Here is a 55,853-nt window from a genome sequence, read left to right on the forward strand (position 1 = left end):
CGCTCGCTGGGGCGGTGCTGCTGACGCTGGCCGACATCGGCGTGCGGCTGATCCCCTCGACCAACGAACTCAAGCTCGGTGTGGTGACGGCGTTCCTCGGCGTGCCGGTGTTCCTCGCCTATCTGATGCGGGAGCGGCGGCTGTGGTGACGATCGCGCTCGACGGTGTTGGCGTGTCGCTCGGGCGGCGACCGGTGGTGCGCGACGTCAGCGCGGTGCTGACGCCCGGGGCGCTGGTCGGCATCATTGGACCCAATGGCGCGGGCAAATCGACGCTGCTGCGGGCGATGCTCGGGCTGATCGCGTCGACGGGCAGCATCCGTATCGACGATGTCCCGCTCTCGCACATGGCGCGCGGGGCGGTCGCGCGGAAGGTGGCTTATCTGCCGCAGGGGCAGACGTTGCACTGGCCACTCACGGTCGAACGGCTCGTGGCGCTTGGCCGGTTGCCGCACCTCGCGCCGATGTCGCGCCTCGGCGATGCGGATGCGGTGGCGGTCGAGCGCGCGCTGAAACGTGCCGGCGTGGCGGATCTGCGGGAGCGGATCGCCACAGACCTTTCGGGCGGCGAACGGGCGCGCGTATTGCTCGCCCGCGCGCTCGCGGTCGAGGCGCCGGGGCTGCTCGCTGACGAGCCGCTCGCCGCGCTCGATCCGGGGCATCAGATCGACGTGATGGAGTTGCTCCGCGCCGAGGCGCGGGGCGGGTCGCTCGTCGTGACGGTGCTGCACGACCTGACGATGGCGGCGCGCTATTGCGATCGGCTGGTGCTGATCGACGCAGGCACGATCGTCGCCGACGGCACCCCGCGCGAGGTGCTCACGCCCGAGCGCCTGCGCGCGGTCTATGGGATTACCGCGACGATCGAACGGCATGGCGAAACCACCATGATCGTGCCCACCGCGCGGGCATATTGACGCGCCCTACCACCGCAGCTACCGCCGGACCCGCGACAGGTTCCCCGGCGACGGGGATGAAAAGGGAACGGGAGAACCCCGGCTGCCCCTGCAACTGTAAGCGGCGAGCCATCGCGCCACAGGCCATTGGGATCGTAAGATTTCGAGAAGGCGGCGCGAACCGGCACTGACCCGCGAGCCAGGAGACCTGCCCGTCGCGGTCGTCATTCGTGCGGACAGGGTGTGCCGGGCGAACGGGGGTGAACCCGAGAGGCGACATGGTTGGACTGCGTTTGGCGGTGCGCCCTGTCATGGACATGGCGCACCGTGCGCGGCCCGTGTCGTGGGTGCCGGTTCGATGTCGCAGTTTCTCTATGCCTTTTCGCGCCCGGGCGCGCTGATCACCTGATGCTCAAACGAGTCGAGGATGGTCCGGCGATCGTCGCGTGCAACACTTGCCGCCATACAACCGACGCGCGCGAGGATGCGGCGGGTCTTCGCGGCGGCGCGAAACTGGTGGCGGCGTTGCGCGCGGTGAAGGCGTCGGACGCTCGGTACGCGGGCGTCGCGGTGCAGGAGATGCCGTGCCTGTTCGCCTGCGCGGATTTCTGCACCGTCCACCTGCGCGCAACCGACAAGGTCGGCTATGTGCTCGGCCGGTTCGCACCGGATGCGGAGGCGGCGCGCGCGATCCTCGATTATGCGGTCGAATATGCCGAGAGCGAGCATGGCCGCGTGCCCTTCGCGCGGTGGCCGCAGGGGGTGAAGGGGCATTTCATTACCCGGACGCCCCCGCCGGGCTTCGTCGCCGAATGAGCTTCGCGACGCTCGCTGACTTCGAGGCCGCGCTCGCGGCGCCGATCGCGCCCGATGCGGAGGTCATCGCGCAGGCGCGCGCGCGGCAGGCGGACCTCACCAAACCGCCCGGCTCGCTTGGTCGGCTGGAGGAGATCGCGATCTTCTTCGCCGGCTGGCAAGGCCGCGCACGGCCACGCCTCGAACGTGGACGCGCCGTGGTGTTCGCCGGCAACCACGGCGTCGTCGCGCATAATGTGAGCGCGTTCCCGGCGGCGGTGACGGCGCAGATGGTCGCCAATTTCGAGCATGGCGGCGCGGCGATCAACGCGCTTTCCCGTGCGGCTGGGCTGGAGCTGAAGGTGGTGGCGCTCGATCTCGACCGGCCAACCGCCGACTTCACCGTCGCGCCGGCGATGACCGAGGACGAGTGCCTCGCCGCACTGTCCGCCGGCGCGTCGACCGTCGAGGCAGGGCTGGACCTACTGGTGCTGGGCGAGATGGGGATCGGCAACACCACCGCCGCCGCAGCGCTGTGCGCGCGCAGTCTGGGCGGCGACGCCGCGGTCTGGGTCGGGCCGGGCACGGGCATCGACGACGCGGGCATCGCTCGGAAGGTAGCGGTGGTGGATCGGGCCATCGCCTGTCACGCCGATGCACCGATGACCGCGTTCGAAACGCTGCGCCGGGTCGGCGGGCGCGAGATCGCCGCCATCGCCGGCGCGGTGCTGCGCGCGCGGCAGGTGCGCGTGCCGGTGCTGCTCGACGGGTTCATTTGCTGTTCGGCGGTCGCGCCGCTGGCGGTGGCGGCGCCCGCGTCGATCGCGCATTGCCTCGCCGGCCATTGTTCGGCCGAACCGGGGCACCGGCGTTTGCTGGCCGCGCTCGGGCTGGAGCCGATCCTCCACCTCGACATGCGGCTCGGCGAGGCGAGCGGCGCAGCGGTCGCGGCCAACATCGTCCGCGCGGCGTTGGCGGCGCATGACGGCATGGCGACCTTCGCCGAAGCGGGCGTGTCGGGCGCGGGATGACACCGTTCGTCCTGCACCTGCTGCGCCACGGCGCGCCCAAGATCACAGGGCGGTTGCTCGGGCGGACCGACCTCGCGCCGACGGCTGAGGGCATCCGCGCCTGCCGCGATCAGGCCAGCGATCTGGATATCGAGGCGGTAATAGCCTCTGACCTCGCCCGTGCCGGGCTCGCCGCGCAGGCGATCGGCGGCGATCTCGGCCTGCCGGTGGCGATCGACGCGCGCTGGCGCGAACTCGATTTCGGCGCGTGGGACGGGCTTGCCACCAGCGAAATCGATCCGGTCGCGCTCGGCTGCTTCTGGGACGATCCCGATGCCGCGCCGCCGCCCGGTGGCGAGCGCTGGTCGGCGCTGGTGGCGCGTGTGGGTGAGGCCGTCGCAGCCTTGCCGCCGCGTACCACATTGGTCGTCACGCACGGCGGGGCGATGCGCGCGGCGCTTGCCGGGTTGTGCGGGTTCGAGCAGCGTCAGCTTTGGGCGTTCGATCTGCCCTATGCGGCGATGCTCAGCCTCAAGGTGTGGCCGGGAAGCCCGCGCACTGCGCAGATCATGGCATTGTGGCCGTGAAGGGCTTGCTGCTCGCCATCCAGTTTCTGACGCGCCTACCGACGCCGCGCGTTACCGCGAGCGAGACGGATTTCGCCGCGTCGATCCGCTGGTTTCCGATGGTCGGGCTGCTGATCGGCGCATTGGTCGCAGGTGCTGGCTGGCTGGCACGGAGCGATGCGTGGCTCGGCGCGCTGGCGGCGCTCGCGGTGTGGACCGGCGTGACCGGCGCGCTGCATCTCGATGGTCTCGCCGATCTCGCCGATGCGCGCGGGGCGGCGCATGGCGATCGCGCGCGGCTGCTCGCGGTGCTCGCCGATCCGCATGTCGGCAGCTTCGGCGTGGTCGCGCTCGCCTTGCAGATCGTCGCCAAGCTGGTGCTGTTGCATGCGCTGGTGGCGGCTGGGATGTGGGGGCCGCTCGTGCTGATCCCGTTCGCGGCGCGGATCGGGCCGCTGGCGTGGACCCGGTGGTTGCCCCCGCTCCACGCGGGCCTCGCATCGCGCTTTCGCGCAGCGGTGCGGGGGGTGGATATCCTGGTTTGGGCGGCGGTGTTGGCGGGGGCGGGGTTTGTCTGGCCTGCGATTCTCGTTACGCCGGTGCTGCTGGCGGGTTGGGCAGTGTACCTGCGCCGCGCGGTCGGTGGGGTCTCGGGCGATGGCCACGGCGCCGGGATAGAACTGGTCGAGACCGCCTTGTTGGTGGCGGCGCTGCTGTGAGCTGGACCCATCATGGCGGCCGGCTTGCCGACGCGCGCGCCGCGTTCGGCGATACCGGCGCGGAGTGGCTCGATTTGTCGACCGGCATCAATCCGCATCCGTGGCCTGGTGTCAGCGGGCTGGCGATCGACTGGGCGCGGCTGCCCGACGAGGGCGAACTGCGCACGTTGGAGACGACGGCGGCGGCGTATTTCGGGGTCGATCGGGACTATGTCGCCGCGCTACCGGGCACCGAGATCGGCCTGAGGCTGCTCGGGACGGTGCTGCCGGGGCCGGCGCGGCACCTCGCGCCGACCTACCGCACCCACGCCGAGATGTTCGCGGGCAGCGTGGCGATCGACACGCTTTCGGTCGCTTCCGAAGGCATGGTCATCGTCGCCAATCCCAACAATCCCGATGGGCGCTTCCGGTCCGCACACAATCTGCTGGCAGCGCATGATCGCCTGAGCGCGCGCGACGGCTGGCTGGTGGTCGATGAAGCCTTTGCGGACGCCGGTACGGACGCGCCGACAAGCATCGCTGCGCACGTCGCGGACGACGCCCGGCTGATCGTGTTCCGCTCGTTCGGCAAGTTTTTTGGGCTGGCCGGGGTGCGGCTCGGCTTCATGATCGCGCCGCGCGGGGTGATCGCGCGGGTTCGCGCGCTGCTCGGCGCGTGGCCGGTGTCTGCCGCCGCGATCGCGATCGGCACCGCTGCGTACCGCGATGCCGACTGGATCATGACGATGCGCGCGCAACTCGCGCGGGACGCGGCTGACCTCGACGCCATGCTGCTGAGGCGCGGGCTCGTGCCGGTCGGGGCGTGCCCGTTGTTTCGTCTCATAGACGTGCCGGATGCCGGTGCGACCTTCGCGCAGCTTGCGCGGCACGCGATCCTGACGCGGCCGTTCGACTATGATCCACGCTGGCTCCGCCTCGGCCTGCCGGGGAGCGCGGCTGCGCTGGAGCGGCTCGAACGGGCGCTGGCGGATGGCTGAGCCGGTCGCGCTGGTCGCGCTTGCGGTGGAGGCGGCGGTCGGGTGGCCGGCGGGGTTGTACGCGCGCATCGGCCATCCGGTGGGGGCGTTCGCGGCGATCATCTCGGCGGGTGAGGCGCGGGGGAACCGACCGGTATGGCCGTTCGCGGCGCGGCGGACGGCTGGCGTCATCGTCGTGCTGTTGCTGATCGCGCTCGTCGGCGGCACAGCGTTCGCGCTGCAACGCGCGTCCGCGATGTTGGGCACATGGGGCTGGCTCGTCTGCGCGCTGCTGGCGGTGCCGGGACTTGCCCAGCGCAGCCTGTTCGATCACGTCCGCGCCGTGGAAGTCGCGCTCGCGAACGGCGATGTCGTGGCGGGGCGGGCTGCGGTGGCGATGATCGTCGGCCGCGATACGCAAAAGCTCGACACCGCCGGGGTGGCACGCGCCGCGATCGAGAGTCTCGCCGAGAGCTTTTGCGATGGCGTCGCCGCGCCGCTGTTCTGGCTGCTGATCGGGGGATTGCCGGGCTTGTGGGTCTATAAGGCGATCAACACCGCCGACAGCTTGATCGGCCACCGCGAGCCACGCTGGCGTGCGTTCGGCTGGGCGGCGGCGCGCACCGACGATGCGCTCAACTTGATCCCGGCGCGGCTGGCCGGCGCGCTGCTGTGCCTCGTCGGCGCGGGCGGCTGGCGGATCATGTGGCGCGACGCGGGTAAACACGCTTCGCCCAATGCCGGCTGGACCGAGGCGGCGATGGCGGGTGCGCTCGGCCTCAGCCTGGCCGGACCGATCGCCTATGACACTGTCGTCGCAATGAAGCCGTGGATCGGCGAGGGTCGCCGCGACGCCGATGCGCGCGATATCGGCCGTGCGCTCACGCTGTATGTCCGTGCTTGCCTCGCGCTGTGGCTGGTCGCAGGATTCGCCGCATGGGCGCTGTGATGTTTCAGGGCACCGGCTCGGATGTCGGCAAGTCGGTGCTGGTCGCGGGTGTCTGCCGCGCGCTCGCCAATCGAGGCCTCACCGTCCGGCCGTTCAAGCCGCAGAACATGTCAAACAACGCCGCCGTCACCGTCGATGGCGGCGAGATCGGTCGCGCGCAGGCGCTTCAGGCGCTCGCCTGCCGCATCGCGCCGCACACTGACATGAACCCGGTGCTGCTCAAGCCGCAGGCCGATCGCACCTCACAACTGATCGTCCACGGTCGGGTGCGCGGCACGATTGGCGGCGGGACTTTTCGCGAGGCGCGCGGGCGTCTGCTCGGCGAGGTGATGGCGAGCTACCATCGCCTGCGCAGCACCTGCGACGTCGTGGTGGTCGAGGGTGCCGGCTCGCCGGCCGAGATCAACCTGCGCGCCGGCGACATCGCCAACATGGGCTTCGCGCGCGAGGCCGCCGTGCCGGTCGTGCTGATCGGTGATATCGACCGGGGCGGGGTGATCGCCGCGATCGTCGGCACGCGCGCGGTGATCGACCCCGCCGATGCGGCGATGATCCGGGGGTTCATCATCAACAAGTTCCGTGGCGATCCGGCGCTGTTCCAGGATGGCTATCGCCAGATCGAGGCGTTGGCGGGCTGGCGCGGCTTCGGCGTGGTGCCGTGGCTCGCTGCCACCGCGCGATTGCCGAGCGAGGATGCGGTGGTGCTCGAACGGTCCAGCGGAACCGCCTCGGGCAAGCTGGTGGTCGCGTGTCCGATCCTGCCGCGCATCTCGAACTTCGACGATCTCGATCCGTTGAAGCTGGAGCCTGCGGTGGAGCTGCGGATGGTGCCGCCCGGAGCGCCGATCCCGGCGGATGCGGCGCTCGTCATCCTGCCGGGATCGAAAGCGACGATCGCCGATCTCGCCGCGATGCGCCGCGAGGGCTGGGACATCGACATCCTCGCGCATCACCGGCGCGGTGGCGCGGTGCTGGGGCTGTGCGGCGGCTATCAGATGCTCGGCCGCCGCGTGGTCGATCCGTACGGGATCGAAGGTCCGGCGGGTGAGGCGGCGGGGCTGGGGTTGCTCGACGTGGAGACGGTGTTGACCTCAGACAAGGCGCTGCGCCCGGTTACGGGGCGTGCGCTCGATGCGCCGTTCCGCGGCTATGAAATGCATATGGGCGAGACGCGTGGCCCCGATGCCGAGCGCGCGTTTGCGACGTTCGACGATGGCCGCATGGACGGCGCGATCAGCGCGAACGGTCAGGTGATGGGCAGCTATGTCCACGGCCTGCTCGCCGATCCGCAGCAGCGCGCGGCGCTGCTCGCGCGGCTCGGCGCGGAGGCGAGCGGGCGCGATTACCATGCCAGCGTCGATGCCGCGCTCGACGAGATCGCCGCAGAGTTGGAACGCCACCTCGATATCGATGCGATCCTCGCGCTCGCCGTGGAAGCGGCATGACGTCGCTGTTCGTGCTCGGTGGCGCGCGATCGGGCAAGAGCCGCTATGCGCAGGCGCGCGCCGAGGCGATAGCGGGCGAGCTGGTCTTCATCGCCACCGCGCAGGCGTTCGACGCCGAGATGACCGACCGCATCGCCCGGCACCGCGCAGACCGCGACTCGCGCTGGCTGACGGTCGAGGCGCCGATCGCGCTGACCGAGGCGATCGTCGAACATGGTGCGCCCGGCCGCGTACTGCTGGTCGACTGCCTGACCTTATGGACCTCGAACCTGCTGCTCGGCGAGCACGACATCGACGCAGCGACGCAAGCGCTGGAACATGCCATCACCACCGCGCCCGGCCCGGTGATCCTCGTCGCCAACGAGGTCGGGCTGGGGATCGTCCCCGACAATGCGCTCGCGCGCCGGTTCCGCGATCATGCCGGGCTGCTCAACCAGCGGATCGCCGCCGCTGCCGATACGGTCATTCTCGTCACCGCAGGGTTGCCATTATCGCTCAAATAGCGGGGTTGCGCTAACGCGGGCGAGGGGCGACCTGAGGCGCGACACGCAAGGACATTCGCCATGAAGAGCATCGGATTTCTCTCGTTCGGCCATTGGACGCCCTCCGCGCAATCGGCGACGCGCTCGGCCTCGGACGTGCTGCTGCAATCGATCGACCTCGCGGTCGCCGCCGAGGAACTTGGTGCCGACGGTGCGTATTTCCGCGTCCACCATTTCGCGCAACAACTCGCCTCGCCGTTCCCGCTGCTCGCGGCGGTCGGTGCGAAGACCAGCCGGATCGAGATCGGCACCGGCGTGATCGACATGCGCTACGAGAATCCGTTGTACATGGTCGAGGATGCCGGCTCGGCCGATCTGATCTCGCGCGGGCGGCTCCAGCTCGGTATCAGCCGGGGTTCGCCCGAGCAGGTGATCGAAGGCTGGCGGCACTTCGGCTATGCGCCTGCCGAGGGTGAGAGCGACGCCGACATGGGCCGCCGCCATGCCGAGGTGTTCCTCGATCTGCTCGACGGCAAGGGCTTCGCGCAACCCGCGCCGCGCCCGATGTTCCCCAATCCGCCCGGGCTGCTCAGGCTCGAACCGCATTCGGCCGGGCTGCGGCGGCGGATCTGGTGGGGGTCTGGCGCCAACGCCACCGCGCTGTGGGCGGCGCAACAGGGCATGAACCTGCAAAGCTCGACGCTCAAGGCCGACGAAAGCGGCGAGCCGTTCCACGTCCAGCAGGCCAAGCAAATCCGCCTCTACCGAGAGGCGTGGAAGGCCGCCGGGCACGATTGGGAGCCGCGCGTCTCGGTGTCGCGCTCGATCTTCGCGCTGATGAACGACCGTGACCGCGCCTATTTCGGGCGTGGCGATAGCAGCGACCAGATCGGCATCATCGGCGATATGCGCGCGGTGTTCGGCCGTTCCTATGCCGCCGAGCCGGATGCGCTCGTCAAGCAGCTCCGCGAGGACGAGGCGATCGCCGAGGCTGATACGCTGCTTTTGACGGTGCCCAACCAGCTCGGCGTCGATTACAACGCGCACGTCCTCGACGCCATCCTGACGCACATCGCGCCGGCACTCGGCTGGCGCTGAGCTTGGGGGCAAGGCGGCCTAGAAGACCGCCTTGCCGTCGCCGCCGAGCATCGCCTTGCGCACCAGCGGGATCGGTGGCCCGCCGAAGCTGAGGAAAGTGTCGTGGAACGCCTTCCAGCCGGCGCGGCCGCCGTGCTTGGCGGTCCAGTCGTCGCGCAGGCGGCGGATCATCAGCTTGCCCATCGTGTAGTTGAGATAGGCCGGATCATAGGTGCCGCGCGCCGATTGCTGGCGGGCGTTGCCCTCGTCCTGATAGCATTGCTCGACGAACATCTTGCGGGACTGTTCCTGAGTCATGCCGCGCGCGTGCATCCCGATCGCCGACAGATAGCGGCAATCGCGCAGCAAAGCATTGGAAAGCTGGCCGATGTGCGTCTCGGCGTCGCCTTTGTGGAGGCCCGCTTCCCACATCATCTCCTCGGCATAATGCGCCCAGCCCTCGGCGAAGGCATAGCCAACGAACAGCCGCCCGAACAAAGACGGTGAATGGTTGGCGTGGCGGAACTGGAGGAAGTGGCCGGGCATCACCTCATGCACGGTGGTGAACAGCAGGTCGTTCTTGCCGGGGATGAAATCGAGCTGGACCTGCTTGCTCCACGCCGGATCGGGCGGGGAGATGTAATAGACCGAGGGGATGCCTTTCTCGAACGGCCCTGGCGGATCGATATAGGCGGAGTTCTGCCGGTTATAGGGTGGGCTTTCCTCGACCAGCGCTTGCTCATTATCCGGGATCGAGACGATGTCGTTCGCCAGCACGAACGCGCGCAGTTCGGGGATTTGCTTGCGCGCTTCGGCGACCGGATCGTTGTTGGCGGGCTTGTCGGCATTGGCCTTGGTCATGCAGGCCGGCACGGTCGCGCCCGGCGCATAGTCCGCGCACGCCGCGACCAGCGCTTTGCGGTTGCGTTCGAGATCGGCCTTGCCAGCCGCTTCGAGCGTGTCGAGCGGGACATCGACGCCCTCGGTCATGCTCAGCATCCGCGAGAAGCGATCGGCGCCGAGCGCGAAGCCTTGCGTCGCGGTTGGGCGCTGGCTCTCGAGCCATGCAGCGAGATCGTTCATTGCCTTGGTGGCGGCTGCCGAGGTCTTGGCGTATTCGTCCTGCAACGCCGGGCTTTTCACACCAGCGAACGCCTTCTTCGCGTCGTTGCTGTAGTAATCCGCGAAGCCCTTGAACGCCGCCGTGCCGAAGTCGATGTAGCTCGCGGGCATCGGCGTCTTGAGGTTGGCGCGGATGTTGGCGGCGGCCTGCGGGATCTTGTGCAGCATCGTGATCATCGCGCGCATCCGCGTCGCGGGATCGGCGTAGTTGCGGGCGATATAGACGTTGGGGTCGAGACCGCTGTTCACATACCATGATGGATTGTGGTGCGGCTGGTCGGCATCCTCCAGCCAGAACAACTTGCCCTGCGCGACGGTGATCAGATAGTCGCGTTCGAACGCGGCCTGTTTGTCTAGCTTCGCGGGATCGAACGCCTTCGCCTTGGCGACCGCATCGCGCAGGAAATCGCCCTGCCGCTTGAGGCCGGCGTCGCTCCAGTCGCCGAGGCCACCGTCGAAATCGTGGCGGCCCTGATAGACCGCGTCGGCTGGCGAGACCTTGAACCAATCCTCGATGAAGGCGTCACGGAACGCGGTCCAGTTCCCGGTCGGCAGCGGCGCGAGCGTTACGGCGGTGGCGGACGGGGCAGGGGCCTTGGCGGTGCAGCCCGCGAGGGCAAGGGCGGCGGCGCTGGCCAGCCAGATGGTACGCATGGACACTCCGATTCGGGTTGCGTGCCGATGCTGGCAGCTTGCGGTGGCGCGCGCCAGCCCCGGGAACGGGGTTCTGGCCGGATCGTTCTGGCTTCAATCCGATGGAGATGACCGATGCCGTATATCAAGACTCGCGACGGAACCGACCTGTATGTGAAGGACTGGGGCGAGGGCCGTCCGGTCGTGCTGATCCACGGCTGGCCGCTGTCGTCGGACAGTTGGGACGCGCAGGCGCTCGCGCTCGCCGACGCGGGCTTCCGTGCCATCGCGTATGACCGGCGCGGATTCGGGCGGTCGGGCCAGCCGTTTTCGGGCTATGATTACGACACGCTGACCGACGATCTCGCCGACGTGCTCGATGCGACGGGCGCGCAGGATGCCACGTTGGTCGGCTTCTCGATGGGTGGCGGCGAGGTCGCGCGGTACATGAGCCGGCATGGCGGCAAGGGCGTGATCGGCGCCGGGCTGATCTCGTCGGTGGTGCCGTACATGCCGGAGGCCGAGGACAATCCGCACGGCGCGCCGGTCGAGCAATTGACCGAGATCGTCGAGAGCATCAAGCGCGACCGCTACGGGTTCTTCGCGACGTTCTTCAAGCAGTTCTTCGGGATGGGCTTCATCTCCTCGCCGGTCAGCAACGAGGTGCTCGCCTGGGCGCAGCAGACCGCCAATCTCGCCGGGCTGAAGCCCGTCCTGGCGTGTGCGGAATCGTTCAGCTTCACCGATTTCCGGCCCGATCTGTCGGCGTTCAGTGTGCCGACGCTGATCGTCCACGGCACCGCCGACAAGACCGTGCCAATCGATGCGACCGCACGGGTTGCCGCCAAGGCGATCGGCCAGTCGCAACTCGTCGAATATGACGGCGCGCCGCATGCGCTGACGATCACCGAAAGCGATCGCTTCACGCGCGACCTGCTGACCTTCCTCGGCCACAAGCCGACGATCGAAGATGCAGCGACGTTCGAAGAGGAACTCAAGCGCGAGCAGTTGCTCAACCCGCAGCTTGCGCCGATCATGCCGTGATGTGATGAGTGCGCCTGCGGGTAGCCGTAGGTGCATTTTATGATCATCGCCCCGGCGAAGGCCGGGGCCGTTGCGTGTGGATCGGGCGGCTCGCCCCGTTACGCAGCGGCCCCGGCCTTCGCCGGGGCGACGCGATTTCGCGACGGTTATTTCAGCGGGACGATCACTTCGTCCGGGTGCGCGACGTTCAGATCCTTGCGGACCAGTTCGTCGACCATGTCGGGATCGGCGTTCTTCGGGTCGAGCAGCGCGACGCGGTTCTTGAGCACTTCGCGCTGCTTGGTGAGCGAAGCCAACTCCATGCGCTTGCGTTCGAGATGTTTCTCGATGTCGCCATAGGCCAAAGCGCCGTTCGGGCCGATGATCGCGTAGGCGCCGAAGAAGGCGCCCACGGTCAGCAAGGCCGCCGGCGGCCCCGCTTTTCGCAGGACCGTACGGAACGACGTCCGTTTCGGGGTTGTACGCTTTACCATGTCGCGATTCTCGCGCATCGCGACTCGCGGATCAACCCCGAATCAATAGTATTCTTACGATTTGCGTAACTATTTACGCAGCACGCCGCGGCCAGCATACACCGCCGCGTCGCCAAGCTCTTCCTCGATGCGGATAAGCTGGTTGTATTTGGCGAGCCGGTCCGAGCGGGCGAGGCTGCCGGTTTTGATCTGGCCGCAGTTGGTGGCGACGGCGAGATCGGCGATCGTCGAATCCTCGGTCTCGCCCGAACGGTGCGACATGACCGCCGTGTAACGCGCGCGCTGCGCCATCGACACGGCTTCGAGCGTCTCGGTGAGCGTGCCGATCTGGTTGACCTTGACGAGCAGCGAGTTGGCGTAGCCGCCGTCGATGCCGCGCTTGAGGCGCTTGGGGTTGGTGACGAACAGATCGTCGCCGACCAACTGGCATTTGTCGCCGATCAGATCGGTGAGCGCCTTCCAGCCCTCCCAATCGTCCTCGCTCATGCCGTCCTCGATCGAGAAGATCGGATAGCGTGCGACGAGATCGGCGAGGTAGCCGGCCATCTCGTGGCTATCGAGGATCTTGCCCTCGCCCGAAATGTCGTACTTGCCGTTCTTGTAGAATTCGGTCGCGGCGCAATCGAGCGCGATCATCACGTCGTCGCCGGGGGTGTAGCCGGCCTTTTCGATCGACGACATGATGAAGTCGAGCGCGTCGGTGGTGCTGGCGATGTTGGGGGCGAAACCGCCTTCGTCGCCGACCGAGGTGGCGAGGCCCTTGTCGTGCAGGCCCTTCTTGAGCGTGTGGAAAATCTCCGACCCGCAGCGCACCGCCTCGAAGATCGACGACGCGCCGACCGGCACGATCATGAATTCCTGGAAGTCGATCGGGTTGTCGGCATGTTCGCCGCCGTTGATGATGTTCATCATCGGCACCGGCAGGACATGCGCCGAGACACCGCCGACGTACTTGTAGAGCGGCAGCCCGCGCGCATCCGCCGCCGCCTTCGCCACGGCGAGGCTGACGCCGAGGATGGCGTTGGCGCCGAGCCGGCCCTTGTTCTCGGTGCCGTCGAGCGCGATCATCGCGGCATCGACATCGGCCTGGTCTTCGGCGTCAAGGCCGACCACCTCGTCGGCGATGTCGTCGTTGACCGCATCGACCGCGCCCTGCACGCCCTTGCCGGACCAGCGGCTCTTGTCGCCGTCGCGGCGCTCGACCGCTTCATGCGCGCCGGTCGACGCGCCTGAGGGAACGGCGGCGCGGCCGAAGCTGCCGTCTTCGAGCATGACATCGACTTCGACGGTAGGATTGCCGCGGCTGTCGATGATTTGGCGGGCGTGGATGTCGATGATTGCGGTCACGAAACGATCCTTCTATCGTTGGCGTCTGGCGTGCTTGGCGCAGCCTGTATCGGCAATATTCGCAGGCGGCAATTCGTTGCCGTAATGGAACCGCGCCTTGCCCCGCCGGTTGAGGCCGTAATGGATTTAGAAAGGGCATGTCATGGCCGATGAGACCGTAACTGAACCGACCCCCGGCGTGCTGAACGACGCACCGATCGATGGTGAGCCGTCCGCGAAGACCACCGCTGAGGCGGAAACGCCGAACGTGACGCAGACACTGAAGGATGGCGCGGCCAAGCTCGCCAAGGAAGCGACCGACCGGGCGCGGACCTTCGCCGAGGATGGCAAGGCGCGTGCGGGCGGTGCGCTCGACGAGCTGACCAAGATGATTTCGGACGCGGCGGATACCGTCGATGAGAAGGTCGGCCCGCAATATGGCCAATATGCGCGGACCGCGGCCGAGACGATCGGCAGCTTCTCCGAACAGCTCAAGGCCAAGCAGCTCGAGGATCTGATCGAGGATGCCCGTGGCTTCGTCCAGAAAAGCCCGGCGATCGCGATTGGCACGGCGGCGGCGATCGGCTTCGTGCTGGCGCGGCTGGTCGCGTCGGGGCTGAACCCGGACACGGTCGATCAGGCCTGATTGACCAAGCGCGTTTGGGGGAAGCATGGCCGAAGACTCCACCGATGACGGCATCGGCACGCTGATCTCGCGGCTGGTCGAGGACGCCAAGGCGTTCGTGCTCGCCGAGATCGGCGTTCTGCGCGCCCGTGCGCTCAAGGCGGTGGCCGACTATCGCGCCGCCGCCATCCTGGGTGTGGCCGCACTGGTGATCGCGCACGCCGCGATCATCGCGTTGCTGGTCGGCATCATCCTGAGCATCGCGCAGGCGCTTGGGCCGATCTGGGCGACGGTGATCACGGTGGGCGGAGCGCTGCTCGTGGCGGGCGTGCTCGTGTGGATCGCCGTGTCGATCATCAGCAATAAGGGTGCGAAACCATGAGTGATCCCGTCGATAGCGTCGCGGCCGCGCAGGAGCGCGCGCGGCTCGCGAAGATGCGGCTGGAAGGCTCGGTCGCGGCGCTGCGCGAGCGGGTCGATCCGCGCTCCATCGCCAGGAAGGCTGCCGATGGCCTGCGCGAGCAGGGCGAGGCGGCGGCCGGGGCGGCGCTGCGTAACCCCGGCATCGTCGCGGGCGCGCTCGCGGCGGCCGGGCTGCTGATCGCGCGCCGGCCGGTGCTGGCGCTGTTCCGGCGTCGGCACAAGGATACCAAGGCCGCGTCGAAGCATTCTATCACGCATACCGCCCGTGAGGGTACGAAAGGAAAGCCGCAATGACCCAGACCGATGACGCCCTGACGATCGAAGAGTCGGACGCCGCGCCGGCGAAAGCGACCATCCTCGACACGATCGAGACCACGCTGGATTCCGCCAAGGAATCGGCAAACAAGGCGCTGGCGACGGCTGGCGAAGCCGCGCGCGAGACGGCGCGGAAAACCGCCGAGGGAATCGAGGCGAACCCGCTTTCCGTGCTGGTCGGCGGTGTCGCGCTCGGCGTGCTTGCCGGTGCGCTGATCCCGCGCGGCGACCGTGAGACCAAGCTGCTCAAACCCGTCGGCCGCAAGTTGACCGATACTGCGCGCGGCGCGGTGGAAGCGGCCAAGGAGGCCGGCAAGGCCGAACTCGCCGGCATCGGCCTCAGCCGCGCGGCGGCGAGCGATACCGCCGGCAAGCTTCTGATCACCGTACTTACGGCACTCGCCACCGCCGGGGTCTCGGCCGCGAAGGGCGCCAAAGACAAAGAATAAGGCTTTGAAACGGCGCGACAAAAAGGGGATTGCGTCGCGCCGTATTCAGCAACGTTTAGCATGAAACCAATTCCCGCGCGGCGCGTTGGCAGGTAACTGGGGTGGAACCATGAAGGTCTGCTTCGACCATGGGGGCAGAACCGTTTGATCGCGCCGAGTTTATCGACAAGTTGGTTGGCGATCGCGGTAATGGGTGCCGCGCCGCAACAGGCTCAGCCCATGCCGCAAGTCCCGGCTCCGAGCGTCGCGACGCAGTCCGCTGATTCCGCGGCAGAGCAGCCGATCGTGCCCGACTCCGAGTTCGACAAGGCGCTTCCGCCGCTGAGCAGCGACATCAACGCGCCGCTGGAGCCGATGACACTCGAGCCGGTCGGCACGCCGCCTCCCGTGGCTGCGACTCCGCCGGCTGCGACCGCCACCGCCACCGCCACGGCCCCGCCTGCGACGAACCCTGCGACCGCTGTTCCGGCCCCGGCTGACCTCGACCAGCCATTGCCGCCGCTGGCGAGCTTCGACGCGACGCCGCTCGTCACCGTGGCGGACAAGGCCGAGAAGAACCCCGAGATTCGCTACGAAACCGTCGTCACCGGCCTCGACAAGGTCGGCCTAGAAGATGAATTCAAGGCGCATTGGGTGCTCAAGGGCAAGGGCAAAGCCGCCAACGCCGCAGTCGTCTCGGCGCGCGCGCATGAGGATGGGGAGCTTGCCGGGCGGGTGATGCGCGCGGCCGGGTATTACGACGGCACCGCCGTCGGCACGATCGAGACCATTCCCAACGACCCAGGCCGCGTGCGCGCGCTCATCAATGCGACGCCGGGCAAGCTCTATCATCTCGGCACGGTCAAGGTCGATGCGCAGCCGACCGTGCCGCCTGACCTCATCGCCAACGCGCTCGCGCTCAAGACGGGCGATCCGATCGAGGCCGGGCGCGTGCAGGGTGCCGAGGCCAATATCGCGACGGTCTTGCCGCAGAACGGCTATCCGTTCGCCAAGGTCGGCCAGCGGGATATCCTGCTCGACGAACTGACCACCACCGGCGATTACACCCTGCCGATCGACACCGGCGCGCGTGCCTCGTTCGGCGGTTATACGACGACGGGCAAGCTGGCGTTCGACGCGCATCATGTCGGCGTGCTGGCGCGGTTCAAGCCGGGGCAGATCTATGACAGCCGCAAGGTCGATGATCTGCGCCAGGCGCTGATCGCGACGGGACTGTTCTCGACCGCATCGGTCGAGCCGGTCAAGACCGGCAAGCCGGGGCCGGACGGCACCGAGCAGGTCGATCTGCTCGTGCGGCAGGTCGCCGGCCCGAAGCGGTCGCTGTCGGTGAGCGGCGGCTATTCGACCGGGGAGGGGTTCAAGCTCGAAGGCAGCTTCACCAACCGCAACCTGTTCCCGCCCGAGGGCGCGCTGATTCTCAACGTGGTCGGCGGCTCGCAGGAACAGGGTGCCGGCGCGACCTTCAAGCGATCGAACGCTGGCAAACGCGACCGCACGTTCAGCGCGGGCGTGACCGCCGACCATTCGAATTACGATGCGTATAACGCCTTCACCGGCACGGTGTTCGCGCGGATGTCGTATGATTCCACGCCGATCTGGCAGAAGAAATTCACCTGGGCGCTTGGCGTCGAACTGACCGGCACCAACGAAAGCGTGTACGATTTCGGCCGCGCGCGCGACGTGCGGCGCACCTATTTCATCGCCGCATTGCCCGGCCAGGCGCAGTGGGACACCACCGACAGCCTGCTCAATCCCACCAAGGGATACCGCGTCAAGTTGAGCCTCAGCCCCGAGACATCGGTGCAGGGCAAGATCAGCCCCTATGTCCGTTCGCTGGCCGAGGTGAGCGGCTATTATCCGATCAGCGACAGCATCGTGCTGGCCGGGCGGGTTCGCGCCGGCTCGATCGCCGGCATCTCGCGCGACGATCTCGCACCGTCGCGGCGCTATTACGGCGGCGGTGGCGGGTCGGTGCGTGGCTATGGCTATCAGCGGCTCGGGCCGTTCGATCCGACCGGCAACCCGGTCGGCGGGCGCAGCCTCAACGAATTCTCGCTGGAGGCACGATACCGCTTCGGCAATTTCGGCATCGTGCCGTTCTTCGATGGCGGTAACAGCTATGAAGGCGTGTTGCCCAAGGGGCAGGATCTGCGCTTCGGCGCGGGCATCGGCGGGCGGTTCTACACCAATTTCGGCCCGCTGCGCCTCGACGTCGCGACGCCGCTCAACAAGCGCAAGGGCGACGGTTTGATAGCCCTCTACATCTCGATCGGGCAGGCGTTCTGATGGCCAGCGAAGCCCCCTCCGAGCAGATCATCATCGTGCGCGCGCCGCTGTGGCAGCGTATCCTCAAATGGATAGGTGTTGCGCTCGCGGTGCTGGCGCTGCTCGTCGTCGCTTTGGTGTTCGGCATCAACACCCAGCCGGGGCGGCGCTTTCTCGCCGATACGATCGGCGGCTATACGCTCGCGTCGGGCCTGAATGTGACGGTCGGGCGGATCGACGGATCGATCTATGGTGCGATGGTGCTGCGCGACGTGCGCGTGCGCGACCAGCAGGGCGTGTTCCTGACCTCGCCAGCGATCGCGGTCGATTGGCGTCCGTTCGCGTTCGTCAACAACCATGCCGACGTAAAGAGCGCGACCGCGCAGCTCATCACCATGACGCGGATGCCGGCGATGAAGCCGACGCCGACCGATCCCAATGCGCCGACACTGCCGAGCATCGACATCGATGTCGGCCGGCTCAAGATCGATCGGTTCGTGATGCAGAAGCCGGTTACGGGGCAGGCGCATATCCTCGCCATCGACGGGCTTGCGCATATCGCCGACCGGCGTGCGCAGGTGACGGCGAATGTCCTGGCGCTCGCCGGGCAGGGTATCGCGGGGGGCGACCGGCTGGCGGTGAAGCTCGATGCTGTGCCCGACGACAACAAACTCGACATCGATGCCAAGCTCGCTGCGCCGGCGGGCGGCGTCGTCGCGACGATCGGCAAGTTGACCGCGCCGCTCGACCTGACGATCGGCGGCAAGGGAAGCTGGAAAGCGTGGAACGGCAAGATCGCCGGTACGCTCGGCGGCGCCTCGCTCGCCGATCTCACGCTGACCGCCAATGACGGTACGTTCAAGCTGCGCGGTAACGCTCACCCGGGCCTGTATCCGAGCGGCGCGCCCAAGGACACGGCCACCCCGGCCAACCCGGTCGCGCGGCTGACCGCGCCTCAGCTCGACATCGCGCTCGACGCGGTGATGAACAAGCGCGTCGTCGATACCAAGTTGACGCTCCGTTCCGCCGCGCTCGCGCTGGCGGGGCAGGGGCGGCTCGATCTCGCCGCGAGCAAGTTCGGCCAGCTCAAGGTCGATGCCAAATTGCTGACGCCGGGGGCGATCGCGCCCAATCTCAACGGTCGCGACGTGGCGGCGAGCGTGGTGTTCGACGGGCCGTTCGCGACGCCGACCGTCAATTACGTCGTGCAGGGCGCGTCGATCGGTTTTGGCGCGATCCGGGTCGATAACGTCTATGCCTCGGGGCTGTCGACGGTCGATGCCAAGCACATCCTGATCCCGGTTAACGCGCGCGCGTCGCGTGTGGTCGGGCTGAACGCGGCGGCGGGCGGCCTGCTCCAGAACGTCGCGATCAACGGCAGCTTCGCGATTTCGGGCGACAAGGTACTCTCGGACAATCTGCGCATCCGCTCGTCGAAGATCGACGCGACCGCGCTGGTGGTCGCCGATCTTTCGACCGGCACGTATCGCGGTGCGCTCAACGGCAAGGTCAACAATTACCGGGTCGAGGGCTTCGGCATCGTCAGCCTCGCCACCGACGCCAAGCTGGTGACCGCGCCCAAGGGCGGGTTCGGCATCACCGGCCATGTCGTCGCGCGGACCTCGCAGATCTTCAACGAAGGCGCGCGCAACTTCCTCGGCGGCAATGCGATCGTGAAGGCGGATGTCGGCTATGATCCGAGCGGCATCATCACGTTCCGCAACCTCAAGCTCGCCGCGCCCGATTTCTCAGTGACGCGCGGCGAGGGGCGTTACGATCCGGCCGGGCCGTTGCTCGTCAACGCCGATGCCTTTTCGAAGCAATATGGCCCGCTGACGGCGCGGGTGACGGGTACGGCTGCCAAGCCGGTGGTGCTGCTGCGCGCGCCGCGCCCCGGCGTCGGCGTGGGGCTCGTCAATCTCGAAGCGCAGGTGCGCGGGACCGGCTCGGCCTATGCGATCGTGGCGAAGGGCGGCACCGATTACGGGCCGTTCACCGCCGACGTGGTCGCCGCGACCGCGCCGACGCTGACCGTCGATATCCGCCGCGTCCAGTTCGCCGGCGTTGTTGCACAGGGCAAGGTTCAGCAGCTCAAGGCAGGTCCGTTCGCCGGGCGTGTGCAGTTTGCCGGATCGGGCATCGCCGGTGCAGCCGTGCTCGGCGCGCAAGGATCGGTGCAGCGGGCCGACATCGCCGCGACCGCGACCAACGCCAAGATTCCGGGTGCGACCGCGTTCACGATTGGCCGCGCGATCATCAAGGCGCAGGCGATCCTGTATCCAAAGGCGCCGCAGATCATCGCGGATGCGCAGATCGGCAACCTTCGCTACGGCGCGGCGGTCATCACTGCGGCGCGCGCCAAGGTGAATTACGCGGGTGGTGCCGGCACCGCGCAACTGCTCGCCAACGGGTCGAGCGGGGTGCCGTTCCGGCTGGCGGCGAATGCGAAGCTCAGCCCCAAGCTGTGGCTGGCGGCGCTGCAGGGCCAGGCCAACGGTATCGACTTCAAGACCGTCAATCCGGCGCGGATCGCCATCAACGGCGGCAGCTACACGCTCCAGCCGACCCGGATCGACTTCGGCGGCGCGGGCGGTGGGTCGGCGCGGATCGCTGGCAGCTACGGCAAGGGCATGACCGTGCAGGCGCGGCTGGACCGGATGGACCTGTCGATGGTCAACGCGCTGGTGCCCAACCTCGGACTCGGCGGCACGGCGACCGGCGGGGTGGACTTCCGCCAGCCCACCGGCGCGAGCTTCCCGCAGGCGACCGCACGCCTGAACATCGCCAATTTCACCCGGTCGAGCCTTGCCACTGTATCGGAGCCGGTCGGCATCGTGTTCGTCGGCAAGCTGCTGACGGACGGCGGCGACGCACGCGCGATCATCACGCGCGGCGGGACGACCGTGGGCCGGATGGTCGCAACGCTGCGGCCGCTCGGCTCCAGTTCGGGAAGCTGGACGACACGGCTGATGTCGGCGCCGCTGGCGGGTGGTATCCGCTACAACGGCCCGTCGGCGGTGCTGTTCTCGCTCGCCGGTCTCGCCGACCAGCAATTGAGCGGGCCGATTGCGGTGGCGGCGGATTTCTCCGGGCGCGTCTCGGCACCGCAGCTCAACGGGCTGATCCGCGCCGACAATCTCACCTATGACAATGACACTTACGGTACGCGGCTGACCAACATGAAGATCGCCGGCCGCTTCACCAACGACCGGCTCGAAATCACGCAGATGAGCGCGAAGGCAGGCGACGGTACGGTGCAGGCGCAGGGGTCGGTCGGCTTCGCGGCGGATGCGGGCTTCCCGATCAACATTCAGGCGACACTCGACAAGGCACAGCTCGCCAAGAGCGATGCGCTCGGCGCGACCGCGAGCGGCACGATCAAGATCACCAACAGCAAGGCGGCGGGCGGCCAGATCACCGGCGACATCCGCATTCCCAACGCGCGCTACGAGATCGTCACGCAGGGGCAGGCCGAGGTGCTCGAACTGACCGGCGTGCGCCGCAAGAGCGATCTGGTGAAGGCCGCCGCCGGGCAGGCGTCGCCCGCCGCCGCGCCGGTCGGGCTGTTCCAGCTCGACATTCGCGTGCGCGCGGCGGACCAGTTGTTCGTCAGCGGTATGGGGCTGGAATCCGAATGGTCGACGAACATGCGTATCACCGGCAGTTCGGCGAACCCGAAGATCGTCGGTAACGCGACGATCGTGCGCGGCACCTACACCTTCTCGGGCAAGCGCTTCGATATCGATCGCGGCATCGTGCGCTTCAACGGCGGTGCGCTATCCGATCCGCAGCTCGACATCAGCGCGTCCACCACGGTCGATACCGTATCGGCGATCATCGCGATCGGCGGCACCGGCCAGCATCCGCAGATCACCTTCACCTCGACGCCGACGCTGCCGCAGGACGAAGTGTTGAGCCGGCTGCTGTTCGGCACCTCCGTCACCGATCTCTCGGCGACCGAGGCGATCCAGTTGGCCGCAGCGCTCAATTCGCTGCGCGGCGGCGGCGGTGGTCTCAACCCGCTCGGCAAGTTGCGTTCGGCGACCGGGTTCGACCGGCTGCGCATCGTCGGCGGCGACAAGGCGACCGGCCAGGGCACGTCGCTGGCGGCGGGCAAGTACATCACCAAGAACATCTATGTGGAGATCATCACCGACGCGCGCGGCTTCACCGCCACGCAGTTGGAGATCGCGCTGACCAAGGGGCTGAGCGCGCTGTCGCAGGCGGGCACCTTCGGCGGATCGAACGTGAGCGTTCGCTATAAGAGGGATTTCTGATCGGCGCGCGATGACCTATCGCCGCGCCGGTGGAGGCGGGTTTGGCGATAGAACATTTCGACGTGGTGGTGATGGGTGCCGGATTATCCGGGATCGGCGCGGGCTATCATGTGCAGACCGAATGCGCGGATCGCTCTTACGTGATCCTCGAAGCGCGGAGTGCGATCGGGGGCACTTGGGATCTGTTCCGCTATCCCGGCATCCGGTCGGATTCGGACATGTTCACGCTCGGCTATGGCTTCCGGCCTTGGACCGGCGCGAAGGCAATCGCCGATGGCGCATCAATCCGCGACTATATCCGCGAGACGGCGCGCACGTTCGGGATCGATCGCCATATCCGCTACGGCCATCGCATCCGCAGCGCCGCGTGGTCGAGCGCGGATGCGGTCTGGACGGTCGAGGTCGATACGCCGGAGGGCGCGCGCACGTTCACCTGCGCGTTCTTCCTCGCGTGCAGCGGCTATTATGATTATGCGCGCGGGCACACGCCCATTTTCGCGGGTGTGGACTCGTTCGCGGGGCGGATCGTCCATCCGCAATTCTGGCCCGCCGATCTCGACGTGAGCGGCAAGCGCGTCGTCGTGATCGGCAGCGGTGCCACGGCGGTGACCTTGGTGCCCGCGCTGGCGGAGAAAGGCGCGCATGTGACGATGCTCCAGCGTTCGCCGAGCTATGTGGTGGCGATGCCTGCCGAGGATATCTTCGCGCAGCGGATGCGGGCGTGGCTGCCGGCTCGGCTCGCGCACCGGGTCATCCGCGCACGGAGCATATTGGTGCAGATGGCGTTCTACCGGCTGGCGCGCTGGCGCCCCGCCGCCACCCGAACGAAGATCGCGGCGATGGCGCAAGCGCGGCTTGGACCTGACTATGATGTCGCCACGCATTTCACGCCGCGCTACGATCCGTGGGACCAGCGCATGTGCCTCGTTCCCGATGGCGATCTGTTCAAGGCGATCAAAGCAGACAAGGCGGCAGTGGCGACCGACCGGGTGGCGCGGTTCACGCGCGATGGTGTGGCGCTCGAATCGGGGGTGGAGCTACCCGCTGACATCATCGTCACCGCGACCGGACTTGAAATCCTGCTGCTTGGCGGCATCACGCTGTCGGTGGATGGCGAGGCTGTCGATCTCGCCACATGCTACAGTTACAAAGGGGTGATGTTCAGCGACGTGCCGAACCTCGCGCTCGTGTTCGGCTATACCAACGCGTCGTGGACGCTGCGTGCCGATCTCGCCAGCGGCTATGTTTGCCGGTTGCTCAACACGATGCGCCGGCGTGGGATGCGGCAGGTCACGCCGCGGCTCGGCGCTACGCCAGTGTCACCGCTGCCGTTCGTGGATTTCACGTCTGGCTACATCGCGCGGGCGGCGGGCAAGCTGCCCACGCAGGCCGACCGGCGGCCCTGGCGGATGCGCCACAATTACGTGGCGGATATGCTCGGGTTGCGGTTCGGCCAGATCGATCGCGAGCTTGAATTCTCCAATCCGAATTGAGTCGGATCATGATTCGCGCGCGGGAACCGACACGGGCGCGAGGCGTTCCCAAAAAATTACCGCACTGCACAAATGCGTTGCCGCGTTTGTTTGAACGATTAGGGCGGGGGGTGATGGTTCAGGGGTGGCTTTCCGGCATGGCGATTCGTGCGTTTGTCGAGCAGCGTCTCGCCGGCGTGCATGCGCGTGGCATATCGGGCGCGACCGGCTTAACGGTGCCAGCGCCAGGACATCATGATGGCTGCGAGGACGGTTTGTATCCCGCAGCCGCCTTCACCGCATTTCACGCACACCACGTCGTCCTCAGCACAGACGCGACGCTCGACCGGCCGCGTGCCGAATGTCAGGAGACCGCATGACCGAAGATCAGGCCCAGCACTCCGACACCGGACCCGATGACCGCGACGAGGATCGCCGCGCAGATCAGACGCCGGAGCAAAAGACTGCCGGCGAGGATGTGCCGCAGAAGCCGTCGTTGCTCACGCGCCCCTTGTTCTGGTTTGGCGTCATCGGCGTGGTCGCGGTGTTCGCGATCATCGGCACCTTCTACTTCCTCGATGCGCGACAATATGAATCGACCGACGATGCTTTCGTCGACGCGCATATCGTGCGGATCGCGCCCAACGTCGCCGGCACGCTGATTCAGGTCGCCGATCTCGACAATCGTCACGTCACGCCGGGCCGGCTGCTCGCGGTGATCCAGCCCAATGGCCCCGAAGCATCGCTGGCGGAAGCGCAGGCCAACGTCAGTCAGGCGCAGGCGCAGGTCGAGCAATCGCGCGCGCAGGTCGTCGCCGCGCAGGCCGCTGCGGCCAAGGCGGAGGATCAGGCGCGCGGGCCACTCGCCGATGCGCAGAAGGCGGCGCAGGATCTCGCCCGTTACGAAGCGTTGCAGCGGATCGACGCGCAGGCGGTCGCCGGGCAGCAGCTCGATGCGGCGCGCGCCGCCGCACGCTCCGCAGCCGCCGCCGCTGACGCCGCACGCCGCGAGATCACCAGCGCACAAGCGCAGGTCGAGGTCGCAAGACGGCAGGTTGCCGCGTCGGAGGCGGTGATCGGTGCGCGTCAGGCGCAGGTGAAACAGGCGAACGTCACGCTCGGCTATCTGCGGCTCACCGCGCCGGTGGCGGGTCAGGTGGTCAACCGTCAGGTCAATGTCGGTTCCTATGTCGGGCCGGGCACGCAGTTGATGGCGATCGTGCCCGATCACGTCTGGATCACCGCGAACTTCAAGGAAACGCAGCTCCGCGACATGAAGATCGGCCAGCCGGTCGAGATCAAGGTCGATGCGTATCCCGACATCAAGTTCCACGGCCATATCGACTCGGTTCAGCGCGGCGCCGGGCAGGCGTTCGCGCTGTTGCCGGCGCAGAACGCGACCGGCAATTACGTCAAGGTGGTACAGCGCGTGCCGGTGCGGATCGAGTTCGACCGCGGCGACAAGGATTCGCCCGATCCGCGCAAATACCCGATCGGGCCGGGCATGTCGGTCATCCCCACCGTCAAGGTGCGCTGAGCGTGGCGAGCGCGGCCCCGCGCAAGGACGGATGGGATGCGACACGGTCTGCGGCGGGGCCGTACAGCCCGTGGCTGATCGTCGCGCTCATCAGCATCCCGACCTTCATGGAGGTGCTCGACACCTCGATCGCCAACGTCTCGCTCGATCATATCGCCGGTGGGCTGTCGATTTCGAGCGATCAGGCGACGTGGGTGCTGACCAGCTATCTCGTCGCCAACGCGATCGTGATTCCGATCAGCGGCTGGTTGTCCGACGTGATTGGGCGGAAGCGCTATTTCATGATCTCGATCGGCCTGTTTACGATTTCCTCGTTCTTGTGCGGGATCTCGCCGAACCTGACCACGTTGGTGATCGCGCGTGTCTTGCAAGGCATCGGTGGCGGCGGGCTGGCGCCGGTCGAGCAGTCGATGCTCGCCGATACCTTCCCGCCCGCGCAGCGCGGCATGGCGTTCGCCGCCTTCGCGATTGTTGTGGTGGTGGGGCCGGTGTTCGGGCCGACGATCGGCGGCTACATCACCGAATCGGTGAGCTGGCACTGGATTTTCCTCATCAACGTGCCGATCGGCCTGCTGTCGATGATCGCGGTGTACATCTTCGTCGATGAGCCGGAGGCTATCAAGAAGGACCGCGCCGCCCTTATAAAACACGGCATTCGCATCGATTATATCGGCGTACTGCTCGTCGCGCTGGGGCTCGGCTTCCTCGAACTCACGCTCGATCGCGGCGAGCGCGAGGACTGGTTTTCGAGCGGGCTGATCGTCACCACCGCCGCGATCGCGGCGGTGTCGCTGATCGGGTTGGTTCTGTGGGAAAGCCAGCACGACGATCCGGTGGTCGATATCAAATTGCTGCGGAACCGCAATTTCGCGGCGACGCTGCTGGTGATGGGGCTGATCGGTATGATCATGTTTAGCACCACGCAGCTCATTCCACAGATGCTCCAGCAGGTGCTCGGCTACAGTTCGTTCGATGCCGGCCTCGCGCTCACCGCAGGCGGCTTCGCGACATTGGTGATGGTGCCGGTCGCAGGGCGGATGAGCGGGGTGGTGGACGTGCGGGCGCTGCTGTTTCCGGCGCTTCTGCTCCAAGCGTTTGCATTGTGGCACATGTCGCATCTGTCGGCTGACATCAGTTTTCGCGATGCGGCCTTTGCGCGTATGATCCAGGCGATCGGGCTGCCTTTCTTGTTCATCCCGATCAACGCGGTCGCGTATGCGGGGCTGCCGCGCAACAAGACCGCGCAAGCATCGAGCCTGCTCAACGTGGCGCGCAATCTGGGCGGCACGATCGGCATCTCCGCATCGCAATCCATGCTGGCGGGTTCGTTGCAGCGGCACCAATCCGAACTGGTCCAGCCGCTCAATCCGCTCAACGCGAACTACACCGACTGGCTTGGCAAAGCGCAAAGCACGCTCGGGAGCGTCGGCGATACGACGACCCCGCTCGCGGTGCTGTACAGTCAGGTGCAGCGGCAGGCGGCGATGCTCGGGTTCCTCGACGTGTTCCGCTCGCTGATGCTGATTGTGCTGGTGGTCGCGCCGGTGGTGTTTCTGATGCGGCCCAGCAAAACGGGCGGCGGCGGTGGCGAAGGGATGGCGCATTGATCCGAAAATCCACGCTGGCCACTTTGGCGGCGGCGCTGCTGGCGAGCGCCTGTACCGTCGGCCCGAACTATCACGCACCCGATATGCCGGTGCCGGCGAGCTTCTCCGAAGCGCAGGGCAAGATCCCCGGCGTGGGCGTGGACCCGGCGCGCTGGTGGAGCGCGTTTGGTGACCCACAGCTCGACGGCCTCGTCGAGCGCGCGCTGAAGGGCAGTCCGAATATCGCGATAGCCGCGTCGCGCGTGCAGCAGGCGCGACTGTCCGAAGTGGCGGCGCGGGGCGTTGGGCGTCCCACGGTCGATGCTACCGGGAACGCCACACATATCGAGCTGAGCAAGAACAGCGGGATCTCGCAGATCGCGCAGTTGTTTTCGGGTGGTTCTTCGGGCGGCAGCGGGTCTGGTGGCGGGATCGCGCTGCCCGGCACGGGCATCACCACCTATGCGGCGGGGTTCGACGCGAGTTGGGAGATCGATCTGTTCGGTGGCGGTCGTCGTCAGGTCGAGGGCGCGGTCGCGCGGACCGAGCAGGCGGTGTGGAACCAGCGCGACGCGGCGGTGACGCTCGCCGCCGAAGTCGCGCAGGCCTATTTCTCACTGCGGCTCGACCAGACCCAGATCGCGATCGTCACCGATGAAATCGCACGCGAGAAGCGGGCGCTGGCGATTGCCGGCCATGTCGCGCGCGCGGGCCTGGTGCCGCAGAGCGACGTGACACGGCAGCGCGGTTCGCTGACCACGCTGCAAGCGCGGCTGGAGCCGCTCAAAGCGGATGTCCGCACGCGCATCCACGCGCTCGGCATCCTGCTTGGCGAGGCGCCCGAGACGCTCGATGCCGAATTGAGTGCTGCGCCCGGTGCGACGCTGGGTCTGCCGGATGTACCGGCCGGATTGCCGTCGGACCTATTGCGGCGACGCCCCGATATTCGCGCCGCCGAGCGCAACCTCGCCGCCGCGACCGCCGATATCGGCGTCGCGGTCGCCGATCTGTATCCCAAGTTCCAGTTGACCGGCCTGGGCGAGCTGCTCTCCACCTCGCTCGGGAACCTGTTCAGTTCTGACAGCTTGCAGGCGAGCGCGGCTGGCGGCGTGAACTTCCCGCTGCTCGACTGGGGCCGCCGCAAGGCGACCGTCGCGATCCGCAAGGCTCAGGCCGAGGAAGCCTATGCGCAGTATAAGGCGACCGTGCTCGGCGCGCTGCGTGACGTCGAAGACCCGCTCGCCCGGATCGACGCCGAACGCCGGCGCAACGCGGCACTGAAGCGCGCGGTCAAGGACGAGGAGCGCAGCGCCCGGTCGGTCGAGGCGCGCTATCGCACCGGCTTCGTCGCGCAGGACGAACTGCTCAATGCGCAAATCCGGGTCGCCTCGGCGCGCGAACAGGTCGCCGCCAGCGACATGCAATTGCGCGAAGACACCGCATCGCTGTTCAAGGCGATCGGTGGCGGCTGGGAGGAGACCGCGCCGGCAGCGCCGTAGCGCCCGCACGGTGTTTTGACCTGCCTCGAACACCCGGTAAGGTGCCCCAATGGACACCTCGCACATCGCCGCCGCCGCGCTGACGCACCTCGAACGGCTGATCGCGTTCGATACCACCTCGCGGGATTCGAACCTCGCGTTGATCGGTTATGTCGAGGATTTCCTGCGCGAACACGGTATCGCTTCGCACCGCGTTGCCAATGATGACGGGTGCAAGGCCAATCTCTACGCGACGATCGGCCCGGCGGTGGCGGGCGGAGTCGTGCTGTCGGGGCATACTGATGTCGTGCCGGTCGATGGGCAGGACTGGGCGAGCGATCCTTTCACGCTGACCCGGCGCGGCGACCGGCTGTACGGGCGCGGGACGTGCGACATGAAGGGCTTCATCGCGCTTGCGCTCGCGATCGTGCCGGAGGTGGCGCGCGGAAGCGTGGCACGGCCGCTGCACCTTGCGTTTTCCTATGACGAGGAGGTCGGCTGCCTCGGCGCGCCGTCGATGATCCGCGAACTGGTGCGCGATCTGCCGCCGCCGCTCGCGGTGATCGTCGGCGAGCCGACCAACATGGAGGTGGTGAGCGGGCACAAGGGCATCGCAAGCTGGGTCGTCACGGTGCGCGGGCACGAGGCGCATTCGAGCCTGACGCATCTCGGCGTGTCGGCCAACATGGTCGCGGTGAAGCTGATGCACGCGCTCACCGAGATCGCCGCCCAACTGGAGTGCAGCGCTGAGCCGCACTCGCCTTATCATCCGCCGCACGCCACGCTGACGATCGGGACGATCCACGGCGGCACTGCGGTCAACATCCTCGCGCGCGAGTGCGTGTTCGTGTTCGACCTGCGCACGCCGGCCGGCATCGATCCCAAGGCGATCATCGCGCCGTTTGAGGCGCTGTGCGCGGCCGAGGATGCGGCGATGCGCGCGCGCTTCGCAGATGCCGGCGTGGAGATCGTGCGGCGTTCGTTGACGCCGTCGTTCGCGCTTCAGCCGGATAGTCCTGCCGAGGCGCTCGCGCGGCGGCTGGCGGGCGACAATGGCGCGCCGCGGGTGGTCTCCTATGCGGCGGAGGCCGGGCAGTTTCAGGAGGCTGGCTTCTCGACGATCATTTGCGGCCCCGGCTCGATCGAGCAGGCGCATCAGCCAAACGAATATCTGGAGGTCGCGCAGTTTGAGCGGGGGGCAGCGTTTATGGCGCGGCTCGATGAAGCGTTACGATAAGGCCGGAGACGCGCGGTTCGGTTGGCGATCTAATTAGCTGACGGCGTAACGCTATCGTAACGAATCCCAGAATGGGACGCAATCCTCAAGCGCAGCCAACCTAGCTTGAGTACCTGCGCAGATATGCCGACGCGGCGGCTTGAACGCTTCGAAACACCGATATGCCGGCGATTCTGTAACGAGGACGGAGGCGGTGCGGAACAGAAAGTCCGTCCCGGCACAATGCTAAAATCCTGTAAATACAAGATTATTTCGCAGAGCGCCGGGCCGGGTCAGAAATTTACCAAGGACGGATGTTGTTGCCGTAGATCAGCGCGAGAATGAAACGCAGCATTGCTTTCTCCCTTATGTGCCCAGTTGGGCGACTTGATCCTTAACAAAAAATTAAGCATTTTACAATTTGGTTTGGCCGCCTTCCCACATGTTGGGAGCCGCGCTTAACGGTTCCTTCAAGGCTCGCCGGTATGTCTACGCACATGGCGCGAGCTCTTCAGATCCAGCATGTCTTCGGCGCTTCGACCGCTCCGCATGGCGGCTTGCTCTCCGAGCGCGGCGAGGCACGCGCAGTCGGCTTACCGATTCGGGACACCACCAACGGCGGCTATAGGCGCCCGCTCGCCGCTGGGTCCGACGCTCCGGTCGCGATACTGGCGTGGCAGGGGATCGTGCTCGCCGAGGTCGCCAACTTCGCGGGCTTGCGCCGCCACCTCGGCCGGCCCCGCGCGGATCGACTGGTGCTCGATCTCATCGATCGCGCATCTGATTGGGTGCCCGGCATTCGGTCTCTTGGAGCCGGTCGGACTGTCGCGGAGTTCGAACTCGGCGGTATCGACCTCGCCGCCATCGAAGCCACCGTCGAGGTACTACGCACCGCCTTCGACTCACCTTTCGACCTTGATGGCGAACTTCACCGCGTCGAGATCCTACTCGCCGCCGCCGCCGCGCCGGTCGGCAGCACCGAGGATGTCCGCCTCGTTGAGGAGGCCGAGGGCGCACTCGAACAGGCGCGTATCGAGCTTTGCACGGTCGTTCGCGATCTGTCGGACGGCACCCCCGCGTTTGACCGGCTCTCGTTGATCCGTGAATTGCCAGCGGCGATCGCCAATGGCGAGATGTTCCTGCAATATCAGCCCAAGGTCCACGTCCGCCGGCAGGCGATATCGAGTGCGGAAGCGTTGATCCGCTGGCAGCATCCGCGGCGAGGATTGATCCTGCCGGGCGACTTCATCACCATTGCGGAAGAAGCCCGTCAGATCAGCGCGCTGACGCTCTGGACGCTCGATCAGGTGATCGCCGATCAGAAGACACTGCGTGGCGATGGTCGAGACCTCACCATTTTCATCAACATTTCCGGGCAGTTGCTCGGCGATGCTGAGTTCGTTGCTGAAGCATGCCACAAAGTCGGCGCGGGCGGTGTGCGGATCGGCTTCGAGATCACCGAAACCGCGGTGATCCGCGATCCGCAGAGCGCCATCGCCAATCTGTGCAGGTTCGACGATGTCGGCATCACCATCGCGATCGACGATTACGGAGCGGGACTGTCCTCGCTCGCCTATCTCAAGCAACTGCCGGCGCGCGAACTGAAGATCGACAAGATGTTCATCCTGCAACTCACCAGCAGCAATCGTGATCCGCTGATAGTGCGGTCCACGATCGATCTCGCGCATGCGCTTGAGATGGAAGTTACCGCCGAAGGAGTCGAGACACAGGCCGCGCTTGCCTTGCTGTCGGTGATGGGCTGCGACATGGTGCAGGGGTATCTCATCAGCCGTCCCGTTTCGATCGAGGCGTTTCGCCAGTTCCTGCGCGACGACAATCTCCAGCTTGGCGGCGATCTCCGCCAGTCGATGTTCAAGCGCCCGGCGAGCTTCTGGCGGACCGGCTGAGCGCGTGATTTCGACACGCTGACGAATGCGCGTTTAGCGGCCTATTAACGGTGATCGGCTAAGATGGCATGATGGGCATCGCCAATCTCAACAGTCGTGCGACGCGCTTAATGTGCATGGTCATGCTGTGCTGTGGGTTGTTCCTGCACCCGCTTGTCGCGCAAGCAGCGAGCGTTGGAGATCAGTTTGATGCGCTGGTCGCGGATGCCAAGGCGGCGATGCTGGTCAATCCGGCGCAGGCGATCGACAAGGCCAAGGCCGCGCAACAGGTCGCCGACGTGCTGCCTGCGAGCCGCCGCGCGACGGGCGTCGCCACCGCGCAGTGGCTGCAAGGCGAGGCCTATTTGCGGCTCGGCGATGTCGTGCATGCGCGACCGCTGATCGATCAGGCGTTCGCCACCGCTGCGGCGGCCGGACCAGCGACCAAGTTGACGGGTGACATCCTGCTTTCGCGCGGTGGTCTGCACACCGCAACCGCGCAGGTCGCTGCGGCGCTTACCGATTACCAGCAAGCACACAATCTGTTTCGTGATCTCGGCGAAACGCGAAGTCGTGCGATTGCGCTGCTAAGCATCGCTTTACTTTATCAGGAAGCGGGAGACTATCAAACTGCTTTACGGTATTACGATCAGGCACGGGACATCTATAGTGCGGATCCGCAATTATTGCTGTCGATCTTCAACAATCGCGGCAATGCGCTCAAAGAACTCGGCCGCTACGATGCGGCGGAACAGCAGTTCCGGGAGGCATTCACGCTCGCCAAAACAATGCATAGTCCGGCATTCGAGGCGCGCGTACTCAGCAACGTCGCGCGCAGCCAGTTGCGCGCAGGACAACTCGACGCTGCCGATCGGACGATCTCGCAAGGTTTTGCCTATCGCAACGCGCCCGATGCCGCCGGCGAAATCGGCCAATTCTGGGCGCTTGCAGCGCGATCTGCGCTTCAGCGCGGCGATGCCGGCAAGGCGGCGGAATTGATCGTGCGCGGTTTCACGGGGGTCGATCTTTTGGACCGCGAAGCGCACGAGACCGCCTACCAAGCGTTCAAACGCATCGGCGACGAGAAGCAAGCGCTCGTCCATCTCGAAGCGTTGAAGAACCTCGACGACCAGACCTCCAAGCTTGCCGCGTCAACCAACACCGCACTTGCCGCGGCGCGGTTCGATTTCGCGAACCAGGAATTGCGCATCGCCAAGCTGCGCAACGAAGACCTGGCGCGCAAGAACGCGTTCGAGCGCAGCCGCGCCGAGACGCAGCGGATGACCTTCGTTGGCGCGGGGATTGTCACGGTCATCATCGTCGTGCTGCTGGCGACCAGCCTGATCGTGATCCGTCGCAGTCGTAACGAGGTACGCGCCGCCAACGTCGATCTCGCCGGGAGCAACGTCGCGCTCGCCAAGGCGCTCGCCGCGAAGACGGAATTCCTCGCGACCACCAGCCATGAAATCCGCACCCCGCTCAACGGCATCCTTGGCATGACTCAGGTGATGCTGGCCGATGCGACGCTCGATGGCGCGTTGCGCGACCGGATCGGCATCGTCCACTCAGCGGGCGTCACGATGCGCGCGCTCGTCGATGATATTCTCGACGTGGCGAAGATGGAGACCGGGAATCTCTCGGTCGAACAGATACCGTTCGATCTCAAGGAGATGCTGCGCGATGTGTGTCGGTTGTGGCAGGAGCAGGCGCGCGACAAGGGGTTGCGGTTTGCGCTGGACCTCGACGACGCGCCGCGTGGCATAGAGGGCGACGCGGCGCGGCTGCGTCAGATCGCTTTCAACCTGCTGTCCAATGCGATCAAGTTCACGGATGCGGGCACGATCCGGCTCGCGGTCACGACCACCGCCGAAGGTTCGGGCGAGCGGATGCGGATTGCGGTGAGCGACCACGGTATCGGCATCCCGGGCGACAAATTGGGTCTGATCTTCGAGTCCTTCCGCCAGGTCGATGCCGGCACGACGCGCCGGTTCGGTGGCACCGGACTCGGCCTCTCGATCTGCCGAAATCTGGCACGCGCGATGGGCGGGGACGTCTTTGTCGAGAGCGTGGAGGGGCAGGGTTCGACCTTCACGATCGACCTGCCGCTGATCCGTGTCGCGGCGGCCGACCATGTCGTTGAGACAGGATCGAACGGCTTGCTGATCGTCGATCGCAACCCGATCACGCGCGCAATGCTACGCGCCGTGCTGGCCCCGCATGCGGGTAGCGTGTCGTTCGCGGCCAGTGCGCCGGAAGCGGTCGCGCGTCTTGCCGAAGGGGGCGTCGCCCAAGTGTTGATTGACGACGCGACGATCAAGGCGGCCGACGATATCGCCGGCGCGTTGGATGCAATTGGACAGGCCGCTGTCCTGGCAGGAGCGTATACGACTTTGCTATGGTCCGCGCCCGATCCACAGGCCTATGTACGAGGCGATACGGCGAGGATCGATCAGTTGGTGGCCAAACCGATCGCGGGCGCACGATTGACCGAACTGATATACAGCCAAAACGAGCGTATTGAGCCCGAAAGCGGGCTTGTAACGCACGCGGTATGATCGGTAGTGAGGCCGCTATGAAGTGTGCACGGTCCTTTTCGTATCCTATTGCCGGCCCCCGACCATGAGGATTCTGTTCATCGAAGACGATCCGATGAATCGGCGGGTCGTCAACGACATGCTCGACGTCGCCGGCGCCACGATGGTTGGCGCGGAATCGGCCGAGATCGGCCTGGCGCTGATCGACGAGACCGACTTCAACATCGTCCTGCTCGATCTGCGCATGCCCGGCATGGATGGGCTGACCGCGCTCAAGCATATCCGTGCCCGAAAGGACGCGAAGGCCGACGTACCTGTCATCGTGCTGACCGCCGACACCGCGATCGACTTGCGCGAACGCTGCCTCGCCGCTGGCGCCGACGAGGTGCTGTTCAAGCCGGTCGCGATGGACTCGCTGTTCGATGCGGTCGGTCGAATGCTCGCCAAGGGTACGGGCGACGGCATGATCGGCTGAGTGCCAGGGTTGCGCCCCGGCAGATGGCGAGCCGAGCTCAACCATCCGCCAGCGCTACCCATAGACTTATGCTTCGTCGGTTTTAGTCTCGCCCAGACCGACCGCTTCCTCGACCTTGGCTATGGCGTCCTCGATCACCTTGGGCTTGCGCAGCGCGAACACTGCCGCGCCGGCTGCAGCCACGGCAGCGACTGCGCCGCCGGCGATCGCGGCGGTGGACCAGCCGGATTTCGCATCGGCTTTCTTGGGCGTCGTCGTTTTCGGCTTGGTGAGTGCCTTGGCGCGGGCAGGCTTGGATGCGGTTTTCTTCGTCGGCGCGGATTTGGTCGACGCGGACTTGGCAGACGGGGCCTTGGGCGCTGCCGTCTTGGCCGTTGCCGGCTTGCGCGCGGTCGTCTTGGTCGTGCTGGCTGGCTTGGTGGTCTCGTCGGCCATCGTTTTGTCCTGTAATCGTTGAGCGACCGTAACGCACGGATGGCCGCGAGTTTCCCTCGTCTTAGCGGAACGGCGGCTCGTTGAAAGCGCGCAGCTTGCGCGAGTGCAGTTTCGCCCCTTCGCGGCGCAGTTCCTCGCACGCTTCGATGCCGATCTTGAGATGCTCGGCGATCGCACGCTCGTAGAAGCGGTTGGCCTGGCCGGGCAATTTCAACTCGCCGTGGAGCGGCTTGTCGGACACGCATAGCAGCGTCCCGTACGGCACGCGGAAGCGATAGCCCTGCGCCGCTATCGTCGCGCTTTCCATGTCGATGCCAACCGCGCGGCTGAGCGAGAAGCGCAGTGCCGACTTCGAATAGCGCAATTCCCAGTTGCGGTCGTCAGTCGTAACGATCGTGCCCGTGCGAAGCCGGCGCTTGAGTTCCTCACCCGATTGGCCCGAGATCGTCTCGGCGGCGCGCGCCATCGCGAGTTGCACTTCGGCGATCGCAGGCACCGGAATTTCGGGCGGCAGCACATCGTCGAGGACATGGTCGTCGCGCAGATAGGCGTGGGCGAGCACATAGTCGCCGATCCGCTGGCTCGGCCGCAAACCGCCGCAATGGCCGATCATCAGCCACGCCTCCGGGCGCAGCACGGCGAGATGGTCGCAGATCGTCTTGGCGTTGGCAGGGCCGACGCCGATGTTGACCAAAGTTATGCCGGTGCCGTCCGCCGCCATCAGGTGATAGGCGGGCATCTGGTGCCGCCGCCACGCGCTGGTATCGGCCATGAACGCTTCGACATCGTCGCCGGCGCGCAGCGTCACCCCGCCGGCGCCGGAAACCGCGATGAAGCGTGAGCCCTCGCCAAGCTGTCCGAACGCCCAGCGAATGAATTCATCGACATAGCGGTGGTAGTTGGTGAACAACACGAAGCGCTGGACATGCTCGGGCGGCGTGCCCGTATAGTGCCGCAACCGTGCCAGCGAAAAATCGGTGCGCAGGCCGTCGAACAGCGCGAGCGGGCGGATGCCATCGGGGATGGCGTAGAGTCCGTCAGCGATCTCATCACCAATATGCGCGAGTTCGGTCGCCGGGAAGTAGCGGGCCAGCTCGACTGCGGAGACGGTATCGAGCCGCAACGCGTAGCCCGCGTCGAGCACATAGGGGAAGGGAATCTCCTGCCGCCCCGGCACCGCCTCGACCGAGACGTCGTAATCCTCGATCAACAACGTAAGCTGTTCGGTCAGATAGTCCGCGAACATCGCCGGCTTGGTGACGCTGATCCGGTATTCGCCGGCCGAAACCAGCCGCCCGAACGAACGTGGCGGCACCGTGGTTGCGCCGCCGTCATAGCGGACGTGGATTTCGGGATAGGCGAAGCTGCCGTCGCGGCGGCTCGCCGGATCGGGCAATGCGCCGGTATCGAGGTATGCGTTCAGGGCCGCCTGGAGCCGCGCGACCGAAGCGGCATAAAGCCGCTCCAGTTCGGCGACGATTTTCACGGCTGGGGTGGATGCTGTCGTCATCCACCGGGGCTAGAACAGCGCCGTTACGCTGGCAAGACAGCGCAAGCGACGCCGCTCTCGCGGGAGTTCAGGCTTTCGCCTTTCCCTTGGTGCCCTTGGCCGGTGTCTCGTCTTCTTCGAGCAGCTTCGACACGCCATAGGCCGCGCCTGCGACGGTAGCGGCAACGCCGGCACCGATCGCGGCGGCAGCGACCGGATGCTCCTTAACGGCCTCGATCGTCGTCTCGACCGCCTGGCCGATCGCGTCCTTGGCCTGGCCGAGCAGCGACGCCGTTGTGTCGGCGACGGTCTTGGCGGCTTCCTGCGCGGTGGCGCTCGCCTGGTCGATGATCGATTCGGTCGTGGGCGTATCGGTGTTACCCGTAGCTTCGGTCTTGGTGGTGTCGGTCATGGAACAACCCTCCTTGAGTCGCGCGATCAACGGATCGGGCGCGCGGGCGTTCCATGACCGCAATGACCGATCAGATTTCGTCGAGCAGATATTCTGCGGCGGACACCTTGAACTCGCCCGGTGCCTCGACGTTGAGTTGCTCGACCACGCCGTCGTTGACGAGCATCGAGAAACGCTGGCCACGCGTGCCCATGCCGAACTTCGACGCGTCCATCGTCAAGCCGAGTGCGGTGACGAAGTCGGCGCTGCCGTCGGCGAGCATGGTGATGGCGTCGGCGCTGGCATCCTTGCTCCACGCCTTCATCACGAAGGCGTCGTTGACGGCGGTGCAGGCGATTTCATCGACGCCCTTCGCCTTCAATGCACCGGCCTTGTCGACATAGCCGGGCAGATGGCGCGCCGAGCAGGTCGGCGTGAACGCACCGGGCACCGAGAACAGCGCGACCTTGCGGCCGGCGAAATAGTCGTCGGAACTGATCTGGTCCGGCCCATCGGCGGTAACCTTGGTGAGCGTGATGCTGGGGATGCGGTCGCCGATGGTGATCGTCATGGGAATCTCCTTGGAAGGGTCGTCGCGCCCTAAGTCGCCGCTCCCCGGTGCCATTTCAAGCGTGACGCCCGCGTCGGCGCGACTATGATCGCAAGGATGCAGACGGAAGTTTACCTGACCGGACAGATGCTGCTCGCGCTGCCGGGTATTGGCGACCCGCGCTTCGAGCGCGCGGCCATCGCGATGTGCGCGCATGACGAGCATGGCGCGCTCGGTGTCGGCACTGGCGCGGTGATCGCCGATCTCGGGCTGCACGCGCTGCTGGCGCAGTTCGAGATTACGCCGGGCGATGTGCCCGACGCGCCGGTGCATTTCGGCGGTCCGGTCGAGCCGCAACGTGGCTTCGTGCTGCACACGTCCGATTGGAGCGGGCAGGATACGATCGACGTCGCCGGCCGCTGGTCGCTGTCGGGCACGATCGACGTGTTGCGTGCGATCGCCGAGGGTAAGGGGCCAAGCCGCTGGCTGGTCGCGCTCGGCTATGCTGGCTGGGGCGCTGGGCAGTTGGAAGGCGAACTCACCCGCCACGGCTGGTTGAACGCGCCCGCCGATGCCGACCTGCTGTTCGACAATCCGGCCCAAGCGCGGTGGGAGAGTGGTTTCAAGCGGATCGGCATCGATCCGCGCTTGCTCGGCAGCGAGACCGGGCGGGCTTGAGGGCGGGTGATCAGACGCGCACCAATGCGTCGATCGCGCCTTGCAGGATGTAGCTGGCGGCGAGCTTGTCGACTCGCTCGGCGCGTTTGGCGCGGCTGATATCCTCCGCGATCATCTGCCGCTCGACCGCCTGGGTCGACCACCGTTCGTCCCACAGCAGGATCGGCAGTTCGAGATCGGCGAGGTTGCGCGCGAAGGCGCGGGTGCTCTGCGAGCGCGGGCTTTCGCTGCCGTCGAGGTTGATCGGCAGGCCGATGACGAGGCCGGTGACGCGCTGTTCGGCGATCATGGCGACCAGCGCCACCTTGTCGGCGGTGAACTTGGTGCGCCGGATCAGCAACGCGGGCGAGGCGAACGACCACTCCGAGTCGCACAAAGCGGTGCCGATCGTCTTGGTGCCGACATCGAGACCGAGCAAGCGACCGCCGGTGGAGAGCGCCTCGCGGAAGGTGGCGGGGTCGGTGGTGATCATCTGCGCTTCTCGTTCGTGCCGAGCGACGTCGAGGCACCGTGCGCCACTGTCCCTCGACGTCGCTCGGGACGAACCGGGTAGAATACGGAAATCATGGTTTTACCTCAAACGCTGCCAGCCGCCGCGCGGCATCGGCGCGGACGTTCGCCCAGAACAGGCTGTAATCGTAGACGTGGTAGTTGTTGCCCGGCAACACGAACCCACCCATCGCGGGCGGCGCGCCGATCATCAGCAGACCGCGACCGGCACAGCGCGCGCCGACCAGACCCGTGGCGATGTCGGCGGTGCTGAGATCGCTCGACGGCAGGAGTGTGCCGAGATTGGCGGTGGCCGGCGCGGTCGCATCGGGGGTGCCGGTCAGTGGATTGGTGCAGATCATCGCGCTGCCCTTGCGGGGTGCGCCGGTGAAGCCGGTGGAGGCATCGAACGTGTCGAGGATCAGCGACGGATCGGCCGGTTCGGCGAAGCTCTGCCACGACAGGATGCAGCCGGCCTGATCGGCACGGGTGCATTCGGGCAGTCCCATCTTCGGCAGATCGGCGATCCGCGACACCGGCCAGCCGACGACATAGGCCGCGACGATCCGCTTCGCGAGCGGCGTGCCGGCGATCTTCTCGCGCAGCAGCCGCGTCAGATGCAGCGCCCCCTGGCTGTGGCCGGCGAGGATGATCGGTCGGTCGCCGGCTTGCCGCACGAAAGCGTCGAACGCGGCGGCGACATCGCGATAGGCGAAATCGAGCGCTTTCTGCGCGTCGGCCTGAGATGTCAGGAATGCCCCGAACGCCGCCTGCCGGTAGCGTGGCGCCCAGACCGCGCCGATGGCGTTGAACGCGCTTGCCTGGCCCCTGAGGAAGATCGCCGCGCGCGTGTTCGCCTCGGCATCGTCGAGTGGCGCGTTCCAATGGGTACGGACCAGATACGAGGTCGGGTGGATGAAGAACACCGCCGCTTGCGGCCGCGCGCCGGGTTTGTAGCCGGCGGGCGTCCACAGCGCCGGGTTTCCCGGCTTGTCGGGCCGCGCGAGCCACATCTTCGCATCGTCGTAGGATGCCGGCGGCGGCAGCGCATCGACGCCGCCGCCCGGCACCATCGTCATACGCATGAACAGCGTCGGGAAGGCGTTGAGGGCGAAACCGCCGGCGACCGTCAGCATGATGAGGACGGCGAACGCATACAGAAACTTTCGTGCCATAGCGTGCTGTTCCATCACGGCGGGCGGGAGTCGAGGGGTTGGCGCAAGGATGCGCGTTGCGCAATCGCCCGCGTAGAGGTTGATGGGTTCCGCTGGCGATGCTAGCCGCACGGCCATGTCAGTCGATATCGCCACCGTGAAGAAGATCGCGAGCCTTGCCCGCATTGCGATCACCGAAGAAGACGCCGCCCGGCTCGCGCCGGAGCTGGACAATATCATGGGCTGGATCGAGCAACTCGGCGAGGTCGACACCGCCGATGTCGCGCCGATGACCGCCGTGATCCCCAACCATCTGCGCCTGCGCGATGACGTCGTCACCGACGGCGACGTGCGTGACGCGGTGCTGGCGAACGCGCCGCAGGCGGAGCATGGGTTCTTCACCGTGCCCAAGGTGATCGAGTGATGGCTTACGTCGCCCCGGCGCAGGCCGGGGCCGCTGCGTATATCGCGAGCGGCTCGCCAAATTACACAACGGCCCCGGCCTGCGCCGGGGCGACGGGATTTTTCGCATGACCGACCTCACCGATCTCGGCGTAGCCGCCATCCGCGACGGCGTGCGCGCGGGCAGTTTCTCCGCGCGCGACGTGGCCGAGGCGTTTGTCGCCAAGGTCAGCGCCGCCAAGGCACTCAACGCCTTCCTCGTCGAGACGCCAGACCACGCCTTCGCCGCTGCCAACGCGGCCGATGCCGCGAAAGCGGCGGGCGAGACGCTCAAGCCGCTCGCCGGTGTGCCGATCGGCATGAAGGATCTGTTCTGCACCAAGGGCGTGCCCGCCACCGCCGCCAGCCTGATTCTCGAAGGCTTCACGCCGACCTATGAATCGACCGTCTCCGGCAAGCTGTTCGCGGCGGGCGCGGGGATGCTCGGCAAGCTCAACATGGACCAGTTCGCAATGGGCTCGTCGAACGAGACGAGCGCGTTCGGCAACGTGATCTCGCCGTGGAAGCGCAACGATGGCGGAAATGCCGCGCTGACGCCGGGCGGCTCGTCTGGTGGCTCGGCTGCGGCGATCGCGGCGCGGCTGTGCCCGGGCGCGACCGGCACCGATACCGGCGGTTCGATCCGCCAACCCGCCGCCTTCACCGGCATCGCCGGCATCAAGCCGACCTATGGCCGCTGCTCGCGCTGGGGCGTGGTGGCGTTCGCCTCGTCGCTCGATCAGGCCGGGCCGATGGCGCGTGACGTGCGCGACTGCGCGATCCTGCTCGAAGCGATGACCGGGTTCGACGCCAAGGACGCGACTTCGCTCGATCTGGCCGTGCCGGCGTGGGAAGCGGGTTTATCGGCCGATCTTCGCGGCAAGACGATCGGCATTCCGAAGGAATACCGCGTCGAGGGCATGCCGCCCGAGATCGATGCGCTGTGGCAGCAGGGCATCGCCTGGATGAAGGATGCCGGCGCCGAGGTGATCGAGGTATCGCTACCGCATACCAAATACGCGCTGCCGGCCTATTACATCATCGCGCCCGCCGAAGCGTCGTCCAACCTCGCCCGCTACGACGGCGTGCGCTACGGCCTGCGCGACCTGCCCGAAGGCGCGAACCTGCAGGACATGTATGCGGCGACCCGCGCTGCGGGCTTCGGCGACGAGGTCAAGCGCCGCATCATGATCGGCACCTATGTGCTGTCGGCCGGCTTTTACGACGCCTATTTCACCCAGGCGTCGAAGGTCCGCACGCTCATCGCGCGCGATTTCGAACATGCCTTCGAAAAGTGCGATTACCTGCTGACCCCGACCGCGCCGTCGGCCGCGTTCGCGCTCGGCGAGAAACAGGCCGATCCGATCGCGATGTACCTCAACGACGTGTTCACCGTGCCGGCTTCGCTGGCCGGCCTGCCAGCAATGAGCGTGCCGGGCGGGCTCGACGCGCAGGGCCTGCCGCTCGGCCTGCAGATCATCGGCCGCCCGCTCGACGAACAGGGCGTGCTGAACGCGGGACTCGCGATCGAACAGCGCGCTGGCTTCGTGGCGCGGCCGGAGGCGTGGTGGTAATCGTGCGATGAAAGTGTTACTTTGAGTAACACTGGAGGCAAATGATGAACGCGCACGCTCCGGTTGATCCGGTCGAGACCAACATGACGAGCAAGGGGCAAGTGTTGATCCCCAAGGCGTTGCGCGAACGGGCTGGACTGGTGCCCAACGGCCCGGTGCGCGTCGGACTCAACGATCGCGGTGAGGTCATAATAGTGCCGCCTGAACGCGCCGAAACGCCGGAAGAACGAGTCGCAAGGGTGGCGGCGGCGATCGAGGCGATTGCGGGAAAATTCAAGACCGGCTTCGCATCGACCGATGACTATATGGATGAAATTCGTCCCTGGCGTCACGATCCGCTGTGACGTTTGTCGATACCAACGTCATCATTGATGTGTTCGACAAGGACCCGGTCTGGTTTCGCTGGTCTGCCAATGCCCTGTCTGCGGCCGCCGGACTTGGTGCTGTTATCGATGCCATCGTTGTTGCGGAATTAGGCCGCAATTTCGATACCCTCGAATCTCTCCAGAGCGCGCTTGGCGTAATGAGTATGGCTGTCGTGCCCCTCGATGAAGCGAGTGCGTTTCTCGCCGGGACGCGCTTTCAAGGATATCGGCGTAATCGCGGGGATGATGCGATTCGTCGGGTGTTGCCCGATTTCTTCATCGGTGCACATGCGCTAACGCTGGGCATGTCCTTGCTTACCCGTGACCCGCGCCTGTATCGCCGCTATTTCCCTGAACTGACCCTCATTACCCCCGAGACCGAGCATGACTGAAGCCTCTACCTACACGATCACAGGCGAAACCGGCGACTGGGAGGTTGTGGTCGGCCTCGAAGTGCATGCGCAGGTCACGTCCAACGCCAAATTGTTCTCTGGCGCCGCCACCGCCTTCGGGGCTGAGCCGAACACGCAGGTCAGCCTCGTCGATGCGGCGATGCCGGGGATGCTGCCGGTGCCGAACCGCGAGTGCATCCGTCAGGCGGTGCGGACCGGCATGGCGATCGACGCGCAGATCAACCGCTGGTCGCGGTTCGATCGCAAGAATTACTTCTACGCCGATCTGCCGCAGGGCTATCAGATCAGCCAGCTTTATCACCCGATCGTCGGCGAGGGCGCGATCGACATCAGCCTCGACGACAAGAATCCCGACGCTTCGGGCAAGACGATCGGCGTCGAGCGTATCCATGTCGAGCAGGATGCCGGCAAGCTGATGCACGACCAGCATCCGACGCGCAGCTACGTCGATCTCAACCGATCGGGCGTCGCACTGATGGAGATCGTCTCCAAGCCGGACATGCGCTCGCCGCAGGAAGCGGGGGCGTATCTCGCCAAGCTGCGCTCGATCCTGCGGTATGTCGGGTCGTGCGACGGCAATATGGATCAGGGATCGATGCGCGCCGACGTCAACGTGTCGGTGCGCAAGCCGGGCGAGCCGTTCGGCACGCGGACCGAGACCAAGAACGTCAACTCGGTGCGCTTCGTGATGGCGGTGGTCGAGCAGGAGGCCAAGCGTCAGGTCGAAGTGCTCGAAAGCGGTGGCCGGATCGTTCAGGAAACGCGGCTGTACGACCCCGATCGCAACGAGACGCGATCGATGCGGTCGAAGGAAGACGCGCACGATTATCGCTACTTCCCCGATCCCGATCTGCTGCCGGTCGAACTCGACGACGCGTTCCTGGCGGAATGCCGCGCAAGCCTGCCCGAACTGCCCGACGCCAAGCGCAAGCGCTACGAGGCCGGCGGCATCACGCCGTATCAGGCGGCGGTGCTGACGGCGGAAGTCGAGGCGGCGCGCTGGTTCGATGCGCTGCTCGAGGCGGGCGCCAAGCCGGTTGCGGCGGCGAATTGGACGACATCGGAACTGTTCGGCGCGCTCAACCGCACGGGCAAGAGCATCGAGACCTCGCCGGTCAGCCCGTCGCAGGCGGCGGAGCTGTTGGGCCTGGTCGCTGACGGCACGCTGTCGGGCACGCTCGCCAAGCAGGTGTTCGAGATCATGCTTGAAACCGGGCAGGGCGCGAACGCGATCGTCGAGGAGCGTGGCCTCAAGCAGACCAGCGATACCGGCGCGATCGAGGCGGTGATCGCCGACGTGCTCGCCAAGAACGCCGACAAGGTCGCGCAGTTCAAGGGTGGCAAGGAGGCGCTGTTCGGCTTCTTCGTCGGCCAGACGATGAAGGCGATGGGCGGCAAGGCCAACCCGCAGGTCGTCAACGAACTGCTCAAGACGGCGCTGGCATGATGCGGCGGCTGGTGATGGCTGGACTGCTGGCGGCGCTCGCGCTGCCGGCGGCTGCGCAAACCAGCCCCGCGCCGCTCGCGACGCCCGCCTCCGCGCTGCCGCGGGTCGCGCTGGAGACGAGCGCTGGGTGGATCGTGATCGAAGTGGAGACGGTCAAGGCGCCGGTCACCGCCGCGAACTTCCTGCGCTACGTCGATCAGAAGAAGCTCGACGGCATCGTTTTCTATCGCACCGTGAAAGTCGCCGATCGCTTCGGGTTCGTCCAGTTCGGCACCGATGGCGACGCCAAGCGCACGCTGCCGCCGATCAAGCATGAACCGACCAGCGAAACCGGCCTGCACCATACCGAAGGGACGATTTCGGTCGCCCGGCTCGGGCTCGGCACCGCACGCGGCGATTTCACGATCAGCGTCGGCGATCAGACGCCGTCGCTCGACGCCGGACATGGCCAGCCGGCGGATGGCCAAGGCTATGCCGCGTTCGGCCATGTCGTCGAGGGGATGGACGTGGTGGTGAAGATCCTCGACGCGCCGGTCTCGCCGACCGCGACGCGGCGCGGCGCGTTCCAGGGGCAAGTGCCCGAAGCACCCATCACGGTGGTGAGCGCGCGGCGGGTGAAGGACTGACGGCACCAGTTGCCCTGACCGGCGCCGCCGCCTAGACCCACCCAAGGCATATCTGTGGGGATGAAGGTTGGCGATTGAGCGACCAAAGGGCTGGCGGCTGTTCGTCGCGGCGCTCAAGACACGAAAATCGGCATCGATGCTGGCGCTGGGCTTCTCCTCGGGGTTGCCGTTCGCGCTGCTGATCGGAACGCTCAACGCATGGCTGGGCGAAGTCGGCATCACGCTCGCCACGATCGGCGTGCTGTCGTGGATCGGCCTCGCCACCGCGTTCAGTTTCCTGTGGTCGCCGCTGGTCGATCGGCTGCGTTTGCCGCTGCTCGGGCGGCTGGGGCGGCGCAAGAGCTGGATCGTGCTGTGCCAGGCGATCATCATCATCGCCTTTCTCGGGCTGGTGACGACCAACCCCGCTATCGATATAGGCCATTTCGCGGCGTTCGCCTTCCTCGGCGCGGTCGCGTTTGCGACTCAGGACATCGCGATTAACGGCTGGCGGATCGACGTCGCCGACGAGACGACACCGGTCGAAGTGCTTTCGGCGATCAACCAGCTCGGTTTCCGGCTGGCGAGCATCGTCGGCGGCGCCATCGCGCTGTATATGGCGTCGCGCATGTCATGGCCGACCGTGTATCTGGTCATGGCGGGGGTGATGACGCTGATGCTCCTGCTCGCGCTCGCCGCGCCCGATACGTTGCGCCCTTCGAACGCGGCGGTCGATGCCCTGTCCGATGCGGGCGAGGTCAAGCCGAGGCTGCGGGCGGTGGCGCTGCTGATCGTCGGCGCGAGCTGGACATGGGCGATCGTGACATTGGTCAGCTTCATGGTCTCGATGCTGGCCGAGCCGGTGCCGGGTGTGCCAAGGCCGTCGCCGGCGGATTTCCTCAAATTCTACGGCCCGGCGATCGTCGTCGCAACGGTGCTGGTGCCGCTTGGCGTTGCGGGCTGGGTCAACTGGCTCAAGGCGCGCGGGCATGGCGTACAGACTGAGGCCGACACCACGCACTTCCCGTTTCGGACGGTGGCGAACCATATTTACGGCGCGCTGATCGCGCCGCTCGCCGACCTTGCCGAGCGGCTCGGCTGGGGCGTGCTGATCGTGATCGGGCTGATCCTCACCTATGCGCTCTGTTACAACGTGTGGGCCTCGTTCGCGTACCCGTTCTACCTCGATTTCCTGCACTACACCAAGGACGAGGTGGCGTTCGCCTCCAAGGTGTTCGGCATCATCATGACGATCTTCGGCACCGCGCTCGGTGGCTTCCTGTTCGTCAAGGTCGGGCGTTTCCCGACCGTGCTGGTCGGCGCGATCCTGCCGATCTTCGGCAATTTCCTCTACGCCGATCTCGCCGACGGGGCGCCCTATATCGATATGGTGCTGGGCGCGCTCCAGCTCGACCATCTCGCGGTCGCGCTCGGCAGTGACGAGCGGATGGCGCGGCTGCTGCTGACGATCTGCTACGAAAACGTCTCGACCGGACTCGCGCTGGCGGCGTTCGTCGCGTACCTTTCGAGCATCGTCAGCAAGAAGTTCGCCGCCGTGCAATATGCGGTGCTTTCGTCGCTGACCTTCCTGATCGGATCGCTCGGGCGCGGGCTGGCCGGCGAGATGTTCGACAAGCTCGGCTATGCGACGGTGTTCCGCTATGTCGCGGCGGTCGGGCTGCTGGCGATTGTGTTCGTGCTGCTTGAATGGTGGCGCGCGTCGCGGGTCGCACGCGCCGCCGAAGCCGGGGGCACGGGCGAGGCGGCCTGAGCGATGCACGTTCTGCCCTTCATGGTCGTGTTCTGGGTTATCCGCGCGATCTACCGCTGGACGCAGCGCAGTTACGTCGAGGGTCGAGCGCCTGCTCCCGACGTTGAATGCGATTCACCGTCCGCCGCCGTGGGACTGCCGCCGCGTCCGCCGCTTGGCGATTATCGGGGAGATTTGGCGTGATCGTATATTTGCTCGTCCTCGCCATCCAGATCGCGTGCGTGGTCGATGTCATCCGCAACGGTCGCAATCAGCTCTGGATCATGGCGTTGGTATTCCTGCCGGTCGCCAGCACGGTCGCTTATGTCATCGTCGAGGTGCTGCCGCGATTGCAGAACAACCGCCACGTCCGCACCGCGCGCGCCAACGTTTCGGCCGCGCTCGACCCGGAGCGCGAGATCCGCGCCGCGCGTGCCGCGCTCGACATGACCGACACCGCAGCGAATCGCTTGCGGATGGCCGATGCGCTCACCGCACTCGGCCGGCACGACGAGGCGCTGCCTTATTATCGCGAGGCGATCGCTCGCGGCCCTAGCGACATGCGTACCGGGGAGAAACTGGCGCGCGCGCAGTTCGAGACCGGGGATGCGAAGGGCGCGCTGGAGACGCTCGACGCCAATCCGCCCGCCAGCGCGCAGAGCGACCGCGACCGGCAGGGGCTGCTGCGCGCACGCATCTTCGAGGCGCTCGGACGCACGGACGAGGCGATTGCGTTGTTCGACGATCTCATCACGCGCTTGCCGGGCGAGGAGGGGCGGTGCCGGTATGCCGCGTTGCTGATCGAACAGGGGCAGGTCCGCCGCGCCCGCGAGGTGCTGGAGGAGGTCGAAAGCCGGATGCGGCTGCTCACCCGCCAGCAGCGCGCCGCCGAGGCAGACATGTACCGCTGGGCGACGGAGCGGCTGCGCGAATTGCGGGGCTGATCGACGCGCCCGGGCGGTCACCCCCGCCCGATCGGGTGCCCCGCATCCGCGAACGCCGCCGCAACCGCCGTCGTGCTGGCCAGTACGCCATCGACGCGCCGCATGCCGAGCAGGTCGGCGAGCAGCAAAGCCGCCGCCGCCGGTTCGCGCTCGACGCGCGCGAGGATGGTCAGCATCGCCGCCTCAGCGTGGGTGATCCGGTTGAAGCAGCACGGCGCGATCGCGATCGTGACGCTGGTCTGGGTCGCGACATCGGCCATCAGCGCGCGCATCACCATCAGCGGGCGGCGATACGCCGTGCCGAACGCGCGCAGCATCGCGTGGGCGGCGTTCGCGTCGTTGAGGCCGTGCGCGCCCATCCGGCGGAAGGCGAACAGGAACAGGCGGGCATGGTCGCATGCCGGCATGTCTTGAAGCGTCAGTGCGGTGGTCGGGGCGATCGTCATCAACTGCTCTCCTGCGATAGAAGAGAGACTGACAAGTCCGCTATTGCAAGTCAATCGCAATTAGTCGGGGCTTTGCCCATTCGCCGCGAGAACGCCTCCGGCGAGATATAGCGAGCCGAGAATCAGTACGATCGGCGGCTCGGCTGGGTCGGAGATCTGCGCGATATCGGCGAGCGCGGCGAGCACGTCATCAGCAGTATGCGCGGCGATGCCGAGCGAGCGCGCCACGCCGGCGAGCGTCGCGGGGGCGTGATGGTCGTGATCGGGCACCGGCACCGCGTACAGCGTGGTGGCGAGCGCCGCGAAGGGCGCGAGCAGTCCGGCGACATCCTTATTAGACAGCATCCCCAGCACGAGATGCACCTCGCCGCGCCCGATGCCGGGATGCGCCAGTGACTCGAGCGTCGCCGCGATCGCGCCGGCCGCCGCAGGATTATGCCCGCCGTCGAGCCAGAGCTGGCTGCCCGGCGGGAGCAGATCGACGAGCGGACCCGGCGCGAGCCGCTGCATCCGCGCCGGCCAGGTCGTGTCGCGCGCGGCGATGCGACAGGCTTCGCCCGGGATGTCGAGCGCGCGCTGGTGGCGCAGCATCGCCGTCGCGAGCGCGAGATTGCCGGGCTGGTGTGGCCCGGCCATGCGCGGCAGCGGCAAGGCGAGGGGGCCGGCGGCGTCCTCGTAATGGAGGTGATCGCTGACGCTGTAGCGCCAGTCGCGGGCGAGCGCGATCACGGGGGCTTGGGCGTGTTCGGCGGCGCGCGCGATGCGCCCGGTCACGCCGGGGGCATAAGCCATCGTCACCAGCGGCACGCCGGGCTTGGCGATTCCGGCCTTCTCGGCGGCGATGTCCTCGGCCGTGTCGCCGAGGAATGCCTGATGATCGATGCCGAGTTGCGCGATGCCCGTAACAGCGGGCGCGGGGATGACGTTGGTGGCATCGAGCCGCCCGCCCAGTCCGACCTCGATGATGCACGCGTCCGCCGGCGCGCGCGCGAAGGCGAGGAAGGCGGCGGCCGTCGTCACCTCGAAGAAACTCGCGCCGATGCCGTCGGCGTGGTCGAGCACTTCGGAGAGTAGTGTCGCGAGTGCGTCGTCCTCGATCAGCTTGCCCGCGATGCGGATGCGTTCGTTGAAGCGGACGAGGTGCGGACTGGTATAGACGTGGACAGTAAGCCCCGCCGCCTCGATCGCGGAGCGCAGGAACGCGCAGGTCGACCCCTTGCCGTTGGTGCCGGCGACATGGAACACCGGCGGCAGCCGCAGATGCGGATCGCCGAGCCGCGTGAGTAGCGCGGTGATTCGCTCCAGCCCGAGGATGTCGGCACCCGGCGAGAGCGCCCACAGCCGGTCGAGCTGGGCTTGTACGGCAGGTGCGGAGGAGGTGGCGTGATCGGGCATATAAATACCTAAAGCCCTCTCCCCGTTGGGGAGAGGGCTTTGTTTTGGTTAAGCCGCCGCCTTCGCGCCGAGGAAATCGACCACGCTCGCCAGCGTCGCGCGCAGCTCTTTGCGGTGTTTGACCATGTCGAGCATGCCGTGTTCGAGCAGATATTCCGCGCGCTGGAAGCCTTCGGGCAGCTTCTCGCGGATCGTCTGTTCGATCACGCGCTGGCCAGCGAAGCCGATCAGCGCGCCCGGCTCGGCGATCTGGACGTCGCCGAGCATCGCGTAGCTCGCGGTCACGCCGCCGGTGGTGGGGTCGGTCAGCACTGCGATATAGGGCAGGCCGGCATCGTGGAGCATCTGGATCGCCACGGTCGAGCGCGGCATCTGCATCAGGCTGAGGATACCCTCCTGCATGCGCGCGCCGCCGGCAGCGGTGAAGATGATGTACGGGCAGTTCTCCGCGATCGCCGCCTCGACGCCGCGCACGAACGCCTCGCCGACGGCAAGCCCCATCGATCCGCCCATGAAGGCGAAATCCTGCACGCCGACGACGACCTTGAGACCTTCGATCTTGCCCTTGGCGGTGGCGAGCGCGTCGATCTCATCGGTCGCGGCGCGCGCGGCCTTGAGCCGATCGGAGTAACGCTTGGTGTCGCGGAACTTGAGCGGGTCTTCGGGCACCTTGGGGATCGGCAGCACAGTATAGCCCGGATCAAGCGTATATTCGAAGCGCAGCGCCGGCCCGATCCGCTCATGGAAATCACAATGCGGGCAGACGTGGAGATTGTCCTCCAGTTCCTTGACGAACACCATCTGGCCGCACCCCTTGCACTTGTGCCAGAGGTTGTCGGTGCTCGTGTCGATCTTCTTGGGGACGACGAGCGACAGGGCGTTGCGAACGTTGCTGAGCCAACTCATGCGGCGATGTCCTGACGGGCCGACGCGATGGCGGCGGCGAGGGAGGCGATATAGGCGCGCACCGGCTCGGGCGCATCGGCGCCGTGCTGTCCGACCAGCTCGACGATCGCCGAGCCGACCACGACACCATCGGCGACGCGCGCGACGGCGGCGGCCTGTTGGGGGGTGCGGATGCCGAAGCCGACTGCGACGGGCAGATCAGTCGCGGCCTTGAGCCGGGCGACCGCCTCCTCGATCGAGGCTTGCGCGGCCTGTTGCTTGCCGGTGATGCCCGCGACCGAGACGTAATAGAGGAAGCCGGACGCGCCATCGAGCACCTGCGGCAAGCGCGCCGCATCGGTGGTGGGGGTGGCGAGGCGGATCAGGTCGATCCCCGCCGCGCGGAGTGCCGGGCCGAGGTCGGCGTCCTCCTCAGGCGGGATATCGACGCAGATCACGCCGCTCACGCCGGCATCGGCGGCGGTCGCCGCGAACCAGTCCGGTCCACGTACCGTCATCGGATTGGCATAGCCCATCAGCACCAGCGGCACGCTCGGATGGCGGTGGCGGAAGCTCTTGGCGATGGCGAACACGTCTGCGGTCTTGGTGCCGGCCGCGAAGCTGCGCAAATTGGCCGACTGGATCGCCGCGCCGTCCGCCATCGGATCGGTAAAGGGCATGCCGAGTTCGATCACGTCAGCGCCGCCCGCGACCAGCGCGTCGAGGATCGCAGGCGTGGCGTCGGGCGACGGATCGCCGGCGGTGACGAACGCGACGAGCGCGGGGCGGCCTTTGGCAAAGGCGTCCGAAAGGATGGTCATCGACGCCCCCGCGATTGCGCGACGATCTGTGAGACAGCACCGACGATGGCGCCCGTCGCGAGCGCTTCACCGAGGCGCGGCGCGCGCAAGCCCCAGTTGGCGAAGCCCAGCCCGTATTGAGTGATTTCGCGGACGAGCGCCGCAGTTATCGCGCCGACGACGATCCCGGTGAGAAGATTTCGCACGCTGATCATATCGCCACCCCCAGAGCTTCCGCGACGGTGAAGATATCCTTGTCACCGCGCCCGCACAGATTGGCGAGGATGATCTGGTCCTGCCGCATCTCGCGCGCGCGCTTCGCCACCGCCGCGATGGCGTGGCTCGGTTCGAGCGCGGGGATGATGCCTTCGGTGCGGCACAGCAACTGGAACGCATCAAGCGCGTCGGTGTCGGTCGCCGAGGCATATTCGACCCGGCCGATCGAGTGGAGCCAGCTATGCTCAGGCCCGATGCCGGGATAGTCGAGCCCCGCCGAAATCGAATGCGCCTCGGTGATCTGGCCGTCCTCGTCCTGCAACAGATAGGTCTTGTTGCCGTGGAGGATGCCCGGCGCGCCACCCGCGAGCGAGGCGGCATGCTCCTTGTCGAGTCCACGCCCAGCCGCCTCGACGCCGAGCATCATCACGTCGCCGTCATCGAGGAACGGGTGGAACAGCCCGATCGCATTCGATCCGCCACCGATCGCGGCGACGAGCAGATCGGGCAGGCGGTTGATCCGCGACAGCATCTGCGCGCGCGCTTCCTTGCCGATCACGCTCTGGAAATCGCGGACCAGCTCGGGATAGGGGTGCGGGCCGGCGGCGGTGCCGATGATGTAGAAGGTGTCGTGGACGTTGGCGACCCAGTCGCGCAGCCCCTCGTTCATCGCATCCTTGAGCGAGGCCGAGCCGCTCGTGACCGGGCGGACTTCCGCGCCGAGCAGCTTCATGCGGAACACGTTGGGCGCCTGCCGCGCGATGTCCTTAGCGCCCATGTAGATCACGCACGGCAGGCCGAAGCGCGCGCAGACGGTCGCGGTGGCGACGCCGTGCTGGCCGGCGCCGGTCTCGGCGATGATGCGCGTCTTGCCCATCCGCATCGCCAGCAGGATCTGGCCGATGCAATTGTTGATCTTGTGCGCGCCGGTGTGGTTGAGTTCGTCGCGCTTGAACCAGACTTGCGCGCCGTAACCCTCCGGCGCGGACTCGCGCAGCGCCTCGGTCAGCCGTTCGGCATAGTAGAGCGGGCTGGGGCGGCCGACATAATGTTCGAGCAGGTCGTCGAACTGCGCATGGAACGCCGGATCGGCCTTGGCGGCGCGATAGGCGGTGTCGAGTTCGAGGATCAGCGGCATCAGCGTCTCGGCGACGTAGCGGCCGCCGAAATCACCGAAATGCCCGCGATCGTCGGGCTGGGTGCGGAAGGAGTTGGGGGCGTTCATAGACGCGAGGCCTTAAAGCGGGGCGAGCGCGCTGTCACGCCCCCGCCGTCGCGCGTTCAGGCGGTTCGGATCGCTTCCAGAAACGCCCTAACCTTGGCCACGTCCTTCACGCCGGCTGCGCTTTCGACGCCGGAGGACACATCGACCAGAGTCGCGCCGGTGCGGGTGGTCGCGTCGCGCACATTGGCCGGATCGAGTCCGCCCGACAGCGCCCACGGCAGCGGATGGCGGAAGCCGTCGAGCAGGCTCCAGTCGAACCGCACCCCCATGCCGCCGGGCAGCGCCGCGCCGGGTGGGGTCTTGGCGTCGTAGAGGATGCGGTCGGCCGCGCCCATGAAGCTGGCGGCGGCGGCGAGGTCCAGCCGGGTGCGGACGGCGACGGCGGCCCAGATTTCGCGGCCCGTCTTCGCGCGGATCGCGGCGGCGCGGGCGGGGCTGGTGTTGTGGAGTTGCAGCGCGTCGAGCTGCCCCGCGTCGACCACCGATTCGATCAGCGCGTCGTCGGGATCGACCAGCACGCCGACCCGGGCGACATGCGCCGGCACACGCGCGGCGAGCTGCGCCGCCAGATCGCGCGAAAGGTTGCGCGGCGAGGGCGCGAAGAACACGAACCCGACATGGCTCGCCCCGCCAGCGATGGCGGCGTCGAGCGTGGCCGGCGTTGACAGGCCGCAAATCTTGGCGGTGGTGGGCATGGCCGGCTCTTTCCCGACTTTGCGAGCGGTGTCCATCCTCGGCTCTGCGCGGTGGAGAATTTTGTTCCCCTATCGTTCCGGTTTGGCTAATATGCCCACATGGCAAAACCCCAGAAGCGCTATGTCTGCCAATCCTGCGGCTCGGTGTCGCATCGCTGGGCCGGGCAGTGTGGCGATTGCAGCGAATGGAATACGCTCGTCGAGGAGGTGAGCGGCGTGGTGACGCCGTTTCAGGCCAAGCATAACCTTCAGGGTGGCGGGCGGTTCATCATGCTGTCGGGTCTCGACGCCGATGTCGAGTTGCCCGAACGGATGGCGAGCGGCATCGCCGAGTTCGACCGCGCGCTCGGCGGCGGTTTCGTCGAGGGATCGGCGACGCTGATCGGCGGCGATCCCGGCATCGGCAAGTCGACGCTGTTGCTTCAGGCGGCGGCGAAGATGGCGCTCGCCGGCAAGAGCGTTGCCTATGTCTCGGGCGAGGAAGCGGCCGATCAGGTGCGGCTGCGCGCGCGGCGGCTCGGACTCGGCACCGCGCCGGTGCAACTCGCCTCGGCCACCTCGACGCGCGATATCCTGACGACATTGTCGCAAGGCACGCCGCCCGATCTGCTGGTGATCGATTCGATCCAGACGATGCATTCGGATCTGATCGAAGGCGCGCCCGGCACGGTCAGTCAGGTGCGTGCATCGGCGCAGGAATTGATCCGTTTCGCCAAGGAACGCGGCACCGCCGTCGTGCTGGTCGGCCATGTCACCAAGGACGGCAGCATCGCCGGCCCGCGCGTGCTCGAACATATGGTCGATACCGTGCTGAGCTTCGAGGGCGAGCGCAGCCATCAATATCGCATCCTGCGCGCGATCAAGAACCGCTTCGGCGGCACCGACGAGATCGGCGTGTTCGCGATGGTGGCGGAGGGGCTGACCGAGATTTCCAACCCCTCCGCTCTGTTCCTCACCCAGCGCGACGAGGGCGTGACCGGCACCACTGTCTTCCCCGCGCTGGAGGGCACGCGCCCGGTGCTGGTCGAAATTCAGGCGCTGGTCGTCCGCCTCGCCAGCGGTGCGACGCCCCGGCGTGCCGTGGTCGGGTGGGACAGCGGCCGGCTGGCGATGATCCTCGCCGTGCTGGAGGCGCGGTGTGGGCTGAGCTTCTCGGCCTGCGAAGTGTATCTCAACATCGCCGGCGGCTACCGCGTGCAGGACCCCGCCGCCGATCTGGCGGTCGCGGCGGCGCTGGTGTCGGCGCTGTCCGAACGGCCCGTGCCGGTCGATGCCGTCGCGTTCGGCGAGATCGCGCTGTCGGGGGAAGTGCGGCCCGTCGCGCACGGCCCGCTGCGCATGAAGGAAGCTGCGAAGCTGGGCTTCGAACGCGCGCTGGTGCCGGCCGCGAGCACGGGCGAAAAGACCACATTATCGCTCACCGGCTTCCGCACGCTCGGCCAGTTGGTCGAGCATATGCTCGGACGATAGCTTGTGCGAGTTGCTTACCTGACACACTCGACACGCACCGCCCCGGCAGCGTAAGCGCGGCGCTATGGGACTGACTGCGCTCGACATCATCGTTCTTATCGCGATCGGCGCCGCCGCTCTGCTCGGGCTGGTGCGCGGCTTCGTTACCGAAGTGCTGGCGCTGTTCGCCTGGGTGGCGATCGTGTTCGCGGTGAAGCTGTTCCATGTGCCGGTCGCGCACGCGCTCACCGGCATCGTTGGCACGGTGACGGGCGCGGCGGTGCTGGCGTTCGCGATCCTCGCCGGCGTCACCTATTTTGGCGGGCGGCTGGTCGCCCGGGCGATCGGCGGACGCGTCCGCGATTCGGTGGTCGGCCCGCTCGACCGCGCGCTCGGCTTCGGCTTCGGCGCGCTCAAGGGCCTGATCCTGACCAGCCTCGGCTTCCTGCTCGTCGTGCTGATGACCGACACCGTGCATGGCGGTCCGGCGCACCGGCCCGAATGGCTGACGGCCTCGAAGACCTATCCTCTGCTCAATGCGACCAGCGCGGGGATCGCCGATTTCGTCGATCGCCGTCGCAAGGGGCTGCCGGTGTTCGGCAAGATCGCACCGCTGACGAGTGAGACGACGGAGAACCGCACCGACTGATGCCGTTCGCGCGGGAGGAGGCCGTGGGGGGTGAGGAACACCACGAAAATGGTTGCGCTATCGGCAGGCGGGGTGACGGGCGGCCGATCCGGCCCTACATCGGGCGCATGACCGCACCGCTCTACAATACCGAGATTCTTCGCCTCGCCGCGACCATTCCCTATCAGGAGCGGCTCGCCGAACCCACGGCATCGTCGGAGAAACGCTCGCCGGTTTGCGGCAGCCGCGTGACGGTCGATGTCGTCACCGATGCCGAGGGTCGCGTCAGCGAAGTCGGCATGCTGGTGCGGGCTTGCGCGCTGGGGCAAGCGTCCTCGTCGCTATTGGCTTCGCACGTCATCGGCCGCTCGCCGGCCGAACTGGCGACGGCACGCGACGCGCTTACCGCCTGGTTGGCGGGCGCGGGGCCGGTGCCCGACTGGCCCGGTCTCGACATCTTCACCCCCGCCTTGCCGCACAGCGCGCGCCATGCTTCGATCCGGCTCGCCTTCGAGGCGGCGGCGGAAGCGGCTGCGGCGGCGTCGCTGCAGCGCGCGGCATGACGGAGAGCCTGCTCAGCGCCGGCGCCGTGCTCGGCGGCTTCGCGCTGCTGTTCGTGCTGATCTTCCGCCGGTTCGGGCTGGGTGCGACCCTTGGCTATCTCGTTGCCGGCGCGGTCGTCGGCCCGCAGGTGCTCGGGCTGGTCGGCGATGCCGAGCAGAAGATCGGTGTCGCCGAACTCGGCATCACCCTGCTGCTGTTCATCGTCGGTCTTGAACTCAATCCGTCGCGATTGTGGAGCTTGCGCAAGGAAATCTTCGGGCTGGGTCTGCTTCAGGTCGTGCTCTGCGGCGTCGCGGTGACGGGCGTGGTGTGGCTGTTCGCTGGCTTCTCGATCGCGTCGGCGCTCGCGCTCGGCCTGCCGCTCGCGCTGTCCTCGACCGCTCAGGTGCTGCCGATGCTGCAATCCGCCGGCCGGCTGCGCACCCCGTTCGGCGAGCGCGCCTTCTCGATCCTGCTGTTCCAGGACCTGTCGATCGTTCCGCTCATCACCATCGTCACGGTGCTGTCGCGCAACCCCGCCGACGCGCATGGCCCGCCCGGCTGGCAATTGTTCCTTTATACCATCCTCGCGATCGTCGGGTTGGTGCTGGCCGGACGCTTCCTGATGCGGCCGATGTTCCGCGCGATCGGCAATCTCGGCGAGCGCGAGATGTTCGTGTTCGCCGCGCTGTTCACCGTCGTCGCGGCGGCGGCGATCATGGAGTCGCTCGGGCTGTCGACTGCGCTCGGCGCGTTCGTCGCGGGCGTGATGCTTGCTGACAGCCCCTATCGGCACGAGATCGAAAGCGATGTCGA

56 protein-coding genes and 1 riboswitch (2 of these 57 only partly in view) are annotated in these 55,853 nt (G+C 66.9%); of the genes, 40 read left to right on the top strand and 16 right to left on the bottom strand.

The window, feature by feature from the left end:
- The 11 genes from EWE75_RS01615 to EWE75_RS01665 form a co-directional block, all read left to right on the top strand.
- Nucleotides 1-149, top strand: the final stretch of a protein-coding gene (locus tag EWE75_RS01615; RefSeq protein WP_130154959.1) for a FecCD family ABC transporter permease. 856 nt of this gene lie to the left of the window's left edge; only the last 149 of its 1,005 coding nucleotides appear in the window; its start codon lies beyond the left edge, outside the window; its stop codon occupies nt 147-149.
- Complete coding sequence (locus tag EWE75_RS01620; RefSeq protein ID WP_130154960.1) at nt 143-916, top strand: ABC transporter ATP-binding protein; 774 nt, start codon at nt 143-145, stop codon at nt 914-916. The genes EWE75_RS01615 and EWE75_RS01620 overlap by 7 nt, the downstream gene beginning before the upstream one ends.
- A gap of 20 nt (nt 917-936) precedes the next feature.
- A riboswitch (cobalamin riboswitch) is annotated at nt 937-1,125 on the top strand.
- Nucleotides 1,126-1,303: 178 nt separating this feature from the next.
- Nucleotides 1,304-1,711, top strand: a complete 408-nt coding sequence (locus EWE75_RS01625; protein ID WP_130154961.1) for a DUF1636 domain-containing protein — start codon at nt 1,304-1,306, stop codon at nt 1,709-1,711.
- Nucleotides 1,708-2,721, top strand: coding sequence for a nicotinate-nucleotide--dimethylbenzimidazole phosphoribosyltransferase (gene cobT, locus EWE75_RS01630; protein ID WP_130154962.1), 1,014 nt, complete (start codon nt 1,708-1,710; stop codon nt 2,719-2,721). The genes EWE75_RS01625 and cobT overlap by 4 nt, the downstream gene beginning before the upstream one ends.
- Nucleotides 2,718-3,287 carry a histidine phosphatase family protein gene (locus EWE75_RS01635; protein WP_130154963.1) on the top strand — a complete coding sequence of 190 codons (570 nt, stop codon included), beginning with the start codon at nt 2,718-2,720 and terminating at the stop codon, nt 3,285-3,287. The genes cobT and EWE75_RS01635 overlap by 4 nt, the downstream gene beginning before the upstream one ends.
- The gene (locus EWE75_RS01640; protein ID WP_130154964.1) at nt 3,284-3,985 is read left to right on the top strand and encodes an adenosylcobinamide-GDP ribazoletransferase; all 702 of its coding nucleotides are present in this window, start codon (nt 3,284-3,286) and stop codon (nt 3,983-3,985) included. Before EWE75_RS01635 ends, EWE75_RS01640 begins: the two co-directional genes overlap by 4 nt.
- Nucleotides 3,982-4,962: a threonine-phosphate decarboxylase gene (locus EWE75_RS01645; protein ID WP_130154965.1), complete on the top strand. Its 981-nt coding sequence runs from the start codon at nt 3,982-3,984 to the stop codon at nt 4,960-4,962. Before EWE75_RS01640 ends, EWE75_RS01645 begins: the two co-directional genes overlap by 4 nt.
- On the top strand, nt 4,955-5,890 hold the full coding sequence (gene cbiB / locus EWE75_RS01650) for an adenosylcobinamide-phosphate synthase CbiB (protein WP_130154966.1): 936 nt from the start codon (nt 4,955-4,957) through the stop codon (nt 5,888-5,890). Before EWE75_RS01645 ends, cbiB begins: the two co-directional genes overlap by 8 nt.
- A complete protein-coding gene (locus EWE75_RS01655) occupies nt 5,878-7,335 on the top strand; it encodes a cobyric acid synthase (RefSeq protein WP_130154967.1) in 1,458 nt (485 codons plus the stop codon). The genes cbiB and EWE75_RS01655 overlap by 13 nt, the downstream gene beginning before the upstream one ends.
- On the top strand, nt 7,332-7,838 hold the full coding sequence (gene cobU, locus EWE75_RS01660) for a bifunctional adenosylcobinamide kinase/adenosylcobinamide-phosphate guanylyltransferase (RefSeq protein WP_130154968.1): 507 nt from the start codon (nt 7,332-7,334) through the stop codon (nt 7,836-7,838). The genes EWE75_RS01655 and cobU overlap by 4 nt, the downstream gene beginning before the upstream one ends.
- Nucleotides 7,839-7,898: 60 nt before the next feature.
- The gene (locus EWE75_RS01665; protein ID WP_130154969.1) at nt 7,899-8,915 is read left to right on the top strand and encodes an LLM class flavin-dependent oxidoreductase; all 1,017 of its coding nucleotides are present in this window, start codon (nt 7,899-7,901) and stop codon (nt 8,913-8,915) included.
- An 18-nt stretch (nt 8,916-8,933) separates the two neighbouring features.
- Here the strand turns inward: EWE75_RS01665 and EWE75_RS01670 are convergent, their stop codons facing one another.
- The gene (locus tag EWE75_RS01670) at nt 8,934-10,670 is read right to left on the bottom strand and encodes a DUF885 domain-containing protein (protein WP_130154970.1); all 1,737 of its coding nucleotides are present in this window, start codon (nt 10,668-10,670) and stop codon (nt 8,934-8,936) included.
- A 114-nt stretch (nt 10,671-10,784) separates the two neighbouring features.
- On the opposite strand from EWE75_RS01670, the gene EWE75_RS01675 reads away from it, so the two are divergent.
- Complete coding sequence (locus EWE75_RS01675; RefSeq protein WP_130154971.1) at nt 10,785-11,693, top strand: alpha/beta fold hydrolase; 909 nt, start codon at nt 10,785-10,787, stop codon at nt 11,691-11,693.
- A gap of 146 nt (nt 11,694-11,839) precedes the next feature.
- Here EWE75_RS01675 and EWE75_RS01680 read toward each other — a convergent pair whose 3' ends face one another.
- Both EWE75_RS01680 and eno read right to left on the bottom strand, forming a co-directional pair.
- Nucleotides 11,840-12,184 carry an FtsB family cell division protein gene (locus tag EWE75_RS01680; RefSeq protein ID WP_231708149.1) on the bottom strand — a complete coding sequence of 115 codons (345 nt, stop codon included), beginning with the start codon at nt 12,182-12,184 and terminating at the stop codon, nt 11,840-11,842.
- Nucleotides 12,185-12,235: 51 nt separating this feature from the next.
- Nucleotides 12,236-13,513: a phosphopyruvate hydratase gene (gene eno, locus EWE75_RS01685; RefSeq protein ID WP_130154972.1), complete on the bottom strand. Its 1,278-nt coding sequence runs from the start codon at nt 13,511-13,513 to the stop codon at nt 12,236-12,238.
- A gap of 142 nt (nt 13,514-13,655) precedes the next feature.
- Between eno and EWE75_RS01690 the strand changes: the two genes are divergently transcribed.
- From EWE75_RS01690 to EWE75_RS01760, 15 genes are all read left to right on the top strand, one after another.
- A complete protein-coding gene (locus EWE75_RS01690; protein WP_231708150.1) occupies nt 13,656-14,138 on the top strand; it encodes a hypothetical protein in 483 nt (160 codons plus the stop codon).
- Nucleotides 14,139-14,163: 25 nt separating this feature from the next.
- Nucleotides 14,164-14,499 carry a phage holin family protein gene (locus EWE75_RS01695; protein ID WP_130154973.1) on the top strand — a complete coding sequence of 112 codons (336 nt, stop codon included), beginning with the start codon at nt 14,164-14,166 and terminating at the stop codon, nt 14,497-14,499.
- Complete coding sequence (locus EWE75_RS01700; RefSeq protein ID WP_130154974.1) at nt 14,496-14,834, top strand: hypothetical protein; 339 nt, start codon at nt 14,496-14,498, stop codon at nt 14,832-14,834. Before EWE75_RS01695 ends, EWE75_RS01700 begins: the two co-directional genes overlap by 4 nt.
- A complete protein-coding gene (locus tag EWE75_RS01705) occupies nt 14,831-15,304 on the top strand; it encodes a hypothetical protein (RefSeq protein ID WP_231708151.1) in 474 nt (157 codons plus the stop codon). The genes EWE75_RS01700 and EWE75_RS01705 overlap by 4 nt, the downstream gene beginning before the upstream one ends.
- Nucleotides 15,305-15,493: 189 nt before the next feature.
- Nucleotides 15,494-17,590, top strand: coding sequence for an autotransporter assembly complex protein TamA (locus EWE75_RS01710; RefSeq protein ID WP_130155121.1), 2,097 nt, complete (start codon nt 15,494-15,496; stop codon nt 17,588-17,590).
- The gene (locus EWE75_RS01715) at nt 17,590-21,846 is read left to right on the top strand and encodes a translocation/assembly module TamB domain-containing protein (protein ID WP_130154975.1); all 4,257 of its coding nucleotides are present in this window, start codon (nt 17,590-17,592) and stop codon (nt 21,844-21,846) included. Before EWE75_RS01710 ends, EWE75_RS01715 begins: the two co-directional genes overlap by 1 nt.
- 41 nt (nt 21,847-21,887) lie before the next feature.
- Nucleotides 21,888-23,339: a flavin-containing monooxygenase gene (locus EWE75_RS01720; protein WP_345789363.1), complete on the top strand. Its 1,452-nt coding sequence runs from the start codon at nt 21,888-21,890 to the stop codon at nt 23,337-23,339.
- Nucleotides 23,340-23,347: 8 nt separating this feature from the next.
- Nucleotides 23,348-23,698, top strand: a complete 351-nt coding sequence (locus tag EWE75_RS01725; protein WP_130154976.1) for a hypothetical protein — start codon at nt 23,348-23,350, stop codon at nt 23,696-23,698.
- A complete protein-coding gene (locus EWE75_RS01730) occupies nt 23,695-24,855 on the top strand; it encodes an HlyD family secretion protein (RefSeq protein WP_130154977.1) in 1,161 nt (386 codons plus the stop codon). Before EWE75_RS01725 ends, EWE75_RS01730 begins: the two co-directional genes overlap by 4 nt.
- A 2-nt stretch (nt 24,856-24,857) precedes the next feature.
- Complete coding sequence (locus tag EWE75_RS01735; RefSeq protein ID WP_130154978.1) at nt 24,858-26,462, top strand: DHA2 family efflux MFS transporter permease subunit; 1,605 nt, start codon at nt 24,858-24,860, stop codon at nt 26,460-26,462.
- Entirely contained in the window at nt 26,459-27,940 is a 1,482-nt protein-coding gene (locus EWE75_RS01740) for an efflux transporter outer membrane subunit (RefSeq protein WP_130154979.1), read from the top strand. The genes EWE75_RS01735 and EWE75_RS01740 overlap by 4 nt, the downstream gene beginning before the upstream one ends.
- 49 nt (nt 27,941-27,989) lie before the next feature.
- Entirely contained in the window at nt 27,990-29,156 is a 1,167-nt protein-coding gene (gene argE, locus EWE75_RS01745) for an acetylornithine deacetylase (RefSeq protein ID WP_130154980.1), read from the top strand.
- Nucleotides 29,157-29,632: 476 nt separating this feature from the next.
- Nucleotides 29,633-31,042, top strand: coding sequence for an EAL domain-containing protein (locus tag EWE75_RS01750; RefSeq protein ID WP_130154981.1), 1,410 nt, complete (start codon nt 29,633-29,635; stop codon nt 31,040-31,042).
- 71 nt (nt 31,043-31,113) lie between these two features.
- The gene (locus tag EWE75_RS01755; RefSeq protein WP_231708152.1) at nt 31,114-33,576 is read left to right on the top strand and encodes an ATP-binding response regulator; all 2,463 of its coding nucleotides are present in this window, start codon (nt 31,114-31,116) and stop codon (nt 33,574-33,576) included.
- Nucleotides 33,577-33,640: 64 nt separating this feature from the next.
- Nucleotides 33,641-34,030 (top strand): response regulator, encoded by a 390-nt coding sequence (locus EWE75_RS01760; protein WP_130154982.1) that lies wholly within the window; start codon nt 33,641-33,643, stop codon nt 34,028-34,030.
- Between the two features lie 66 nt (nt 34,031-34,096).
- Here the strand turns inward: EWE75_RS01760 and EWE75_RS01765 are convergent, their stop codons facing one another.
- From EWE75_RS01765 to EWE75_RS01780, 4 genes are all read right to left on the bottom strand, one after another.
- A complete protein-coding gene (locus tag EWE75_RS01765; RefSeq protein WP_130154983.1) occupies nt 34,097-34,465 on the bottom strand; it encodes a hypothetical protein in 369 nt (122 codons plus the stop codon).
- A gap of 61 nt (nt 34,466-34,526) precedes the next feature.
- Nucleotides 34,527-35,975 (bottom strand): AMP nucleosidase, encoded by a 1,449-nt coding sequence (locus EWE75_RS01770; RefSeq protein ID WP_130154984.1) that lies wholly within the window; start codon nt 35,973-35,975, stop codon nt 34,527-34,529.
- A 67-nt stretch (nt 35,976-36,042) separates the two neighbouring features.
- Nucleotides 36,043-36,366: a hypothetical protein gene (locus EWE75_RS01775; protein WP_130154985.1), complete on the bottom strand. Its 324-nt coding sequence runs from the start codon at nt 36,364-36,366 to the stop codon at nt 36,043-36,045.
- 70 nt (nt 36,367-36,436) lie between these two features.
- Nucleotides 36,437-36,916, bottom strand: a complete 480-nt coding sequence (locus EWE75_RS01780) for a peroxiredoxin (RefSeq protein WP_130154986.1) — start codon at nt 36,914-36,916, stop codon at nt 36,437-36,439.
- Between the two features lie 96 nt (nt 36,917-37,012).
- Between EWE75_RS01780 and EWE75_RS01785 the strand changes: the two genes are divergently transcribed.
- Nucleotides 37,013-37,573 (top strand): YqgE/AlgH family protein, encoded by a 561-nt coding sequence (locus tag EWE75_RS01785; protein ID WP_130154987.1) that lies wholly within the window; start codon nt 37,013-37,015, stop codon nt 37,571-37,573.
- Nucleotides 37,574-37,583: 10 nt separating this feature from the next.
- Here EWE75_RS01785 and ruvX read toward each other — a convergent pair whose 3' ends face one another.
- On the bottom strand, nt 37,584-38,045 hold the full coding sequence (gene ruvX, locus EWE75_RS01790; RefSeq protein WP_130154988.1) for a Holliday junction resolvase RuvX: 462 nt from the start codon (nt 38,043-38,045) through the stop codon (nt 37,584-37,586).
- Between the two features lie 91 nt (nt 38,046-38,136).
- On the bottom strand, nt 38,137-39,237 hold the full coding sequence (locus EWE75_RS01795) for a DUF3089 domain-containing protein (protein WP_130154989.1): 1,101 nt from the start codon (nt 39,235-39,237) through the stop codon (nt 38,137-38,139).
- 115 nt (nt 39,238-39,352) lie between these two features.
- Between EWE75_RS01795 and gatC the strand changes: the two genes are divergently transcribed.
- The 8 genes from gatC to EWE75_RS01835 all read left to right on the top strand — a co-directional run bounded on the left by gatC (nt 39,353) and on the right by EWE75_RS01835 (nt 46,755).
- Nucleotides 39,353-39,640 carry an Asp-tRNA(Asn)/Glu-tRNA(Gln) amidotransferase subunit GatC gene (gatC, locus tag EWE75_RS01800; protein ID WP_130154990.1) on the top strand — a complete coding sequence of 96 codons (288 nt, stop codon included), beginning with the start codon at nt 39,353-39,355 and terminating at the stop codon, nt 39,638-39,640.
- Between the two features lie 106 nt (nt 39,641-39,746).
- A complete protein-coding gene (gene gatA, locus EWE75_RS01805) occupies nt 39,747-41,231 on the top strand; it encodes an Asp-tRNA(Asn)/Glu-tRNA(Gln) amidotransferase subunit GatA (RefSeq protein WP_130154991.1) in 1,485 nt (494 codons plus the stop codon).
- A 44-nt stretch (nt 41,232-41,275) separates the two neighbouring features.
- Entirely contained in the window at nt 41,276-41,575 is a 300-nt protein-coding gene (locus EWE75_RS01810; protein ID WP_130154992.1) for an AbrB/MazE/SpoVT family DNA-binding domain-containing protein, read from the top strand.
- Nucleotides 41,572-41,988, top strand: a complete 417-nt coding sequence (locus EWE75_RS01815; protein ID WP_130154993.1) for a type II toxin-antitoxin system VapC family toxin — start codon at nt 41,572-41,574, stop codon at nt 41,986-41,988. Before EWE75_RS01810 ends, EWE75_RS01815 begins: the two co-directional genes overlap by 4 nt.
- Nucleotides 41,981-43,456: an Asp-tRNA(Asn)/Glu-tRNA(Gln) amidotransferase subunit GatB gene (gene gatB / locus EWE75_RS01820; protein ID WP_130154994.1), complete on the top strand. Its 1,476-nt coding sequence runs from the start codon at nt 41,981-41,983 to the stop codon at nt 43,454-43,456. Before EWE75_RS01815 ends, gatB begins: the two co-directional genes overlap by 8 nt.
- A complete protein-coding gene (locus tag EWE75_RS01825) occupies nt 43,453-44,082 on the top strand; it encodes a peptidylprolyl isomerase (RefSeq protein WP_130154995.1) in 630 nt (209 codons plus the stop codon). Before gatB ends, EWE75_RS01825 begins: the two co-directional genes overlap by 4 nt.
- Nucleotides 44,083-44,149: 67 nt before the next feature.
- The gene (locus EWE75_RS01830) at nt 44,150-45,832 is read left to right on the top strand and encodes an AmpG family muropeptide MFS transporter (RefSeq protein WP_231708153.1); all 1,683 of its coding nucleotides are present in this window, start codon (nt 44,150-44,152) and stop codon (nt 45,830-45,832) included.
- A gap of 179 nt (nt 45,833-46,011) precedes the next feature.
- Nucleotides 46,012-46,755, top strand: a complete 744-nt coding sequence (locus EWE75_RS01835; RefSeq protein WP_231708154.1) for a tetratricopeptide repeat protein — start codon at nt 46,012-46,014, stop codon at nt 46,753-46,755.
- Nucleotides 46,756-46,772: 17 nt separating this feature from the next.
- Here EWE75_RS01835 and EWE75_RS01840 read toward each other — a convergent pair whose 3' ends face one another.
- From EWE75_RS01840 to EWE75_RS01870, 7 genes are read right to left on the bottom strand one after another with little or no spacing between them, the layout of a single operon-like run.
- Nucleotides 46,773-47,201 (bottom strand): DUF6628 family protein, encoded by a 429-nt coding sequence (locus EWE75_RS01840; protein ID WP_130154997.1) that lies wholly within the window; start codon nt 47,199-47,201, stop codon nt 46,773-46,775.
- 60 nt (nt 47,202-47,261) lie between these two features.
- A complete protein-coding gene (locus tag EWE75_RS01845; protein ID WP_130154998.1) occupies nt 47,262-48,596 on the bottom strand; it encodes a bifunctional folylpolyglutamate synthase/dihydrofolate synthase in 1,335 nt (444 codons plus the stop codon).
- Nucleotides 48,597-48,644: 48 nt separating this feature from the next.
- On the bottom strand, nt 48,645-49,502 hold the full coding sequence (gene accD, locus EWE75_RS01850; protein WP_130154999.1) for an acetyl-CoA carboxylase, carboxyltransferase subunit beta: 858 nt from the start codon (nt 49,500-49,502) through the stop codon (nt 48,645-48,647).
- On the bottom strand, nt 49,499-50,302 hold the full coding sequence (gene trpA, locus EWE75_RS01855) for a tryptophan synthase subunit alpha (RefSeq protein ID WP_130155000.1): 804 nt from the start codon (nt 50,300-50,302) through the stop codon (nt 49,499-49,501). Before trpA ends, accD begins: the two co-directional genes overlap by 4 nt.
- Nucleotides 50,299-50,496, bottom strand: a complete 198-nt coding sequence (locus tag EWE75_RS01860; RefSeq protein ID WP_130155001.1) for a hypothetical protein — start codon at nt 50,494-50,496, stop codon at nt 50,299-50,301. The genes trpA and EWE75_RS01860 overlap by 4 nt, the downstream gene beginning before the upstream one ends.
- Entirely contained in the window at nt 50,493-51,722 is a 1,230-nt protein-coding gene (gene trpB / locus EWE75_RS01865; protein WP_130155002.1) for a tryptophan synthase subunit beta, read from the bottom strand. Before trpB ends, EWE75_RS01860 begins: the two co-directional genes overlap by 4 nt.
- A gap of 56 nt (nt 51,723-51,778) precedes the next feature.
- Nucleotides 51,779-52,417, bottom strand: a complete 639-nt coding sequence (locus EWE75_RS01870; protein ID WP_130155003.1) for a phosphoribosylanthranilate isomerase — start codon at nt 52,415-52,417, stop codon at nt 51,779-51,781.
- Nucleotides 52,418-52,516: 99 nt separating this feature from the next.
- On the opposite strand from EWE75_RS01870, the gene radA reads away from it, so the two are divergent.
- From radA to EWE75_RS01890, 4 genes are all read left to right on the top strand, one after another.
- On the top strand, nt 52,517-53,887 hold the full coding sequence (gene radA / locus EWE75_RS01875) for a DNA repair protein RadA (RefSeq protein ID WP_130155004.1): 1,371 nt from the start codon (nt 52,517-52,519) through the stop codon (nt 53,885-53,887).
- Nucleotides 53,888-53,951: 64 nt separating this feature from the next.
- The gene (locus EWE75_RS01880) at nt 53,952-54,515 is read left to right on the top strand and encodes a CvpA family protein (RefSeq protein WP_130155005.1); all 564 of its coding nucleotides are present in this window, start codon (nt 53,952-53,954) and stop codon (nt 54,513-54,515) included.
- Between the two features lie 107 nt (nt 54,516-54,622).
- On the top strand, nt 54,623-55,057 hold the full coding sequence (locus EWE75_RS01885) for an iron-sulfur cluster assembly scaffold protein (RefSeq protein WP_130155006.1): 435 nt from the start codon (nt 54,623-54,625) through the stop codon (nt 55,055-55,057).
- On the top strand, nt 55,054-55,853 hold the 5' end (the start) of the coding sequence (locus EWE75_RS01890; RefSeq protein ID WP_130155007.1) for a cation:proton antiporter domain-containing protein. It continues 958 nt past the right edge of the window; 800 of the gene's 1,758 nt are visible here — the first part of the coding sequence; it begins with the start codon at nt 55,054-55,056; the stop codon falls past the right edge of the window. The genes EWE75_RS01885 and EWE75_RS01890 overlap by 4 nt, the downstream gene beginning before the upstream one ends.

It is taken from the genome of Sphingomonas populi, assembly GCF_004208535.1.
In the GTDB taxonomy this organism is placed as follows: domain Bacteria; phylum Pseudomonadota; class Alphaproteobacteria; order Sphingomonadales; family Sphingomonadaceae; genus Sphingomonas; species Sphingomonas populi.

What these genes read in the sequence shown, in the direction of transcription:
- EWE75_RS01680 (WP_231708149.1), bottom strand. Translation starts at nt 12,184, where the DNA reads ATGCGCGAGAATCGCGACATGGTAAAGCGTACAACCCCGAAACGGACG.
- EWE75_RS01655 (WP_130154967.1), top strand. Translation starts at nt 5,878, where the DNA reads ATGGGCGCTGTGATGTTTCAGGGCACCGGCTCGGATGTCGGCAAGTCG.
- accD (WP_130154999.1), bottom strand. Translation starts at nt 49,502, where the DNA reads ATGAGTTGGCTCAGCAACGTTCGCAACGCCCTGTCGCTCGTCGTCCCC.
- EWE75_RS01635 (WP_130154963.1), top strand. Translation starts at nt 2,718, where the DNA reads ATGACACCGTTCGTCCTGCACCTGCTGCGCCACGGCGCGCCCAAGATC.
- argE (WP_130154980.1), top strand. Translation starts at nt 27,990, where the DNA reads ATGGACACCTCGCACATCGCCGCCGCCGCGCTGACGCACCTCGAACGG.
- EWE75_RS01825 (WP_130154995.1), top strand. Translation starts at nt 43,453, where the DNA reads ATGATGCGGCGGCTGGTGATGGCTGGACTGCTGGCGGCGCTCGCGCTG.
- EWE75_RS01880 (WP_130155005.1), top strand. Translation starts at nt 53,952, where the DNA reads ATGGGACTGACTGCGCTCGACATCATCGTTCTTATCGCGATCGGCGCC.
- trpA (WP_130155000.1), bottom strand. Translation starts at nt 50,302, where the DNA reads ATGACCATCCTTTCGGACGCCTTTGCCAAAGGCCGCCCCGCGCTCGTC.
- EWE75_RS01755 (WP_231708152.1), top strand. Translation starts at nt 31,114, where the DNA reads ATGGGCATCGCCAATCTCAACAGTCGTGCGACGCGCTTAATGTGCATG.
- EWE75_RS01695 (WP_130154973.1), top strand. Translation starts at nt 14,164, where the DNA reads ATGGCCGAAGACTCCACCGATGACGGCATCGGCACGCTGATCTCGCGG.
- EWE75_RS01715 (WP_130154975.1), top strand. Translation starts at nt 17,590, where the DNA reads ATGGCCAGCGAAGCCCCCTCCGAGCAGATCATCATCGTGCGCGCGCCG.
- EWE75_RS01705 (WP_231708151.1), top strand. Translation starts at nt 14,831, where the DNA reads ATGACCCAGACCGATGACGCCCTGACGATCGAAGAGTCGGACGCCGCG.
- EWE75_RS01810 (WP_130154992.1), top strand. Translation starts at nt 41,276, where the DNA reads ATGAACGCGCACGCTCCGGTTGATCCGGTCGAGACCAACATGACGAGC.
- EWE75_RS01845 (WP_130154998.1), bottom strand. Translation starts at nt 48,596, where the DNA reads ATGCCCGATCACGCCACCTCCTCCGCACCTGCCGTACAAGCCCAGCTC.
- radA (WP_130155004.1), top strand. Translation starts at nt 52,517, where the DNA reads ATGGCAAAACCCCAGAAGCGCTATGTCTGCCAATCCTGCGGCTCGGTG.
- cobU (WP_130154968.1), top strand. Translation starts at nt 7,332, where the DNA reads ATGACGTCGCTGTTCGTGCTCGGTGGCGCGCGATCGGGCAAGAGCCGC.
- gatC (WP_130154990.1), top strand. Translation starts at nt 39,353, where the DNA reads ATGTCAGTCGATATCGCCACCGTGAAGAAGATCGCGAGCCTTGCCCGC.
- EWE75_RS01700 (WP_130154974.1), top strand. Translation starts at nt 14,496, where the DNA reads ATGAGTGATCCCGTCGATAGCGTCGCGGCCGCGCAGGAGCGCGCGCGG.
- cbiB (WP_130154966.1), top strand. Translation starts at nt 4,955, where the DNA reads ATGGCTGAGCCGGTCGCGCTGGTCGCGCTTGCGGTGGAGGCGGCGGTC.
- trpB (WP_130155002.1), bottom strand. Translation starts at nt 51,722, where the DNA reads ATGAACGCCCCCAACTCCTTCCGCACCCAGCCCGACGATCGCGGGCAT.
- EWE75_RS01710 (WP_130155121.1), top strand. Translation starts at nt 15,494, where the DNA reads ATGGGTGCCGCGCCGCAACAGGCTCAGCCCATGCCGCAAGTCCCGGCT.
- gatB (WP_130154994.1), top strand. Translation starts at nt 41,981, where the DNA reads ATGACTGAAGCCTCTACCTACACGATCACAGGCGAAACCGGCGACTGG.
- EWE75_RS01725 (WP_130154976.1), top strand. Translation starts at nt 23,348, where the DNA reads ATGATTCGCGCGCGGGAACCGACACGGGCGCGAGGCGTTCCCAAAAAA.
- EWE75_RS01690 (WP_231708150.1), top strand. Translation starts at nt 13,656, where the DNA reads ATGGCCGATGAGACCGTAACTGAACCGACCCCCGGCGTGCTGAACGAC.
- EWE75_RS01770 (WP_130154984.1), bottom strand. Translation starts at nt 35,975, where the DNA reads ATGACGACAGCATCCACCCCAGCCGTGAAAATCGTCGCCGAACTGGAG.
- EWE75_RS01670 (WP_130154970.1), bottom strand. Translation starts at nt 10,670, where the DNA reads ATGCGTACCATCTGGCTGGCCAGCGCCGCCGCCCTTGCCCTCGCGGGC.
- EWE75_RS01765 (WP_130154983.1), bottom strand. Translation starts at nt 34,465, where the DNA reads ATGGCCGACGAGACCACCAAGCCAGCCAGCACGACCAAGACGACCGCG.
- EWE75_RS01860 (WP_130155001.1), bottom strand. Translation starts at nt 50,496, where the DNA reads ATGATCAGCGTGCGAAATCTTCTCACCGGGATCGTCGTCGGCGCGATA.
- EWE75_RS01780 (WP_130154986.1), bottom strand. Translation starts at nt 36,916, where the DNA reads ATGACGATCACCATCGGCGACCGCATCCCCAGCATCACGCTCACCAAG.
- EWE75_RS01885 (WP_130155006.1), top strand. Translation starts at nt 54,623, where the DNA reads ATGACCGCACCGCTCTACAATACCGAGATTCTTCGCCTCGCCGCGACC.
- EWE75_RS01675 (WP_130154971.1), top strand. Translation starts at nt 10,785, where the DNA reads ATGCCGTATATCAAGACTCGCGACGGAACCGACCTGTATGTGAAGGAC.
- EWE75_RS01840 (WP_130154997.1), bottom strand. Translation starts at nt 47,201, where the DNA reads ATGACGATCGCCCCGACCACCGCACTGACGCTTCAAGACATGCCGGCA.
- EWE75_RS01750 (WP_130154981.1), top strand. Translation starts at nt 29,633, where the DNA reads ATGGCGCGAGCTCTTCAGATCCAGCATGTCTTCGGCGCTTCGACCGCT.
- EWE75_RS01665 (WP_130154969.1), top strand. Translation starts at nt 7,899, where the DNA reads ATGAAGAGCATCGGATTTCTCTCGTTCGGCCATTGGACGCCCTCCGCG.
- cobT (WP_130154962.1), top strand. Translation starts at nt 1,708, where the DNA reads ATGAGCTTCGCGACGCTCGCTGACTTCGAGGCCGCGCTCGCGGCGCCG.
- EWE75_RS01795 (WP_130154989.1), bottom strand. Translation starts at nt 39,237, where the DNA reads ATGGCACGAAAGTTTCTGTATGCGTTCGCCGTCCTCATCATGCTGACG.
- ruvX (WP_130154988.1), bottom strand. Translation starts at nt 38,045, where the DNA reads ATGATCACCACCGACCCCGCCACCTTCCGCGAGGCGCTCTCCACCGGC.
- EWE75_RS01870 (WP_130155003.1), bottom strand. Translation starts at nt 52,417, where the DNA reads ATGCCCACCACCGCCAAGATTTGCGGCCTGTCAACGCCGGCCACGCTC.
- EWE75_RS01760 (WP_130154982.1), top strand. Translation starts at nt 33,641, where the DNA reads ATGAGGATTCTGTTCATCGAAGACGATCCGATGAATCGGCGGGTCGTC.
- EWE75_RS01625 (WP_130154961.1), top strand. Translation starts at nt 1,304, where the DNA reads ATGCTCAAACGAGTCGAGGATGGTCCGGCGATCGTCGCGTGCAACACT.
- EWE75_RS01785 (WP_130154987.1), top strand. Translation starts at nt 37,013, where the DNA reads ATGCAGACGGAAGTTTACCTGACCGGACAGATGCTGCTCGCGCTGCCG.
- EWE75_RS01730 (WP_130154977.1), top strand. Translation starts at nt 23,695, where the DNA reads ATGACCGAAGATCAGGCCCAGCACTCCGACACCGGACCCGATGACCGC.
- EWE75_RS01775 (WP_130154985.1), bottom strand. Translation starts at nt 36,366, where the DNA reads ATGACCGACACCACCAAGACCGAAGCTACGGGTAACACCGATACGCCC.
- gatA (WP_130154991.1), top strand. Translation starts at nt 39,747, where the DNA reads ATGACCGACCTCACCGATCTCGGCGTAGCCGCCATCCGCGACGGCGTG.